This is a genomic window from Allobosea sp. NPDC055594, from assembly GCF_053618995.1.
Genome location: NZ_JBSHIO010000020.1, coordinates 1 through 54,926, shown reverse-complemented (window position 1 = coordinate 54,926; position 54,926 = coordinate 1). Strand labels below are relative to the sequence as shown.

Sequence of the window (54,926 nt, the reverse complement as noted above, 5' to 3'; positions counted from 1 at the left end):
CCCCGCTGACGCCGGAGCGAGTCCTGTTCGCGAGCGATGAGGAGATGCGGCTGTCGGGCCTGTCACGGCCGAAGCAGAAGACCTTGCGCGCCGTCGCCGCCGCGATCGCCGAAGGCCGCCTCGACCTCGCCGGACTAGAAACGGCGACGCCCGAATTCGTGCATGAGCACATGACAGCCGTCTCGGGCATCGGGCCGTGGACGGCGGATGTCTATCTGCTGTTCTGCCTCGGCCACCGTGACGGCTTCGCCGCCGGCGACCTCGCCGTGCAGGAAGCGGCGAAGCTCGCTTTCGGGCTGGCCGTCCGGCCGAAACCGACCGAGCTCCTCGCTCTGGCAGAGGCCTGGCGGCCCTGGCGCGGCGTCGCGGCCCGCTTGCTCTGGGCCTATTACGCCGCGCTCAAGGCGCGCGAAGGCGTCAACGCCTAGATCACCGCGCATCCGTCCGGACGCGGCCACGGTGATCTATCCCATTGTTATCGCATCGTAATTTTCCGAAAAGTGGAGTCCACTTTTCCGTCCGATGCCATAGGCGTGTTTTCGAGCGAAGTGGCCGCCGGCTCGCGTGACGAGAAAGCGATGAGCAGAAACCTGGACCGCTCCCGCGCTTGTTCGAGGCGCGGGAGTGGTCGGGCTTTCAGCCCTTGATCACCTTGAGAGCCGCCTGGCTGGCGGCACGCAGCAGGCCGGTATCGCTCATCACCGTCACCAGTCTTGCACCGAGCTCGACGCCCTGCTTGGCGCGCTCGGCGCTCGCCGCATAGAAGGCGACCGGCTTCTTCACCGCGTTCGCCCGCGCCACGATATGGCGCAGCGCGTCGTCGACCTCCTTGGCCGAGGCGTTGACCGAGGTACCGCCCGATAGCGCGATCGACAGATCCGACGGGCCGACGAAGAGCGCGTCGATGCCGTCGATGGCGAGAATGTCGTCGACGATCGCCATCGCCTCGCGCGTCTCGATCATCGCGAAGGTCAGCGAGAAATCATTGGCCTGCCTGAGATAGCCGTTCTGGTCGAGGCCGGAGGCGCCGAGGCCGCCATAGCTGCCCCAGCTGCGCTCGCCGAGCGGCGGATACTTGGCATAGGCCGCGAGACGGCGGGCATCCTCGATCGTGTTGATCATCGGCGCGATCACGCCGGACGCGCCGGAATCGAACAGCTTCGAGACGTTCTGGAACTCGCCGACCGCGATGCGGGCGAGAGCGGGCTTGCCGGCGGCATTGATCAGCGGGATCGCCCGGATGACCTCGCCGAGCGTGATCGGGCCGTGCTGCATGTCGAGCGTGACCGCATCGAAATCTTCCTGCGCCAGGATCGCGGCGATGCTCGGGTCCGGCAGGCCGCACCAGGCGGAAAGCAGCGTCTCACCCTTGGCGAGACGGTCTGCGAGCGAGGAGAGCACGGTCGGCTTGGTGGCGGTCATCGGGCAGCTTCATCCGGTTGCGGCCGCTCTTCGTCGGCGGCACGCTGAAACTGGACCCAATCGCAGGCCAAAGGCAAACCATCCGGCATGCGCCCGGCTCGGGGACGCCTTGCGAATCGCGCGCCTTTCCCCACCGGCAGCCGCGCCTGCCCGGCGCGGCGCCGTGGCGAGGCGCTTCAGCGCCCGGCCTGAATCTCTTCGGCCGCCCGGAGCAGCAGATCCTGCATGACCTGACGGATCTCGCTGTCGCCGGCCGCGACATTGCCGGCCGCAAAATCGGCCTTGACCTTACGCACCACGTCCTCGTCGCCGGCCTCCTCGAAATCGGCCAGAACGACCGACTTGGCATAGGCCTCGGCGTCGGCGCCGCTCTTGCCGAGCTTGTCGGCGGCCCAGAGGCCGAGCAGCTTGTTGCGGCGGGCCATCGCCTTGAAGCGCAGTTCCTCGTCATGCGCGAACTTGTTCTCGAAAGCATCCTTGCGCTGGTCGAATGTCGCCATGACGGTTCTGGTCCTCTCCGGAATCGCGGGGTTTGCGGCAGATCGGCCGATCTCGGCCTTCCTCGCCATATAGAATGCGCCAGCCGATGCGGCTAGGGGCGAGCGCGCCGCGGGCCGGCCGCACAGATTTCGAGACGCCCCGGCGCGCTTTGTTGCGTTTGCGGCGCGAAAGGCCCATATAGCGCGAAGCGCGGCAGACTCCTCAGGAAGCGAGCGCGCGAGAACCAGCCGGACCGGCGCGTTAGGATCGAACTCGAAAGAGCCACGGGATTGCGCGACAGCGTGCTGAACAGGGCCAAGATCCCGCCGCGGGAAACCGCGACCAGAGAGAGGCCGACCCATTGGATTTCCTCAAGCCACGGTATATCCCGATGAACCGCCGCCGTCGCATTTACGAAGGCAAGGCGAAGGTCCTGTACGAAGGACCTGAGCCCGGAACGCTCATCCAGCATTTCAAGGATGACGCGACCGCCTTCAACGCCAAAAAGCATGAAGTGATCGACGGCAAGGGCGTCCTGAACAACCGGATTTCCGAGTACATCTTCACGAACCTCAACGATATCGGCGTCCCCACGCATTTCATCCGCCGGCTGAACATGCGCGAGCAGCTGATTCGCGAGGTCGAGATCATTCCGCTCGAGGTCGTGGTCCGCAACGTCGCGGCCGGCTCGCTGTCGACCAAGCTCGGCCTCGAGGAAGGCACGCAGCTGCCGCGCTCGATCATCGAGTTCTATTACAAGAACGACGCGCTGAACGACCCGATGGTCTCGGAAGAGCACATCACCGCCTTCGGCTGGGCGACGCCGCAGGAGATCGACGACATCATGGCGCTCGCCATCCGCGTCAATGATTTCCTCTCCGGCCTGTTCCTCGGCGCCGGCATCCGCCTCGTCGACTTCAAGATGGAGTGCGGGCGCCTCTGGGAAGGCGACATGATGCGCATCGTCGTCGCCGACGAGATCAGCCCGGATTCCTGCCGGCTCTGGGACATCAAGTCGAAGGACAAGATGGACAAGGACCGCTTCCGCCGCGACATGGGCGGGCTGATCGAGGCCTATACCGAGGTGGCCCGCCGCCTCGGCATCATGGGCGAGAACGAGAAAACCGGCCCGGCCGGGCCGCGCCTGGTGCAGTGAGCGCCGGGATCGCTGTCGAACCGACATCGAAACGGGGGCGCTTGCGCTCCCGTTTGCGTTTCGGCGCCCTGGCACTGGCGGTCGTGCTGCTCGCCGGCTGTGCCGACCATTTCGGGCCCGGCCTGGTCCAGCTCGCTGCCGGCCGCGGCTGGGAGCCTCTGCCGATCCAGAGCTGGGTCGTCAATGACGGCATTACCCCGAAGGCGATCGTCTATTGCCCGCCGGAGGATTGCATCCGCCCCGGCGTCGCCGCCTTGCTGAGCTTCGAAGGGCGCCGCGCCGTCGAGATCGAGCGCGCGCTGGCATCGGACCCAGCAAGGCTGGCGCGGGCCTTCACCGCCTCGGCAACGCGCGGCAAGGACAAGAAACCGGCCAGGCCGGCGAGCACCACCACCGTCTCGCGCTTCAAGCTCGACGGCACCAGCGGCATCCAGGTCGAGATCCGCGCCAGGGAGGGCCACCGCCTCGCCTCGACCGCGATCCTCTATGCCCGCAAGGACAAGGTGCTGTCGCTCGCCATCGCCGTCACCAATGATTCGCAGGCCGCCCGCGACTATGCCCGCGCCACCTGGGAAAGCCGTTGAAGCGGCGTCCTGGACCAGCAAAGAGTTGAGCCGGCGCCGATTCACGGCTAAGCCACCGCCAAACTTCCGACCGGAGATCAAGATGAAAGCCCGCGTCACCGTCACCCTCAAGACCGGCGTGCTCGATCCGCAGGGCAAGGCCATCGAGGGTGCGCTCAAATCCCTCGGCATCGCCGGCGTCGGCTCGGTACGCCAGGGCAAGGTCTTCGACATCGAGCTCGCCGACACCGACAAGGCCGCGGCCGAGGAGACCCTCAAGGCCGCCTGCGAGAAGCTGCTCGCCAATACGGTGATCGAGAACTACCGCGTCGAGATCGGGGTCTGAGCCGATGAAAGCCGCCGTCATCACCTTTCCGGGCTCCAACCGCGATGGCGACGTCGCCAAGGCTCTGAAGCAGGCCGGCGCCAGCGTCGCGCATGTCTGGCATGGCGACCACGAGCTGCCGGCCGGGACCGACCTCGTCGTGCTGCCCGGCGGCTTTTCCTATGGCGACTATCTGCGCTGCGGCGCCATTGCCGGCCGCGCCCACATCATGGACGCGACGCGGGCCCATGCGGCGCGCGGCGGCCTCGTGCTCGGCATCTGCAACGGCTTCCAGATCGCCTGCGAATCCGGCCTGCTGCCGGGCGTGCTCGCTCGCAACGCCAATCTGAAATTCGTCTGCAAGCGCCAGCATCTGCGCGTCGAGCGCAACGACACCGCCTTCACCTCCGCCTATGCCAAGGGGCAGGTGATCGATGTCTGCATCGCCCATGGCGAAGGCAACTATATCTGCGATGCCGAGACGCTTGCCCGGCTCGAAGGCGAGGGCCTCGTCGCCTTCCGCTATTGCGATGCCGAGGGCCAGATCACGGCCGAGGCGGATCCGAACGGCTCGCTCAACCACATCGCCGGCATCTATTCGCCGAAGCGCAATGTGCTCGGCCTGATGCCGCATCCGGAGAACCTGATCGACGGGCTGGTCGGCGGCACCGACGGGCGCGGCATGTTCGAGAGCCTGGTCAACGGCCGGAAGGCGGCCTGACGCCTCGCATCATAATCCAGGGGGAGCGAGGACACGGAGCCGCGCCCCATGGAGACCGTTGTTTCGAGAAAGCTGCGCTCGTCGCAGCTTTTTTCGTTTCAAGGCAGGCTTCAGCAGCCCGGCGCGAACCACGGCGCTGACGCGCCTCACTTCGCCAGAGCAGTCGCCTTGGCCAGCAGCCGGGCGGCGCTCTCGCCGGTCAGCGCCCCGACATGCTTGTCGACGATGCGGCCGTCCGGGCCGATCAGGAAGGTCTCGGGCACGCCATAGACGCCCCATTCGATCGCGGCGCGGCCAGGACGATCGACCCCGACGGCCGAATAGGGATTGCCGAGCGCGCCGAGGAAGCGTCGGGCATTCTCGGCCTCGTCCTTGTAGTTCATGCCGACCAGCACGACCTTGCCCTGCTTGACCGCAGGCGACTCGCCCATCGCGACCAGGAAGGGATGCTCGACCCGGCAGGGCGCGCACCAGCTGGCGAAGACGTTGACGATCGTCGCCTTGCCCTTGGCGAGGTCGGCCATGCCGAAGGCCGGCACCGGCTTGCCGTCGCGCTGCAGCCCTTCCAGCTCGGTCAGCGTTACGGCCGGCGCCGGCTTGCCGATCAGCGCCGAGGGCACCTTGCTGGCATCGCCGGAGAACAGGCCCGCCAGGAAGACCAGCGCCAGCGCCCCGAACAGGATGAGCGGTATGGCGAAGAGCCAGGGCGAGCGCCTGGCCGGAGCTTCAGCGGAGGTCTCGCTCATGACGTCTTCCGTTCTAAGCGGCGGCCGATGCCCTGCTGCTCCAGCAGCGCCAGCGCGCGGCGCTGGGCCCGGCGGTCGAGCAGGATCAGGGCGGCGAGGCCGCACAGGATCAGGCCCGAGGCCAGATAAGCGGCGAGGATGAAACCGCCATGAGGGCCTAGTTCGAGCATCATTCCGCCGCCTGCAGGGACAACCGGTCAAGGCGCTCCGCCTCGAGGATCTTCAGGGTCCGCACCCGCCGGCGCAGCAGTTCCGCCTGCATCGCCACCGCGTGCAGCCACAGCGCCGCGAGCGTGAAGCCGACGGCCAGGATCAGCAGCGGCCAGAGCATCGAAGTATGGATGGTCGGCCCACTCAGCCGCAGCACTGAGGCCGGCTGGTGCAGGGTGCTCCACCAGTCGACCGAAAACTTGATGATCGGGATGTTGACGCTGCCGACCAGCGTCAGGATCGCGACCGCGCGTCCGGCACGCGAGGGCTCGTCAATGGCGCGCCTGAGGGCGATGACGCCGAGATAGAGCAGGAACAACACCAGCATGGAGGTCAGCCGTGCGTCCCAGACCCAGTAGGTCCCCCACATCGGCTTGCCCCAGAACGAGCCGGTGAGCAGGCAGATCAGCGCGAAGGCGGCCCCGATCGGCGCCGCCGCCTGCTGCGCGACATCGGCGAGCGGGTGGCGCCAGATCAGCACGCCGAGCGCCGAGCACGCCATCATCGAATAGAACATCATCGCCAGCCAGGCGGCCGGCACATGCAGATACATGATGCGGATGGTCTCGCCCTGCTGGTAATCGGCCGGAGCGACGAACCAGGCGAGATAGAAGCCGACGAGCAGCAACAGCACCGCGATGCCGGCGACCCAGGGCAGCAGCACATTCGAAAGGCGCATGAAGCGCGCCGGATTGGCCAGTTCGATCAGGCTTGCCATGGGCTCGCGCTAGAGGACGATGCTCTTCTTTCGACCAGAGAGCATGTAGCAATCGCCGGCCCGGCTCACAATCCGGCCTAGCAGCCTGCGACGTTAGGGCCGGCGGCTAGGCCTCGTCCTTGTCCAGTGAATCGTTGGCACCGCTTTTGTCGACCACGCCGAAACTGCCGGAACGCACGCCTTCGCCCGCGACGGTAAAGCCCTCGGCGAGCAGGCCGCGGCGCAGCAATTCGCGCACTGCGGCCGCTCGGCTCGGCATGCGCTTCTCGAAGCGCCAATTCTCGACGGCACGCAGTTCCTCGGCGCTGAGCATGATCTGCAGCCGCTCGCCGCGTTCGAGATCCGACATGGCGCCCCCCGCGACGCTACGAATGAGTAACTGACGATATAGGCGCAGAATGCACATTCACAACCAGAAGGGCAATCGGCAGCAGCGGTGGCTCATACTGGCAAGGCAGCGTCGGCACAACCTACTAACCATTTGAAATATTTCATTTTTATTGCACCTCTCGCCAAAGTGGCCTAGCCTTGCCGGCAGGAGGGTGTTCCCATGCTCATGAAGCTTTCCGCGCCTATGCAGCGCGATGTCGAGGCGACCGTTCGCCTGCGGGCTGGTGAATCCCGAGTGCTCGACGTCTTCGCCGTCGCCGAGGAAGTACAGCTGCGCTTCAATGGCGATAATGTCGCGCTGGAGGATATCGCCGCGGTCGTCATGCAGCTCGCCGCCCAGAGCGGTTGCGCGCTCGAGCTCGACGAAGCCTGACCGCCGAGCCCTTTGCAGGGCTACTCCGACTGCCGCAGCGCAGCCGCGGCGGCGATGCTGCCGACCACGATCGCAGAAAGCGTGATCGCTCCGAGGATCAGCAGCGGCGTGCCGGCCGGCAGCGGGCCGCCGCGCGCGGCATCCACCGCCGAGACGCCGAAGATCAGCACCGGCACCGTCAGCGGCGCGACGATCACCGGCAGGATCAGCCCGCCGCGGCGCAGGCTCGCGGTCAAAGCAGCGGCCGAGGCGCCGATGAAGCTCAGCGCCGGCGTTCCGACTATGAGGCTCGCGACCAGCGGCAGGATCGCCTCGGCCGGCAAGGCGACGAGCAGGCCGAGCAGCGGCGCGGCCAGCGCCAGCGGCAGCCCGGTGGTCAGCCAATGCGCCAGTCCCTTGGCGAACACGCTAAGCTCGAGCGGCAGCGGCGAGGCCCGCATCAGTTCGAGCGAGCCGTCCTCCTCATCGGCCTGAAACAGCCGGTCGAGCCCGATCAGGGTTGAGAGCAGTGCTCCCAGCCAGAGAATGGCCGGGCCGATGCGCGAGAGCAGGTTGAGATCCGGCCCGAGCGCGAAGGGCACCAGCACGACCATGGTCAGGAAGAAGACCAATGCGAGCTCGCCGCCGCCGCCAGCCCGGGCTGCCAGAGCAAGGTCGCGCCTGAGCACGGCGAAGAAAGCCCGCCTCACGGCCCGATCCTGAGTTCGCGCGCGGCATCGATGCCGAGCGGCCCATGCGTCGCCGCCAGGATCGCCCCGCCCGCCGCAAGATGCGCCTGCATCAGCCCGACCAGCATCGCCTGCGCATTGACGTCGAGCGCCGCCGCCGGCTCGTCGAGCAGCCAGAGCGGCCGCGCTGCGACGAGAAGCCGGGCCAGTGCCACACGCCGCCTCTGCCCGGCCGAGAGATAACCGACCGGCAGCGCGCCGACATGCGGCAGACCTACCGCTTCCAGCGCCTGTTCCGGCGTCGCGGCCGCGCCGCCGAGCAGATCCTGGGCGAAACGCAGATTCTCCTTCGCCGTCAGCGCGCTCTTAAGCCCGTCGCGATGGCCGACGAGATGGGCCGCCTCGGTCAGCGGTGTCTCGTCCAGCCCTTCGAGCCGGATCGTACCCGCCTCCGGGCGCAGGCGGCCGCAGAGCATGGCGATGAGGCTCGACTTGCCGGCGCCGTTGCGCCCGGTCAGCGCCAGCGCCTCGCCATTGCCGAGCCGGAAGCCGACTCCCTCGAAGATCAGCCGCCCGCCGCGCCGGCAGACGAGGCCCTCGGCGCTCAATGTCAGGGTCTGATGCGAAATCTGCGTCACGAAACCCGCGCTTTTCCTCGAACATGCCGGCCCTCGCGGAGCGCGCATCGACCCTGTAGCGGCCTTCTTGGAATTGATCTATAGAACCCGTGGCTACGCCGCACGCCGATCCGGCGCGGGGCTCGGGCACTCCCGGGGCGGCGCGCGCGTCATGCGCAATAGGCCTTCGACCGGCTGATTCCGCAAGGGTCTCCGGCTCGCGACCGCAACCCCTTGATCAGGATGTAAGCCGATATGGCCTCGCTCGATTCCTTTAAATGTCGTCGTACGCTCACTGCGGGCGGCAAGACCTACACCTATTATTCGCTGCCCGACGCCGAGGCGAACGGCCTGACCGGCATCTCCCGCCTGCCCTTCTCGATGAAGGTGCTGCTCGAGAACCTGCTGCGCTTCGAGGACGGTCGCTCCGTCACCAAGGCCGATATCGAGGCCTTCGTCGCCTGGGCCGATGACAAGGGCAAGGCCGGCAAGGAGATCGGCTTCCGCCCCGCCCGCGTGCTGATGCAGGACTTCACCGGCGTTCCCGCCGTCGTCGATCTCGCCGCGATGCGCGACGGCGTCGTGGCGCTCGGCGGCGACCCGGCCAAGATCAACCCGCTCGTCCCGGTCGACCTCGTCATCGACCATTCGGTGATCGTCGACGAGTTCGGCACCCCCAAGGCGCTCGCGCAGAACGTCGAGCTCGAATACGAGCGCAACGAGGAGCGCTACAAGTTCCTGAAATGGGGCCAGGGCGCCTTCGACAATTTCCGCGTCGTCCCGCCCGGCACCGGCATCTGCCACCAGGTGAACCTCGAATACCTCGCCCAGACCGTCTGGACCCGCACCGAGACGATCGACGGCGTCGAGGTCGAGGTCGCCTATCCCGACACCGTGGTCGGCACCGATTCGCACACCACCATGGTCAACGGCCTCGCCGTTCTCGGCTGGGGCGTCGGCGGCATCGAGGCGGAAGCCGCCATGCTCGGCCAGCCGCAGTCCATGCTCCTGCCCGAGGTCATCGGCTTCAAGCTGACCGGCTCGCTGCGCGAGGGCATCACCGCGACCGACCTCGTGCTCACCGTCACCCAGATGCTGCGCAAGAAGGGCGTCGTCGGCAAGTTCGTCGAGTTCTTCGGCCCCGGCCTCTACAATCTGACGCTGGCCGACCGCGCCACCATCGCCAATATGGGCCCGGAATACGGCGCGACCTGCGGCTTCTTCCCGGTCGATAGCGAAACCATCGACTATCTCACCACGACCGGCCGCAAGTCGGACCGGATCGCCCTGGTCGAGGCCTACAGCAAGGCGCAGGGCCTGTTCGCCACGCCCGAGACCGCCGATCCGATCTTCACCGACACGCTCGAACTCGATCTCTCGACGGTGCAGCCCTCGATGGCCGGCCCGAAGCGCCCCGAGGGCCGCGTCGACCTCTCCGCCGTCAAGGCCGGCTTCGCCGCCGCCATGGAGACCGAGTACAAGAAGGCCGCCGAGATCGCCCGCCGCGTCCCGGTCGAGGGCAAGCCCTTCGATCTCGGCCATGGCGACGTCGTGATCGCCGCCATCACCTCCTGCACCAATACCTCCAACCCGTCGGTGCTGATGGCCGCGGGCCTGCTCGCCCGCAAGGCGGTCGAGAAGGGGCTTTCGGTAAAGCCCTGGGTCAAGACCTCGCTGGCGCCCGGCTCGCAGGTCGTCGCCGAATATCTCGCGAAGTCCGGCCTGCAGACCGATCTCGACGCGCTCGGCTTCAACCTGGTCGGCTTCGGCTGCACCACCTGCATCGGCAATTCCGGCCCGCTGCCGGCGCCGATCTCCAAGGCGATCAACGAGCAGGGCCTGATCGCCGGCGCCGTGATCTCCGGCAACCGCAACTTCGAGGGCCGCGTCTCCCCCGACGTGCAGGCGAACTATCTCGCCTCGCCGCCGCTGGTCGTCGCCTATGCCCTCGCCGGCTCGGTGCAAATGGACCTGACCAAGGAGCCGCTCGGCACCGGCAAGGACGGCCAGCCGGTCTATCTCAAGGACATCTGGCCCTCCAACAAGGAGATCCAGAGCTTCATCCAGCAGAACGTCACCCGCGCGATGTTCGAGGCCAAATATGCCGACGTCTTCAAGGGCGACGCGCATTGGCAGGCGGTGGATGCGCCCAAGAGCCAGACCTATGCCTGGGACGACAAGTCGACCTATGTGCAGAACCCGCCCTATTTCCAGGGCATGAGCCGCAAGCCGGCGGCAGTCACCGACATCCAGGGTGCGCGCATCCTCGGCCTGTTCGGCGACAAGATCACCACCGACCACATCTCCCCGGCCGGCTCGATCAAGGCCGCCTCGCCGGCAGGCAAGTACCTGATCGACAACGGCGTCGCCGTCGCCGACTTCAACCAGTACGGCACCCGGCGTGGCAACCATGAGGTGATGATGCGCGGCACCTTCGCCAATATCCGCATCCGCAACCACATGATGGGGCCGAACGGGCGCGAAGGCGGCTACACCATCCACTATCCCAGCAAGGAAGAGCTGCCGATCTACGACGCGGCGATGCGCTATGCGGCCGAGAAGGTGCCGCTGGTGATCTTCGCCGGCGTCGAATACGGCAACGGCTCCTCGCGCGACTGGGCGGCCAAGGGCACCAACCTGCTCGGCGTCAAGGCCGTGATCGCCCAGAGCTTCGAGCGCATCCACCGCTCGAACCTGGTCGGCATGGGCGTGGTCCCGTTCACCCTGGCCGAGGGCACGAGCTGGGCCTCGCTCGACCTCAAGGGCGACGAGACCGTGACCATCAAGGGCCTCGCCACCGTCAAGCCGCGCCAGATGCTCGAGGCGGAGATCACCTCGGCCGACGGCAAGGTCAAGAAGGTGCCGATCCTCTGCCGCATCGATACGCTGGACGAGCTCGACTACTTCAAGAACGCCGGCATCCTGCACTACGTGCTGCGCGGCATCGCCGCCTGAGCCGAAACGCCGGGACCGCAAGGTCTCGGCGAAGACTTCTCGGCAAAGACTTGGCGGCGACTTGCCCGCCCCTCGGAACGCCCGGTTTGCAGACCGGGCGTTCTGTTCTTGCAGCGCCTCACGGTTGTCCAATTCTGCACCGAGGTGTAAGGGGGCGATCACAGCCATTCCTCGGCGGGGGGCTTGGGGCAGGCGCGGGAGCTTTCCGCGCTCGGATGCCATCCGCCTTCATCATTGAAAACGACGGGAGCACCCGCATGTCCGCCACGTTCGAGACGGTCGCCGGCATCATTTCGGAAACTTGCGACATTCCGCGCGAGAAGATCACGCCCCAGAGCCACGCCATCGACGATCTCGGCATCGACTCGCTCGCCTTCCTCGACATCGCCTTCGCGATCGACAAGGCTTTCGGCATCAAGCTGCCGCTCGAGCAGTGGACCCAGGAGGTCAACGAGGGCAAGGCGCCGGCCGAGCAGTATTTCGTGCTCGAGAATCTCTGCAAGCGCATCGACGACCTCGTCGCCGCCAAGGCCGCCTGACCGGCCGAACACCACATTGATCGGTCCGATAGATGTCCTGCCGGAGCGGCCGATCCGCCCGGCGGCCTTGAGCGCGGCCGGCGCAACCGATACAGCAGGACGCTGAAGCGCCGCGGCGCGGAGGATGAACTCTCCAACGCGGCGCCTGGTGCAGAATGCGAAAAGGCGCAGCCCGGCTTTTCGCATCCTGCTCCAGCTCCTTAATGAGAGACAGGCCTGCCCCCGGATGAGCGCCGCGCGCGCTTCTCCCGAGGCGCCCGCCTCCAACCGGTTGGAATTGCATGCGCCTCGAATATTTCGACATGATCGATCAGGTCGCGAGCTTCGTTCCGGCGGAAAAGCGCATCGTTACCCGTTCGACCGTCCCCTCGAAGAGCCCGGTCTTCGAGGGCCATTTTCCCGGCCACCCGCTGGTTCCCGGCGTGCTCCTGACCGAGACCATGGCCCAGGCCTCGGGCTATCTCCTGCTCGCCCTCAACGGGCTGTCGCAGATGCCCTTCCTGATGATGGTCGACAAGGCGCGCTTCCGTACCTTCGTCGAGCCCGATGCGGTGCTCGATGTCAGCGCCGAGCTCGTCCATGAGGGTTCTGGCTATGCCGCGACCAAGGCGAAGATCACGATCGACGGCAAGCCGATCTGCGATGCCGAATTGCGCTTCCGCCTGATGCCCTTCCCCGCCGACATGCGCGCTTTGATGGAGGCGCGCATCGCCGCCATCGGCCTCAACCCGGAAGCGGCCTGACCATGGCACATGACGTCCTCATCACCGGCATCGGCCTTGCCTCCAGCCTCGGCGAAGGCATCGAGACACATGCCCGGGCCCTCGCCGCGGGCACGGCCCCGATCGTCGACGAGACCAGCTTCGCGCCCTATCCGATCCATCCGCTGAAGCCGCTCGAGCTCGACCGCCAGATCCCGAAGAAGTCCGACCAGCGCCAGATGGAGCCCTGGCAGCGCCTCGGCGTCTACACCGCCGGCCTCGCCCTCGACTCCGCCGGTCTGAAGGAGGATGCCGAAACCAAGAGCAGGCTGCAGGTCATCGTCGCCGCTGGCGGCGGCGAGCGCGACCACGCCGTCGACAGCGCGATCCTCACCGGATTGCGCGGCGCCAACCAGCCCGGCCCCTTCCTGAACGAGCGCCTGATGGGCGATCTCCGGCCGACACTGTTCCTCGCCCAGCTCTCCAATCTGCTCGCCGGCAATATCGCGATCGTCCACGGCGTCACCGGCGCTTCGCGCACCTTCATGGGCGAGGAGCAGGCCGGCGTCGATGCGATCCGCACTGCTCATGCCCGGATCGCGGCCGGCCAGTCCGAGGTGATGTTGGTCGGTGGTGCCTATAATGCCGAACGGCGCGACATGCTGCTGCTCTTCGAGCTCGGTGGCTTCCTGCGCACGGGCAGCTTCGCGCCGGTCTTCGCCCGCGAGGACGCGCCGGGCCTGATCACCGGCAGCGCCGCCGCCTTCCTGGTGCTGGAATCGGCCGAGCACGCCAAGGCGCGCGGCGCCCATGCCCACGCAAGGCTGAGCCATGTCGGCGCGCATCGCAGCCGGCGCCAGCCCGGCTCGGTCGCCAAGGGGCTCGACCAGTTGCTCGGCGGGTTCGGGCCGGCCACGACCGGCGCGCTCGCCATCTCTGCCGCGACAGGCTGCGCCGGGATCACCGCCGAGGAGGCCGCCGCCATCGCTGCGGCCGCGCCGAAGGCGAAGCGCATCGCCACTGGAGACCTCGTCGGCCACGCCGTCGAGGCCGCCTTCCCGGTTTCGGTGGCGCTCGCCGCCGCCGCGCTCTCGACCGACGCGGCACAAGAAGCGATCGTCACCGGAGCCGCCCATTGGCGTGGCGAAGGCGCCGCCCGACTGGTCAAGGCGTGAGGAGCCAGGACATGAGCGCTAGCCATCGCGACAGCCAGGGCCGCCCGATCGTCGCCGTCACCGGGATCGGCATCATCACCTCGCTCGGTCAGGGCAAGGACGCCAACTGGCAGGCGCTGACCGCCGGCCGCTCGGGCATCCATCGCATCGAGCGCTTCCCGACCGAGGGACTGCGTACCACCATCGCCGCGACCGTCGATTTCCTGTTCGACCGGCCCTTTGCCGCGCCGGAGCTCTCCGAGAAGCTGGCGACGCTCGCCGCCGAGGAGGCCGTGACCCAGAGCGGCCTCGGCACGCCCGGCGATTTCCCGGGCGAGCTCTTCATGGCGGTGCCGCCGGTCGAGATGGAATGGCCGCAGAAGCAGGAAATGGCGCAGGCGATCGAGGGCGAGGCCGATTACGACGCCCTGCTGCGCGCCGCCGCGACCCATAAATACAAGGCGATGCACGAGCTCTTCCTGTTCGGTGGCGTCGCCGAGCACATCGCCGAGAAATTCGGCACCAGAGGTTCGCCGATCTCGCTGTCGACCGCCTGCTCGTCGGGCGCCACCGCGATCCAGATGGGCGTCGAGGCGATCCGCCGCGGCGAGACGCAGGCGGCCCTGTGCATCGGCACCGACGGCTCGGTCCATGCCGAGGCACTGATCCGCTTCTCGTTGCTCTCGGCGCTCTCGACCCAGAACGACCCGCCGGAAGCGGCCTCCAAGCCGTTCTCGAAGAACCGCGACGGCTTCGTCATGGGCGAGGGCTCGGGCGCGCTGGTGCTCGAGGATTACGACCACGCTCTGGCCCGCGGCGCGACCATTCTGGGCATCGTCGCCGGCTGCGGCGAGCGCGGCGACGGCTTCCACCGCACCCGTTCGAGCCCGGACGGCAAGCCCGCGATCCTCGCCATGCAGGACGCGCTCGCCGATGCCGGCCTGACGCCTGAGGACGTCGACTGCATCAACGCCCACGGCACCTCGACGCCGGAAAACGACAAGATGGAGGCGATGAGCTGCTCGGCCGTGTTCGGCGAGCGCATGGCCAGCCTGCCGATCTCCTCGAACAAGTCGATGCTCGGCCATACGCTGACCGCCGCCGGCGCCGTCGAGGCGGTGATCTCGCTTCTGACCATAGCCAATGGCCGGATCCCGCCGACCATCAACTACCAGCAGCCCGATGCTGCGATCGCGCTCGACGTCGTGCCCAACCAGGCCCGCGACGCCAAGGTCCGCACCGTGCTGTCGAACTCCTTCGGCTTCGGCGGCCAGAACACCTGCCTCGTCCTGACCGCGGAGCCGAAAGCATCATGACGCGGATCCTGGTCACCGGCGGCGCCAAGGGTGTCGGCGCCGCGATCGTGCGCGCGCTGGCAGGCGCCGGCCACGACGTCGATTTCACCTATCGCTCCTCGGGCGAACAGGCGCAGGCGCTCGCCGCCGAAATCGCGCAGGCACAGCCCGGCCGCACCATCCGCGCTTTGCCACTCGATCTTTCTGACAAGCCGGCGCTGGATGCCTTCTGCGAGAGGGCCGAGGACGAAGCCTATTTCGGCTTCGTCCACAATGCCGGCCAGCCCTATGATTCGCTCGCCGCGATGATGGTGCAGGATAAGGCCGAGGCGGCGATGCAGGTCAATTTCTGGGCCTTCACCCGCCTCGCCAAGAGCCTGGTGCGCGGCATGATCCGCGCCAGGGCCGGACGTATCGTGGCGATCGGCTCGGTCGCGGCCCTGCGCGGCAACCCCGGCAATGCCGCCTATGCCGCCTCCAAGGGTGCGCTGATCTCCTATGCCAACACCCTGGCGGTCGAGACCGGCAAGCGCGGCGTCACCGTCAACGTGATCGCGCCCGGCTTCGTCGACACCGACATGATGGCGCCCTATGCTGCCTATCGCGAGAAGATGGAAGCCCAGATCCCGGCCGGCCGCTTCGCCAGGCCGGACGAGGTCGCCGGTCTCGCAGCCTTCCTGATGAGCCCGCCGGCCGCCTACATCACCGGCACCGTCCTGCCGATCGATGGCGGGCTGATGGCGCAGATGGGCGTCCATCGCTGAGTTCTGCACGAACGCTTCACGTGAAACATGGCAAACGCGCAGCGCTTGGCGCTGCGCTGGGGAGTGCCTATGTTCACCCTGAACCGGAGTGAACCATCATGACGGCTGCTTTCACCATCCGCCTGGACGACGAAACCCTCGCCAAGCTCGACGCGCTGGCGGCAGACACCGACCGCTCGCGCAACTGGCTCGCCGCCAAGGCGATCGAGAACTATGTCGAACTCAATGCCTGGCAGATTGCCCGCATCAAGGAAGGCGTCGCCGAGGCGGATCGCGGCAAGTTCGCCACCGACCAGGAAGTCGAGGCCGTCTTTGCCAAATACCGGACCAAGGCGTGAAGCTCTTCTGGATCGCGCGGGCTCTCTCAGAGATCGATGCGATCTTCGCCTATGTCGCCGCTGACAGCCCATCGGCGGCGGAGCGGCTAGCGGTTCTGATCGAGGCCAGGGCCCAATCGCTGATCGATCAACCGAGCATGGGCCGCCCCGGCCGCGTTGACGGCACCCGCGAATTCGTGGTGACGGGTACGCCTTATATTCTTCCCTACCGCGTTCGTGACGAACGCGTTGAAATCCTCGCTGCCTTGCATGCCTCCCGGCAATGGCCGGACCAGTTCTGAAAGACGAAGCCCCATGCTCTCCCTCCAGCTCCATGGCGACCGCGACCTCCGTCTCGAGCAGATCGATCCGCCGCCGCCGCCCGCTCCAGGCGAGGTCCAGATTCGGGTTCGCGCCGTCGGCCTGAACTATCTCGATCTCTGGGGTTTTCGCGGCATGGCCTTCGCCAAGCGCAAGATGCCGCAGGCGGCCGGCGTCGAGGCGGCCGGCGAGATCGTCTGCATCGGCGAGGGTGTGACGAAATTCGCCGTCGGCGACACCGTGACCATGTACGGCGCGGAGACCTGCGGCCATTGCAAGGCCTGCCGCGAGGGCCGTGACAATCTCTGCGAGAACGTCGCCGGAATCATGGGCTTCCATATCGACGGCTTCGCCCGCGAGTTGATCAACCGGCCCGAACGCCTGGTGATCAAGGCGCCGAAGGGCGTCAGCTTCGAGGAGGCGGCGTGCGCGCCGATCGGCTTCGGCACCGTCCAGCACATGCTGTTCGACAATGCCAAGCTCGAGCCCGGCGAGTCGATCCTCGTCCATGCCGGCGGCTCCGGCATCGGCACGGCCGCGATCATGATGGCCAAGGCGATCGGCTGCACCGTCTACACCACGGTCGGCGACGACGAGAAGGGCGAGAAGGCCAAGGCGCTCGGCGCCGATTTCGTCGTCAACTACAAGACCGAGCGCTTCGAGGGCGAGGTTCGCCAGCTCACCAAGCGCAAGGGCGTCGACGTCGTCTTCGAGCATGTCGGAGCCGACACCTGGAACGGCTCGCTGCTCTGCCTGAAGCGCGGCGGCCGGCTCGTCACCTGCGGCGCCACCTCCGGGCCCTCGACGACGATGAACCTGATGCAACTCTTCCAGCAGCAATACCGGATCTTCGGCTCCTTCGGCTGCCGGATCGAGAACATCAGCCAGTCGCTCGACAAGATGGCGGCCGGGTTGAAGCCGGTGATCGATTCGGTCTTCCCGCTCGCCGAGTTCGAGAAGGGCCTCGCCCGGATCGAGGGCCGCAAGGTCTTCGGCAAGGTCATCGTCACGCTCTGAAGCCCGGCCGATCTGCGGCGATGGCTTGACGCGCCGGCTGCGATCCCGCAAGTCGCGCCCCGGTGTCTTGCATGAACGGCGGCGAGCGATCGTCGCCTAAAGCAGGACGCCGGATATTGGAAATCGATCACGTACCCGCATTCGGGCGCTTCCTGCCGAACGCAGCGTGATCCGGCGGCGGGCCCGACCCGCGCCTGACCGGCCGGGATCCTAGCTTGAAGCGGTTGAAGCAGTTCGCGACGCGTATCGGCGCAGGCTTGATGATCGGGCTGGTGCGCGCGTTCTTCGCCTTCCTGCGCGCGCTCGGGCCGGAGCGCGCCTCCAATTTCGGCGGCTGGCTCCTGCGCAGCGCGAGCCCGCTGATCCCGGTCAACCGCGTCGCCTACGCCAATGTCCGCGCCGCCTTCCCGGGCATCGCCGATGCCGAGGCCAGGCGCCTCGTCCGCGGCGGCTGGGAGAATCTTGGCCGCACCGTCGCCGAATACGCCCATCTCAAGACATTGTTCGACTATGACTACGCCAACCCCGACCCGAATGGCCGGGTCGAGGTCGTCGGCATCGAGCACTTCATCGCGCTGAAGGACGACGACAAGCCGGGGCTGATCTTCTCCTCCCATCTGGGCAACTGGGAATTGCCGGCGATCTGCGCCGCCACCTACGATCTCGACACCACCGCCGTCTTCCGCGCCCCGAACGATCCGGCGATCGCCGCCGTCGTCCATGAGATCCGCTCCGGCGCCATGGGCGGGCTCGCCGCCGCCAAGCAAGGCGCCGCCTTCGCCATGCAGGGCGTGCTCGAGAAGGGCGGCCATCTCGGCATGCTGATCGATCAGCATTTCACCCGCGGCGTCGTGGTTCCCTTCCTGGGACGGCCGGCGCTGACCAACCCGATCCTCGGCAAGTTCGCCCGGCGCTTCGAATGTCCGGTGCATGGGGTGCGCGTCATCCGCCTGCCGAACCATCGCTTCCGCATCGAGCTGACGCCACCGCTCGACCTGCCGCGCGACGCCAATGGCGAGATCGACGTCACCGGCGCCATGGCGATGATGACCGCCGTGGTCGACGGCTGGGTCCGCGAGCATCCCGAGCAGTGGCTCTGGATGCACCGGCGCTGGCGCCCGAACATGATCGGCACCGAGGCCCTGCGACATTTTGGGGAAAGGACACCGATCACCCCGGTTTTCAAGGCAAAGTGATTTCCAAGTGAGCGGGCACTGGCGCTTTTGGTAGCGGCCTGCTTGTATCTGGCCTCGAGTTGATCCCGATGTCCGTTCGCTATCGTCTCCTCACCGCACTCGTCACCCTGCTCTCGGCCGGGATGCCGGCCCATGCGCAACAGGCGCCGGTGCAGCCGCGAGCGGTCGTCGAGCTCTTCACCAGCCAGGGCTGTTCGTCCTGCCCGGCCGCCGATGCGCTCTTCGTCGAGTTGGCCAAGGATCCGAGCCTGATCGCACTGACTTTCCCGGTGACCTATTGGGATTATCTCGGCTGGAAGGACACGCTCGGCCAGCCGGCCTTCACCAAGCGGCAGAAGCTCTATGCCAAGGCGCGCGGCGACGGCCAGGTCTACACGCCCCAGGCCGTGGTCAACGGCACCAGCCATATCGTCGGCTCCGACAAGTCCGGCATCGAGGCGATGGTCCGCGAGCAGGCCACGACCAGCCTGCCCGTCAAGATCGCGGTCAAGGAGGCGGATGGCGCCTTGACGATCGCGCTTTCGGCGAGCGAGATCGTAACGGGTGAGAAGCCTGCCGGCGTCTGGGTCGTCTCGTTCAGCCGCAAGACCCTGGTGCCGATCGAGCGCGGCGAGAATTCCGGCAAGACCGTGACCTATGCCAATGTCGTGCGCGCCGTCACCCGCGTCGGAGACTGGTCGGGTGCGGCGGTGTCGCTGACGGCGCCGCTTGCGGTCACACAGCAGCCCAATGCCGACGGCTATGTCGTTCTGGTGCAGACTGACCAGCACCAGCGCGGCGGCCCGGTTCTCGCCGGCACGATCCTGGGCGCGGCGCGCTGAGCGGACGGCTGACCGACGTCGCCTAGAGAATCACCACCTTGTTGGGCAATTCGTCGACATCGTCGGCGACGGGCGGCGCATGCGCGGCCAGCACCTCCCCGATCGCGCCGACTGCCAGCTCCAGCCCCTCGCGCAGCCTGTCTTCACGCGCCGCGCTGAGCAGCGGCTCGATGATGCCCTTCCAGCTGGCTTCATCGACCTTGCCGTCGATTCCCGCATCCGCGACGATCTCGGCATAGCGCTCCTGTACGGCGACATAGAGCAGCACGCCGGTCCGGCCGCGCGTCAGCGTCAGCCCGCGCGCCGTGAACTCGCGCAGCGCCGTCTCATGCGCATGCCGCCGCTTGACGAAACCGGGCACGAAGCGCCCGCCGCGGCCATACCAGAGCAGGACGGCGAGCAGCAGCGCCGCCGCGATCAGCTGCAGCAGGAAGATCCGCGGCGCGCTCGTCATCGTCAGCGCCAGCAAGGGCCAGGGCACGAACAGGGCGGCAGTCAACGCCAGCACCACCGGCACGGCGAGATAGCTGCCGGCGGCACGGTCGATCACCACCACGATCTCGCCGGAGGTGCGGCGCTCGGCCTCGCGCACCGCCTCGGCGATGGCATCGCGATCCCCGGAATTCAGCATCTCACCAATCTCCCGACGCCCCGCCACCACCGGACGAACCGCCACCGCCTGAAAATCCGCCCGAACTGCCCGAGCTCCAGCCGCCTGACGAAGACCCTCCACCCCAGCCCGAGCCGCTGGACGGCGGCAGCGTCACCCAGCGCCCGTCGCGCATGCGATGCCGGCGGGCTCCACCGCTCGCCCGGCCGAGCTCGCGCATGAAGCTGACGATCAGGGTGAACACCATGATCATGACGAAGATCACGGCGAGATCCTCGGCCCAGGAGGACTCGTCCTCCCTGACCTGGGCGCGCCGCTGCCATTCCTCGGCATCGCCGGTCAGGATCGACAGGATCGCGTCGACCCCGCCTTCGATCCCGCCGGAAAAATCGCCGTTCTTGAACTTCGGCGCTACCGCGGTGGTGATGATCACCTTGGAGAGCGCGTCGGTCAGCGCCCCCTCGAGCCCATAGCCGACCTCGATGCGGACCTTGCGCTCGTTCGGCGCAACCAGCAGCAGCGCGCCATTGTTCTTGGCCTTGTCGCCGAGCCCCCAGGCCCGGAACAGCCCGTTGGCGTAGTCCTCAATGGTGAGACCCTGCAGCGAGGGCACGGTCGCGACCACGACCTGGTCGGTGGTCTTCTCCTCATGCGCCTTCAGCTTCCCGGCGATGCGGGCGCTGGCCTCGGCATCGAGCAGCTTCGCGCCATCGACGATCCGCCCGCTCAGGGCGGGATAGCTCGGCTCGGCTGCGGCGGCGAGAAATGGGACGAGGAGGAAAAGCAGCAGGGAAAGCCATGCCGCAATGACAGGGCGGGCCGGCTTCTTTCCTTCTCCCCGATGGGAGAAGGTGGCGCGGAGCGCCGGATGAGGGCCTGCCGTTTCCGCAGAAGGCACAACCACGCCGCTGCTCCTCTTCCGGAAAGGGCAGGCCCTCACCCCTGCCCCTCTCCCACTCGGGAGAGGGGTTCCCCGCGCTTGCCCACGATCGGCAGAGTCCATTGAAGGCTTTAAAGTCAGAACTTCACCGCCGGCGGCCGCTCCGCCCCGGCCGTCGCCGAGAAGCTCTCCATCGGCTTGGCGCCCCAGAACAGCCGCGCCCAGATCACGCCGGGAAAGGTCCTGATCTCGGTGTTGAAGGCCTGCACCGCCTGGATGTAGTCGCGGCGCGCAACCGTCACCCGGTTCTCGGTGCCTTCCAGTTGCGATTGCAAAGCGAGGAAGTTCTGGTTCGACTTGAGATCGGGATAGCGCTCGACCGTGACCATCAGGCGCCCGAGCGCACCGGAAAGCTGATTCTGCGCGTCCTGATACTCCTTGAACTTGGCGGGGTCGGTGATGGTCGAGGCGTCAACCTTGACCTGCGTCGCCTTGGCGCGGGCCTCGATCACCTGCGTCAACACCTCACGCTCCTGCTGGGCATAGCCCTTCACCGTTTCGACCAGGTTGGGGATCAGGTCAGCCCGGCGCTGATACTGGTTCTGCACTTCGCCCCAGGCCGCCTTCGCCTTCTCCTCGAGCGTCGGCACGTTGTTGTAGCCGCAGCCGGCGAGCGCGAGACCGAGCATCCCGACCAGAAGCAGGGCGAAGGAGCGGCGCAGGGCCGGCGAAGGCGCGAGGAGATCCATGGGCGGAAACCTTGACTGGAACGGAAGAACCCGGTGGCCGAGCATAGCTGCGCCGCGAGTCAGATCAAAGACACGCCGAGCATGGCGCGACAGGGGCGATTGGGACTAGTCTTCGCCGGCAAGGCGAGAGGAATGCCCATGCTGCGTACCCTGTCCTTCATAGCTCGTTTCTCGCTGCCCGCGGCCGGGCTCTGGCTCGCACTGGGCGCCCCCGCCGCGGCGCAGCAGGGGCTCGCCCCGGCTCCGGAGGCCGCGACTGGCCGTACTGCCCGGACGATGGGCACGGCACAACGCTACATGGCGGCCGCCGCCAACCCGCTCGCCGCTGCGGCAGGACGCGAGATCCTGCGCGCCGGCGGCAGCGCCACCGACGCGGCGATCGCGATCCAGCTGGTGCTCAACCTGGTCGAGCCGCAGAGCTCCGGCATCGGCGGCGGCGCCTTCTTCGTGCATTGGGACGAGGCGGGAAAGCGCCTGACCACGCTGGACGGGCGCGAGACTGCGCCGAAGGCGGCGAGACCCGAGCGGTTCCTCGACCCCGACGGCAAGCCGATGAAGTTCGCCGATGCCGTGGTCGGTGGCCGCTCCGTCGGCGTGCCCGGAACGGTCAGACTGCTCGAGGAGGCGCATGAGCGCTGGGGCAAGCTGCCCTGGTCCGAGCTGTTCGCGCCGGCGATCAAGCTGGCCGAGCAGGGCTTTGCGATCTCGCCCCGCCTCGCCGGCCTGCTGGCGCTGGAAAAGAACCTGGTTAAGGATCCGCGCGCCGCCGCCTATTTCTACGAGGCCGATGGCCGGCCCAAGGCGGTTGGAACCATCCTCAAGAATCCGGCCTTCGCCGCGACGCTGCGCGCCATCGCCGGGCGCGGCGCCGATGCCTTCTATGAGGGCGAGATCGCCCAGGACATCGTCGCCGCCGTCACCGGCCACAAGAACAATCCCGGCGACATCACGCTCGAGGATCTCTCCGGCTACGCGGTCGAGGAACGCGCTCCTGTCTGCGGCCGCTATCGGGTCTACACGCTCTGCGGCATGGGCCCGCCGAGCTCCGGCGCCATCGCCGTGCAGCAGATCCTCGGCATCGTCGAGCGCGCGGACATGGCCCGGCTCGGTCCCGGGCCGGAAGCGGCGCACTGGATCGCCGAGGCCGGCCGCCTAGCCTTCGCCGACCGAGCGCTCTATCTCGCCGACCCCGCCTTCCTCAGCGTCCCCACTTCCGGGCTGATCGACGAGGGCTATCTGCGCGGCCGCGCCGGGCTGGTGAAGCCCGACAAATCGATGGGCAAGGCGACTGCCGGCGATCCTCCGCACAAGCGCGCGCAATTGCTCGCCCCGTCCGACGGGATCGAGAACGGCACCAGCCATATCTCGGTGATCGACGCCGCCGGCAACGCCGTCTCGATGACCACGACGATCGAGGACGGTTTCGGCGCCCGGCTGATGACCAAGGGCGGCTTCCTGCTCAACAATGAGCTGACCGATTTCAGCTTCGCGCCGATCGAGGACGGCAAGCCGGTCGCCAACCGCGTCGAGCCCGGCAAACGGCCGCGCTCCTCGATGGCGCCGACCATCGTCTTCGACGCTTTCGGCCGGCTCTATGCCATCACCGGCTCGCCCGGCGGCAGCCAGATCATCGGCTATGTCGCAAAAACCCTGATCGCCCTGCTCGACTGGAAAATGGACCCGCAACAGGCGGCGGATCTCGGCAATTTCGGCAGCCGCAACGGTCCAACCGAGCTTGAAAAAGGCACCGAGGCCGAAGCCTGGAAGGCGGCGCTGGAAGCCAGGGGCCACGAGGTCCGCCTGCTCGATATGACCTCGGGCATCCAGGCCATCGTCAAGACGCCGGCGGGCTATCTCGGCGGCGCCGACGGCAGGCGCGAGGGCGTGGCGATCGGGGACTGATATTATCGCTGAGATTCTGAGTCTGGAGAGTTTCAGATGCCGAGGCCATTTATATTTTTTATCTACGCCCTCGCGATTATAATGATAACAACAGGGATATTAGTTATCCATTTAAGCTCATCAGACCCGAGTCCGTTTATAAGAGCATATTTTAAACCAATTGTTTCTATACATGCAATCTGCTGGATGATACTCGGAATAATAAGCAATTATTTTTGGAGTATTTATAATCAGAATGGAAATTTTTTGGTGGTAGATTATAATGATGTAATAGCACCGTTACTGATATCTCCAATTATAATTTATAGCTTCTATCCAAATATAGATGATGAGAAAATTAGCTTCCTAACTAATCTTATTGCGTTTCAGAGCGGCTTCTTTTGGAAGGCGGTGTTTGACAAGGCAAAAGGCAAATAAGATCACAAGGATACCTTGGGCTGCTTCCCGTCAGATCCACGGCTCTCGATCAGGCCGGAAAGGAAGCCGGAAGCTCCCCGGAGCAGGAACAGCGCGGAAATGATCTGCCGTTCGGCGGTGGTCGACGCGCACGCTTATTCGAGCATGGTGACGCGACGCCTACTGGTAGCTTCTTGAACGGTTCGCAGCGTAGCAGTTCTAGAGCCTTTCCGCATTTCTCCGAAATCGCGAAAAGGCTCTAACGCTCTGTTTTATCGCATTTTCTTCACGCGAACCGATATCTATTTCGCTGGAAATACTCTAGCGCGCCGCGGTCACCGCCGCGACCAGGCCCGTCGCCATGCTCAGCAACAGGTAGTTATTGTCGACCTTGACCCAGGTCTGGCCGCGGCCCGGCGTGCGCAGGCCATGGCGGTGGTAGTCCCGCACCTGGCCGTGCCGGCGCCAGTCGTTCATGCGCTGACCCTTCGCCCAGCGATGGTGGCGGATTTCCTTCTGGCGGACATGACCGCGAGCCGGAGCATGAATCACTCTTTTCTCGACGTAATAGGAATTGGAGCTCGGCCCATGGTAGCGCGGCTGAGCAACGGCAACAGAAGAAGCAATAACGACAAAGCTAGAAGCGAGAATAATAGTACGCTTGAACATGACTAAACTCCGTTGTTCGATAGGTAGAATTTAGCCGTCAGGGATGAACCAAATCTGAACCGTTCCATTAATGTTCTGTAATGATCAGGACATCTGGAGATCAGCGAACAAGAGACGAAGCCGCACTGTCGAGTAGCTTGCGGTTTGCGTTCAGCGCCATTCCGGCTGGGGCCCTCAGGCCCGGCCTTTGGCCGGCACAGGGATAAAGGTCGCGGAACGCCGGAAGCCATCAGGCGGCGCCAGTGCGCAGCGATAGAGCGCCGGAGCGACGCGGCTAGGCCGCTTGCCCGGATGACGATGCGCAGAGCCGACGGGCGCAGCCCGAGCCCTTTTCAGAATCAGGCTGGATCCGCCCGCTCGCCGCCGGCGCCGCGCCCGGCGATCAGCCAGTAGACGAAGCCCGTCGCCGCCCCCACCAGGAACAGGGCGGAGATGATCTGCAGTTCAGCGGCACTCGGCGCGCGCGCGAGTCCGAGCATGGCGAGCGGCAAAAGCGCCGCGAGCACGCCGGTCAGCCCGCTCTGGATCAGCCCGCTGCGCAGGCGGAAGAGCTCGGAGCCGATGGCGACGAGCAGCACCGGCGCCACCAGGATCGCGAAGCCGAGCCGGCCGAGCAGCGAGAACGCCGCATCCGCCGCGGGGCCGGGATCGAAGCCTTGCGCCGCCATGTCGAAAAGGGCCGCGATCAGCCGTTCGAAGCCACCGCCGATTAAAAGGCCGAGATCCGGCGAGACGACACCCGCGATCAGCAAAGCGAACATCCCGGCCCCGACCGCGAAAAGCAGCGCGAACGGGATCAACAACAGCCAGCGCAGCATGATGTCAGCCCGCGAGCGCCGCCGGCTGCTCGGCCTCGCCTTGCTCCAGCATCAGCCTCGCCCTCGCCGAGAGCTTCTCGGTCTCGCTCTTGAGCTGGCCGCAGGCGGCGAGAATGTCGCGCCCGCGCGGGGTGCGCACCGGCGAGGCATAGCCGGCGCGGAAGACGATCTCGGAGAAGCGCTCGATCCGCTCCCAATCCGAACACTCATATTTCGTGCCGGGCCAGGGATTGAACGGGATCAGGTTGATCTTGGCCGGAATACCCTTGAGCAGCCGGACCAGCTCGCGCGCATCCGCGTCGCTGTCGTTCACGCCCTTCAGCATCACATATTCGAAGGTGATGCGCTTGGCGTTCGACAGGCCGGGATAGTTGCGGCAGGCCTCGAGCAGCTCCTTGATCGGGTACTTCTTGTTGAGCGGCACCAGCTCGTTGCGCAGCTCGTCGCGCACCGCATGCAGCGAGATCGCCAGCATCGTGCCCATATCGTCGCCGAGCGGGCCGATCTGCGGCACGACGCCGGAGGTCGAGACGGTGATGCGGCGGCGACCGAGCGAGAGCCCCTCATTGTCGGCGATCACGTCGATCGCGTCGCGCACGCCGTCGAAATTGTAGAGCGGCTCGCCCATGCCCATGAAGACGATGTTGGAGACGAAGCGCCCACCATCATTTGGCACGAAGGCGCCGTCCGGCGCGCTGCGGTTCGGGAAATCGCCGAGGCGCTCGCGCGCCACCATCAGCTGGGCGACGATCTCCTCGGTGGTGAGGTTGCGCACCAGGCGCTGCGTGCCGGTATGGCAGAAGGTGCAGGTCAGCGTGCAGCCGACCTGGCTCGAAACGCAGAGCGTGCCGCGGTCGACCTCGGGGATATAGACGCATTCGATCTCGGCGCCGCGGTCGCGCGGGCCGGTCGGCGCCATCCGCAGCAGCCATTTGCGGGTGCCGTCGCTCGAGACCTGCTCGGCGGTGACCTCGGGCAAATCGAGCGTGAAGCGCTCGGCGAGCGCGCTGCGCAGGCCCTTGCCGATCGTCGTCATCGCCGAAAAATCACGGACGCCGTAGTGATAGACCCAGTTCCAGAGCTGGCCGACGCGCATGCGCCGCTCCTTCTCGGGAACGCCGATCTCGGCCAGCGCCTCGGCCATGCCGGCGCGCGTGCGGCCGACCAGCGAAGGGCGCCGCAAAGCAGGTTCGACCGCCGGAGCGGTGGAAGAAGGGGCGGTAACGGTCATCGGAACTCGGTTCGAAATGGGCCACCGGGCCCTGAATTTCCGCGGCTCATAGCATGAAAACCCGGTATCGTGAAATCACGAGCGAGCAGCCGGGCATGCATATGGGTCCGGCCCTCGGGCACGGAGGCGATCGGCAGGAAGCGGAAAGGCCGCGACGAGGCGGCCATATCGGTGGAAGCGCCGGCCTCGCCGAGCAGAGCAGGCGCTACTTGCAGGCGTCCTCGGCCCGCTTGACGATCTGCGAGATGCCGGCGAGCGAATATTTGTCGCTGGTCGGGTTGCCGCGCTTCGAGGTGCCCTTGATCTCGAGCGCCGAGCCCTTGCGCAGCGCGTCGAGCATGCGGCCTTCCTCGGCCGGGTTCTTCAGCCAGATGTTCTGGCCCTTGGCGACGAGCACGAAGCGCTCATTGCCGATGATCGCCTGATGCTCGACATCTTCCTTGAGGTCGAAATTCATCACCAGGCTGATCTCGTTGCGCACGCCCTCGGTCGGACGGGTCGAGATGAACAGCAGCCCATCGACGTCCTTGAGATTGGCGGGCGAACGGCTCTCGGCCTTGGAGAGCGCATAGCAGATCTTCGAGCGGCCCTGCTGCGAGGAGAAGGCCTGCCATTTGCCGGCGGTCTCGAGCAGGAGCGCCTGGCCCTGGCCGCTGGAGGCGCGCTGCGCCTGGGCCGCACCGGGCGACAGCAGCGCCAGCGCAGTCAGGCTGAAAAGGGCAGCCGCCGTGAGCGGGCGGCGGGCGGAGAAGGGAGCCGGCTTGCGAATCATGGATCGCCACTAATCATCAGAAATCTTAACGCCAGATGGAGGCCATGCGAGATCGGCGATCCGGACAGCGCGCCACGACGCATAGAATGTCACGATCCTGGCGAAAATGCGAATAATTCGCCAGGCTTCCCGCGCGGTTTCCCCCGCGACCGCGCCGTGCCAGCTTGACGCTGAGCGAGGCTGCCGGCCGAACGAAGCCCCAGAAGGAACCGACACACGATGAAGGCGCTGCTCTGCGAGGCTCATGGCCCGGCCGAAACCCTCGTCATCCGCGATCTGCCCGAACCGGAACCTGGGCCGGGCGAGATCGCGATCAGGGTCAGCGCCGCGGCGCTGAATTTCTTCGACACGCTGGTCATCCAGGGGCGCTATCAGGTCAAGCCGGCACTTCCCTTCTCGCCCTCGGCCGAATGCGCCGGCATCGTCAGCGCGCTCGGCGAGGGGGTGACCCAATGGCGCCTCGGCGAGCGGGTCGCCGCCTGGCTCGGCCATGGCGCGGCCCGCGAGATCGTCGTAGTTCCGACCGAAGCGGCAATCCGGATTCCCGAGAAGCTGAGCGATCGGCAGGCCGCCGGGCTGTTCGTCACCTATGGCACCGCCATGCACGGGCTGATCCAGCGCGGCGAACTGAAAGCCGGCGAGACGCTGGCGGTGCTCGGCGCCGCCGGCGGGGCGGGGCTCGCGGCTGTCGAGATCGGCGCCCTTCTCGGCGCGCGCGTCATCGCCTGCGCCTCCTCGCCGGAAAAGCTCGCCTTGGCGCGCGAGCATGGCGCGCAGGAGGGGCTCGACTATGCGGCGGACGATCTGCGGGCCGGACTGCGCCGTCTCGCCCCGGACGGGGTCGACGTGCTCTACGACACGATCGGCGGCGATCTCGCCGAGCCGGCCTTGCGCGCGATGGGCTGGGGCGGGCGCTATCTCGTCGTCGGCTTCGCCGGCGGCGCCATTCCGAGGCCGCCGCTCAACCTCCTGCTGCTCAAGGGCTGCGATCTGCGTGGCGTGTTCTGGGGCGATTTCGTCCGGCGCGAGCCCGCCGCACACCGCGCCAATATGGAGCGCCTGCTCGGCTGGGCGGCGGAGGGCAGGATCCGCGCCCATGTCCACGCCGCCTTCCCGCTCGAGCGCGCCGCCGAGGCCCTCGCGCTGATCGCGGAGCGCAAGGCCCAAGGCAAGGTGGTGCTGACGCCCTGAGGCACTGGAGCCCGTTTTACCGATCAGATTCATCCAATCCGATCGGATCCGGCTCTAGAGCTCGGCGAGGACCTTCTTCGCCCTGGCGCGGTGCTCGACCGTGATCGAGCCCGCCACGGCCGCGATCGCCGCCGCCAACACGGCCGCATCGTCGGTGAAGCCGAGGAAGGGCATGATGTCGGGCAGCGCGTCGACCGGCAGCACGAAATAGCCGAGCGCGCCGAGCAGCGTGTAGCGCACGCGCCGCGGCGTTGCCGGATCGCGGGCGCAGAACCAGGCGGCGAGCCCGTCCTCGGCGAAGGGGATGCGCTTGGCCACGCGCCGGAGCAGAGCCATGAGCTCCGAGCCGAAGCGTTCCTCGTCGCGCAGGCTCCGGCGGATCGCCGCCATCTCCTCGGCGGTGAAGCGCTGGCTGAAGCTGAAGCTGTCGCTCATTCCTCTCTCCCTTGGCGCGCCAACACTAGCCCGCCGTCGACGCGAAAATGTGGCCCCGCATGAAGGGCTGCACAAGGGATCGACTCAGAATCGCACGTCGAACCCTCTTGGAGCCGGAGCATCGCGCCTCTAAACCCCTTGCAGCAATGTCAAAAGCTTGAGGAACGCGCCATGCAGCTCGATTCGTCCCTTGCCGCCATCGTCACCGGCGGCGCCTCCGGTCTCGGCGAAGGCACCGCGCGCATGCTCGCCAGCCATGGCGTCAAGGTCGCGCTGTTCGATCTCAATGCCGAGCGCGGCGAAGCGATCGCCAAGGAGATCGGCGGGCTGTTCGTCGCCTGCGACGTCACCGACGAGGCGTCCGTCGACGCCGCCTTGCAAAAATCCCGCGCCGCCCATGGCGTCGCCCGCATCGTCGTCAACTGCGCCGGCATCGCGCCCGGCCGCCGCGTCGTCTCGAAGAAGCGCGAGACCGGCGAATTGATCGCCCATGACCTCGCCACGTTCGAGAAGGCGGTCGCGATCAATCTGACCGGCACCTTCCGCCTGATCGCCAAATCGGCGGTGGCGCTGGCGGCGCTCGAACCGGTCACCCCGGATGGCGGCCGCGGCGTCTTCGTCTGCACCGCCTCGGTCGCCGCCGAGGACGGCCAGATCGGCCAGGCCGCCTATGCCGCCTCGAAGGCCGGCGTCGTCGGCCTGACCCTGCCGGTCGCCCGCGACCTCGCCGGGGTCGGCATCCGCATCGTCACGATCATGCCCGGCCTGTTCGAGACGCCGATGTTCGCCGGCCTGCCCGACGATGCCCGCGCCTCGCTCGCTGTCTCGGTGCCGCACCCCTCGCGCCTCGGCCGGCCGGCCGAATACGCCGCGCTGGTCAAGAGCATCGTCGAGAACGACATGCTGAACGGCACCGCGATCCGCCTCGACGGCGCGATCCGCCTCGCGCCGAAGTAGGGCCGCTCCCCGCTTGTCATTCCGGGGCTCCTCGCTTTGCGAGGCCCCGGAATGACAGTGCAGAAGCTTTACTCCGCCGCGCCCTCGCGCTTGATCTCGTGCTTCAGGATCAGCGGCGTCTGTGCCAGCGCGAAGATCATGGTCAGCGGCATCACGCCCCAGACCTTGAAGGCAACCCAGAAATCCTGGCTCTGGGTCCGCCAGACCAGTTCGTTCAGCGCCGCCAGCACGAAGAAGAACAGGCCCCAGCGCAGCGTCAGCTTGCGCCAGCCGGCATCGTCGAGCTGCAGCACGCTGTCGAGCACCAGCGCCAGCAGCGAGCGGCCGAACCAGAGCCCGCCGAGCAGCACGCAGCCGAACAGCGTGTTCACGATCGTCGGCTTGACCTTGATGAAGAAGGCATCGTCGAGCGCGATGGTCAGGCCGCCGAACACCGTGACCACCACCGCATTGACGATCGCCATGCGCGGCAGATGGTTCATCAGGATCTTCGACAGCGCCAGCGCCAGGAGCGAGGCAGCGATGAAGATGCCGGTGGCGACGAAGATGCGCCGGTCCGACTCGATCCCGAACAGCCGGTCGCCATAGGAATTGGCGAAGAAGAACACGGCGAGCGGGCCGAATTCGAGCGCCAGCTTGAGCAGCGGGTTGATCGGCTTCGCCTTGCCCGCCTCCGTCGCGCTCGCCGCCGTTTCGCTCATGCCAGTTCTCCCAATCCCGCCACGGCCCGCGCGAAATCGCGCGCCTGGAACGGCTCCAGATCGTCGACGCTCTCGCCGACCCCGATGAAATGCACGGGCAGCCCGAACTGCGCCGCCAGGGCAACCAGGATGCCGCCGCGCGCCGTGCCGTCGAGCTTGGTCATCACCAGCCCGGTGACCCCGGCCGTCTCGCGGAAGGCCTCGACCTGGCTGACCGCGTTCTGGCCGACCGTGGCGTCGAGCACGAGCAGCGCCGCATGCGGCGCCTGCGCATCGAGCTTCTGGATCACCCGCACCACCTTGGCGAGCTCGGCCATCAGCCCGGTCTTGTTCTGCAGCCGGCCAGCGGTGTCGATCAAGAGCACGTCGGTTCCCGCAGCTTTCGCCTTCTGCAGCGCCTCGAAGGCGAGCCCCGCGGCATCGGCGCCCTGGTTGCCGGCGACCACCTCGGTTCCCGTCCGGGCACCCCAGACCTTGAGCTGCTCGATCGCGGCTGCTCGGAAGGTGTCGCCCGCCGCCAGCATCACCGACTTGCCTTCGGCTCGGAATTTTGCCGCGAGCTTGCCGATCGTCGTCGTCTTGCCCGAGCCGTTGACCCCGACCATCAGGATCACGAACGGCTTTTTCGTGGCGTCGAGCACCAGCGGCCTAGCGACAGGGGTCAAGATGGCCTCGACCTCGCGCGCCAGGATCGCCTTCACCTCGTCCGGCTCGATCTGCTTGTCATAGCGCCCCTCGCCGACCGCCTTGGCGACACGCGCGGCGGTGGCGAGGCCGAGATCGGCCTGGATCAGGATGTCTTCGAGGTCCTCGAGCGTCGCGGCGTCGAGCTTGCGCTTGGTGAAGAGGTCGGCGATGCCGGTGGTCAGCGCCGAGGAGGTCCGCGACAGGCCATCGGCCAGCCGCCGCCACCAGCTCCGCTTCGGCTGCACCGGCTCGGCTGCGACGATCGGCAGCGGCGCCTCCTCGCCGAAAAGCACCTCCGGGGCGAGCAGCGCCTCGGCTTCGGGCTGGGGCTCCGGCTCGGCTGGAAGCTCCGGGACGACATCGACCGGGCGTTCCGATTCCGGCTCCGCCACGTGTTCGACGACCGGCTCCGGGGCCGGCGCGGTCTCGACCACCGGAGCCGCCGGCTCCTGCGGCCTTTGCTTCTCGTCCAGCCCGAACAGCTTCGAGAAGAAGCCGCGCTTTTTCGGTTCGGTCTCGCTCATCGCTCGTCCTGACGCCCCATGCGGCGACACTTCCGGTTGCATGGCCCTGCGGCCTTCGTTAGCGCAATGCCATGAGCCAGCCGGACCGACCAGTCTTTTCGCCAGAAGCCGCGCCAGGGGAGCAGCCCTCCGAGCCGCCCGTTCCCCTGCTCTATCGCGACGCGATGATGCTCGTCATCGACAAGCCGGCCGGTCTGCCGGTGCATCGCGGCCCGCAGGCGAAGGGCCGTGTCATCCCGGTGCTGACCGACCATCTCGACGCGCTGCGCTTCGGCCTGCCGCGTCGCCCGGAAGCCGCGCACCGGCTCGACAAGGACACCTCCGGCTGCCTCGTCCTCGGCCGCCATCCGCGCGCCATGGCGCAGCTCAACCAGATGTTCCGCGATGGCCGCATCGGCAAGACCTATTGGGCCGTGGTCGAATGCGAGCCGACCGAGGAAGAAGGCTTGATCGACCTTGCCCTGGCAAAGCTCTCGCCAGATCGCGGCTGGTGGATGAAGCCCGATCCGGCCGGCCTGCCCTCACAGACGCGCTATCGCGTGCTCGGCCGTGGCCGGCTCGACGAGGCGCCGCTCGCCTGGCTGGCGCTGGAGCCGCTGACCGGCCGTACCCACCAGCTGCGGGTGCATTGCGCCGCCAGCGGCTGGCCGATCCGCGGCGACGAGATCTACGGCACCGCACCGCGCAGCGGCGGCCCCGGTCTGCATCTGCATGCCCACGACCTGACCTTGCCGCTTTATCCGAAGCGCGCTCCGATCCGGGTCGAGGCGCCGCCGCCGCCGCATCTGCATGCCGCGCTCTCCGCGTGCGGCTGGGCGCCGGGCGAAACCTTTCCTAAACCCTAACGGCGAACCGGCCTTGCCCGATGGTCCGGTCAACCATTCCCTAAGCCGCGCCTGCTATCGCTGGTTGTAGAGGCGCGGAGCGCGGGATCATGCTGGAGCAGGTGGCGAGGACGGCCGAGACGCGCAGCGCGCTTCTGAGCTTCGCGCAGGCACGCGCCGAGATCTCGGCCCGGCCGGAAGCCAATGCCGCGCTGGCGACGCTCGCCGACTGGGTCGAGAGCTACCTGATGCGCGAGCATCCGCAACTCGGCCGCACCGGCGCCGTTTGCCCCTTCACCCGCCAGGCGGCCCGCATCGACACGGCGCGGCTCGCGATCTGCGAGGCGCAGCCGGAGGAGGAGGAGCGCGCCTTCGCATTGACCCGCAGCAGCTTCGCCGCGCTCGACGCCATCTCCTGCAAGCCCAGCATGGAGCATTTCCGGACGATCATCATCGGCTTTCCGCGCTGCGGCGGCGCGGCCGGCCTCGCCATGCTCCAGCGGGTGCAGAAGCGGAACAAGTTCCATTCGCTCAGCCGCCGGAGGATGATCGGCCTGATGCATGCGGAATCCGATGCGCCCGGCCTGTGGAACCCCGATTTCAGACCCCTGCGCTCGCCCTTGCCGGTGCTCGCCATCCGCCATCTCGTCGAGCACGACGCGCCCTTCGCGGTGCGCCACCCGCTGCTGCTGCTGCCCTATCTTGCCCATTTCAGACTGACCGGAGCCAGGCGCCTGATCCAGCATCTGCGCGGCCAGGCCTGAGCCATGCCCGCGCGGGCTGCGATGGCGGAGGCGGGAAGCCGGCCTCCCAGCGACGACGCCGCGATGGCGCCGCTCGCGCTCGACCTCCTGACCGACCGTGCCGCCTTCGAGGCGCTGAAGCCGGAATGGGACGGCCTCTTTGCCCGCGCCGGCATGCCGCAGCAGCTCTTCCTGCGCCATGCCTTCCTGCGGCACTGGTGCGACCATTACCTTGATGCTGGGAGCCGCATCTGCATCCTCGGCGGACGCAGCTCCGGCAGGCTTGTGATGCTCTGGCCATTGCTGCGCCGGCGCAGCCTCGGCCTCGACATCCTGCAGTTCATGGGAGCACCGGTCGCCCAGTTCGGCGACGTCCTGATCGAGCCCGGCCCGCACCGGCAGGCCTGGCTCGATGCAGGCTGGAAGGCGCTCGACCGGCTCGGCGCCGATCTCTTCGAGATCCGGCAGTTGCGGGCCGACGCGGCCCTTTCTCGCCCGAAGGCGGCGCTGCTGGTGCAGCGGCAGGACGCGCCCTTCACCGAGCTGGAGCGTCGTGTTTCGGCTGAAGGCCCGAGCCTGGCCTATCCGGCTCGCGAGCGCTCGAACTATCGCCGCCGCCTGCGTCGCCTGGCCGAGCGCGGCGAGCTCGGCTTCGGCGCGCTGAGGCCGGGCGCCGAGGCGCGCAAACTTGCAACGACAGCCGTGACGATGAAGCGCCGCGCCCTCGCCCGGCACGGCATCCTCGCGCCGACGGTCGCCGATCCGCGCTTTCAGGAGCTCTTCGCCGCACTCGCCGGCGACGAGGCCGACGAGGCCGGCCTGCGCCTGTCGATCGTCACCTGTGCCGGCCGGCCGATCGGCATCGACATCTCGTTCGACTGCCTTGGCCGCAGCTTCGGCCATGTCATCGCCAGCGACCCCGATTTCGAGCGCGAGGGCATCGGCCGCATCCTAATCCATCGCGCCTTCGCCGAAGCCAGGGCGCGCGGCAGCGCCGTCTTCGACCTGCTCGCGCCGGCCGATCCCTACAAGCTCGAGCACGCCGACGGCTCGGTCGCGGTCTACGATCTCGCCATGCCGCTGAGCCGGCGCGGCCGCCTCGTCTGCGCCTTGGCGCTGCCGCGCTTGCGCCCGCACCTGAAGACTATGGCGAAGCGCCTGCCCGTAGCCTGGGTCCGCCGCTGGCTCAAAGTCACCCGGCGATCCGGTTGACCAGCCGGCCACGATCAGGCCGCGGCGGCCTCAGCTCGCCATCGCATCCATGGCGCGCGCCATCCTGATGTCGAGCTCGGTCAGCCCGCCCGCGTCGTGGGTGGCCAGCGTCACCTCGACGCTCTTGTAGACATTCGACCATTCCGGATGGTGGTCCATCTTCTCGGCCAGCAGCGCCACCCGGCTCATCCAGCCGAAGGCCTCGCTGAAGTCGCGGAAGACGAAACGCCTGGTGATCGCCTCGCGGCCTTCGACCAGTTTCCAGCCGGCCAGGACCGCCAGCGCTTCCTGCCTCGCCTCGGGGCTGAGGCGCTTGGGCCGATCGTTCATCCTCTCATCTCCGCTCGGAAGCCATGCGGCTCGGCCGGTTCGGATAGGCCGGGCCGAGCGGATAGGCCGCCTCCAGCACATAGGGACCGCCGCCGATCGATTCGCGCGAGGAGAACAGCGCGACGCGACGCGCCGTGAAGCTGATCGGTCGTACGATCGGATGGGTCGCAAGATAATGCGCCACCTCGAGCGGCGAGGCGTCGCGCAGGCGCGCCAAAGTGACATGCGGCATGAACTTGCGCCCCTCCGCCGGCAGCCCGAGACGGCGCATGAGTCGCTCGATATCGGCCTGGAGCTCGCTGAGCTGCGGTGTCGGCTGGACCCGCGCGAACACTGCCCGCGGCCGGTCGCCGCCGAAGCTGCCGAGCTGGTCGAGCGTGATCGTCAGCGGCGGCGCCCGGACATCGTGCAGGAAGCTGTCGACGTCATGGGCCATGCGCCGGTCGATATCGCCAAGGAAGCGCAGAGTGATGTGGTAATCGGCTGGCTCGATCCAGCGCGCACCGATCAGCCCACCGCGATGCAGCGTCAGGGCCGAGGCGACCTCGGCGGGAATCTCCAGGGCAGTGAACAGCCGCGGCATAGCTCTATCAGTGCCAAGCATTTGTGACTCTGGCGAGACGAAGCCTCGCATTGCCAGCCCGACACAGCAAGCCGGCTCCGAACAGGCCCCTCTTGCCCTCCCTCACGACATCGTCATCCCGGCCGTGGCGCCGGGATGACGATGGGCTTTAACACCCTTACGGGCAGGGATTGCCGAAGCGCTGGTGGATCGCGTCGATCTTGGCTTCGAGCTCGGCCGGAATCGTCACAGCGGCCGAGCCGATCGCGATCTTCAGCTGCGCCATGCTGGTCGCGCCGATGATGTTCGAAGTGACGAAGCAGCGCGAGGTGACGAAGGCGAGCGCCATCTGCGCCGGATCGAGCCCGGCTTCACGCGCCAGACCGACATAGGCCCGGATCGCCTCCTCGGCGCCAGCAGTCTCATAGCGCTGGCCGCGGGCGAACAGGGTGGTGCGCGCCCCGGCAGGGCGGGCGCCGTCGAGGTATTTCCCGGTGAGATAGCCCTGTGCCAGCGGCGAATAGGCGAGCAGGCCGACCTGCTCGCGCAGCGCGATCTCGGCCAGCGCCGTCTCGAAGGTGCGGTTCAGGAGATTGTAGGCGTTCTGGATCGACTGCACCCGCGGGCGCCCGCCCGTCTGCGCCTCGGCGAGGAAGCGCATCGTGCCCCAGCCGCTCTCATTGGAGAGGCCGATATGGCGGATCTTCCCGGCCTTGACGAGATCGGCGAAGGCGTCGAGCTGCTCGGCGATCGGCGTCTCGTCCGCCGCCGGCTCGAAGGCGGCCTTGCCGAAGCGGGTCGGGTTCGAACCCCAGGCCATCGGCCGATCGGGGAAATGGATCTGGTAGAGGTCGATATAGTCGGTCTGCAGCCGCTTCAGGCTCTTGTCGACGGCTTCCCCGATCTGCTGGCGGTTGACCCGCGTCGGCCCCTTGTCGTCGCGGAACCAGTCATTGGCCGAGCGGCCGATCACCTTCGAGGCAAGGATCACCTTGTCGCGATTGCCGCGCGCCTTGAACCAGCTGCCGATGAACCGCTCGGTCGAACCCTGCGTCTCCGCCTTGGGCGGAATCGAGTAGAGTTCGGCCGTGTCGAAGAAGTTCACGCCCTGGTCGAGCGCATAGTCCATCTGCTCATGGCCTTCGGCCTCGGTGTTCTGCTGGCCCCAGGTCATGGTGCCCAGGCAGATCGCCGAGACCTCGAGATCGGTGCGGCCGAGTTGACGGTATTCCATGACGCAAGGCTCCGGAGGCGGGCGCACCGGGCGCGCCGCGGACAGATTGAAAGGAAGTGGGAAAGGCCAGCGCTCAGGAGCGCGGGCGCAGGGTGGCGAGAAAGCGCTCCACCGTCGGCAGGATGCGCGTCGCGATGACGCGCACCCCTTCCGCCGTCGGATGCAGCAGATCGGGCTGGTTCAATACCCGGTCACCGGCGATGCCGTCCAGGAAGAACGGATAGAGGATGAGCCCATGCTTTTCGGCGAGGCGGGGATAGAGGCCGTCGAAGCGCGCCGCATAATCGGCGCCGAGATTGCGCGGCGCATACATGCCGGCGAGCAGCACGGGGATGCCGCGCGCCTTGAGCCTGGTCACGATCGCGTCAAGCGCCTTCTCGGTCAGCCCGGGATCGATCCCGCGCAAGGCGTCATTGGCGCCGAGCTCGAGGATGACCCCGTCCGTCCCGTCCGGCACCGACCAGTCGAGCCGCTCGAGCCCGCCCTGCGAGGTGTCGCCGGAGACGCCGGCATTGGCGATCTCGGCGGGAATTCCCTTCTCGCGCAGCAGCTTCTCCAGCACGGCCGGGAAGGCGGCGCTGCCGGGCAGATTGTAGCCGGCGGTCAGGCTGTCGCCGAGCGCGACGAGCTTGAGCGGCGGCGTCTGGGCCTGGAGCGGCATGGTCATGGCATGGAAACCCAAAACGAAGGCAATCAGCAGGGTCGCGGCCCAAAATCCGCGCAATGGCTGGATTCGGGCGCCGGAGCGCCCATATCGGTTGGCGGCGCCGGCCTTGCAGGCAGCGGTCATGGCGGGTCTTTCTCCTTCGGCTCCGGAAGCGGCGCGTAGGAGCGGCATCGGACGGGATGAGAGCGGAAACATGGCGGTGAGCGAGCAGGGCCCCTCGGCGATCGAATTGCGCGACGTCGAACTCAGTCTGGGGCGAGGCGCCGCCCGCGTCCATATCCTGAAGGGCGTCTCGCTGGCCATCGCCCAGGGTCAGGCCACCGGCCTCACCGGCCCGTCCGGCTCCGGCAAGTCGACCCTTCTGATGACCATGGCCGGGCTGGAACGGCCCGATTCCGGCCTCGTCAGGGTGGCCGGCCAGGATCTCGGCGCCCTCGGCGAGGACGAGCTCGCCCTGTTCCGCGGCCGCCGCATCGGCATCGTCTTCCAGTCCTTCCATCTGGTGCCGACCATGACGGCGCGCGAGAACGTCGCCCTCCCGCTGGAGCTCGCCGGTGCGGCCGACGCCTTCGAGCGCGCCGCCGCCGAGCTGCGCAATGTCGGCCTCGGCCACCGCATGGACCATTACCCGGCCCAGCTCTCGGGCGGCGAGCAGCAGCGTGTCGCCATCGCCCGCGCCGTCGCGACCGATCCGGCGATCCTCGTCGCCGACGAGCCGACCGGCAATCTCGACGAGGCGACCGGCCGCTCGATCGTCGATCTGATCTTCGGGCTGCGGCGCGAGCGCGGCGGCACATTGGTGCTCGTCACCCACGACCTTTCGCTCGCAGCCGCCTGCGACCGCACCGTCAGGCTGCGCGCCGGCCGGATCGAGACCCCGGCCGAGGCCCCGCAGACGGCGCCGGCGGCTTGACCATGCATGCTCCCGTCAAGCCGGTCGCAACCGACCCCGTCCCGGCGCCGCGCGGCACCGGACTGAAGCTCGCTTTGCGCCTCGCCTGGCGCGATCTGCGCGGCGGCCTGCGCGGCTTCGGCGTCTTCATCGCCTGTCTCGCGCTCGGCGTCATGGCGATCGCCGCCGTCTCCTCGGCCTCGCGCGGCCTCAGCGAGGGGCTCGGCCGCGAGGGCAGGCGGATCCTCGGCGGCGACGCCGCCTTCAGCCTGATACATCGCGAGCCGACACCGGAGGAGCGTGCCTTCCTCGAACGCCATGGCACGGTCTCGACCATCGCGACCCTGCGCGGCATGGCCAATGCCGGCGAGAAGGGCGCGGCCCTGGTCGAGATCAAGGCGGTCGACGGCAGCTATCCGACCATCGGCGAGTTACGCAGCGACCCGGCCGGCTCGGCCACGGAATTGCTCGCGGCCCGCGACGGCGTCTTCGGCGGCATCGCCGATCCCGTCCTCTTCGGCCGGCTCGACCTCAAGCCCGGCGACATCGTCCAAATCGGCTCGGCCCGCGTGCAGTTGCGCGCCAGCCTCGTCTCTGAGCCGGACAAGATCGCCGCCGGCGTCGGCTTCGGCCCGCGGCTTTTGCTCTCGCAGGACGCCCTACGCGCCTCCGGCCTGCTGCAGCCCGGCAGCCTGGTGCGCTGGACCGCCCGGGTGACGCTCCCCGAGAACGCTTCCTCCGATGCCGCTCTCGACCGGCTGCTGGCCGACGCTGCCCGCGAGCAGCCCCAGGCCGGCTGGGAGATCCGCTCGCGCTCCAACGCTGCCCCGAACTTCCAGCGCAATATCGAGCGTTTCACCCAGTTCCTGACGCTGGTCGGCCTGACCGCCCTGCTCGTCGGCGGCGTCGGCGTCGCCAATGCGGTGCGCCGCTTCGTCGAGGCCAAGAAGCTCGACTTCGCCACGCTGAAGGCGCTCGGCGCCACCGGCGGCCGGGTCGTCACCATCCATCTTGCCGAGGTCATGCTGGTCGCCGCCTTCGGCATCGCCATCGGCCTCGCGCTCGGCGCCGCCGCGCCCTTCGCCCTGGCCTATGCGCTCGCCGACAGCCTGCCGCTGCCCTTCGAGGCGACGCTGGCACCGGGCGAGCTCGCCATCGCCGCGCTCTACGGGCTTCTGACCGCGCTCGTCTTCGCCATCATCCCGCTCGGCCGCGCCCATGACGTCCCGGTCTCGGCGCTGTTCCGCGACCAGATCGAGCCCGACCGCCGCCGCCCGCGCTGGATCTACCTCGCCATTTTCGGCGCCGCGCTCGCCGGCCTTGTCGGCGTCGCGCTCGCCTTCGCCTATGAGCGGCGCATCGCCCTGATCTATATCGGCGTCGCCGGCGCGGTCTTCCTGCTGCTGCGCCTGATCGCCTGGGGGCTGATGGCGCTGGCACGGCGCACGCCGCGGCCGCGCCGCCCGTCTTTGCGAATGGCGCTCGCCAATATCTATCGGCCGGGCGCGCTGACGCCCTCGCTGGTGCTCTCGCTCGGCCTCGGCGTCGCCCTGCTCTCGGCGCTCGCCTTCATCGATGTCAGCCTTTCGCGCCAGCTCACCCAGTCGCTGCCGAAGACGGCGCCGAGCTTCTTCTTCCTCGACATCCCCAACGCCCAGGCCGGTGCCTTCGACGAATTCCTCGCCAAGCAGCGCCCCGGCGCCACGGTCGAGCGCGTGCCGATGATGCGCGGCCGCATCACCAGCCTGAACGGCGTGCCGGCCGAGCAGGTCAAGGCGAGCGAGCAGATGGCCTGGGTACTGGAGGGCGATCGCGGCATCACCTACGCGGCCACCATGCCGGAAGGCTCGCGCCTCGCCTCCGGCGAATGGTGGCCGGCCGACTACAAGGGTGAGCCGCTGGTCTCCTTCGACGCCCGCGCGATCGACGGTCTCGGCCTCAAGCTCGGCGACACGCTCACCGTCAATGTGCTCGGCCGCAACATCACGGCCCGGGTCAGCAATTTCCGCAATATCGAGTGGCGCTCGCTCGGCATCAATTTCGTCATGGTGTTCTCGCCCAACACCTTCGCCGGCGCCCCGCACACCAACCTCGCCACCGTCACCGTGACCGACGCAGCTTCGCCGTCCGGCGACGCCGCGCTGATGCGCCAGCTCGCCATCGCCTTCCCGGCGGTGACGGCGGTGCGGGTCAAGGACGCGCTGGAAGCGGTAAACGTCATCGTCGCCCAGCTCGCCAACGCGATTCGCGGTGCCTCCAGCCTCGCCATCGTGGCGAGCCTGCTGGTTCTGGCCGGGGCGCTGGCGGCCGGGCAGCGGGCGCGGCTCTACGACGCAATGATCCTGAAAACATTGGGCGCCACCCGCCGCTTCATACTTTCGTCGTACGCCCTCGAATACGCAGGGATCGGCGTCGTTTCCGCCCTTTTCGGGCTCGTCGCCGGCGCGGCGGCCGGCTGGGGGGTCGTCACGCAAGTGATGAAGATCGAGTTTGTTCCAGACCCGACCGGCGCTGTTCTTGCTGCGACTGCCGCGGTCGCCGTCACCGTCATGTTCGGATTGATCGGGACGTTGCAGATACTTTCGAAAGCGCCCGCTTCTCATCTACGCAATTTATGAGTTCGTTACGTCCGCGGCGCGTCGTAAACATGAACAAAGGGTAATGTTGCATCGAAACGCCGGCGCAGTTCTATCGCGCCGGCCCGATTAACCATGGCCGCCCCTTGTAAGGCGGCGCATTCCCCCTCATATTCCGCACTGTCGCCACGAAGGTGGACGATGGTGGGCCTTCGCAAGGGCGATGTCCGCCTTTGCCAACGGTTTCAGGGGAACTTTCTGCATGAGCAACTTCGACCGCAATGCTCCGGTCTGGGGTGCGGGCCGCGCACAGCAGACCAGCGCCGTCGAGATGGATCAGGGCCTGCGCTCGTTCATGCTCGGCGTCTACAACAACATGACGATCGGCCTGGCCATCACCGGCCTGTTCGCGATCGGCATCTCGATGCTCGCCATCGCCGGCTATACGCCGACGGGCAAGGTCGCGGCGCTGACGCCGCTCGGCCAGGCGCTCTATCTCAGCCCGCTGAAATGGGTCGTGATGCTGGCCCCGCTGGCCTTCATCCTGTTCTTCTCGTTCAAGGCCGAGAGCATGAGCTCCTCGACCGCGCGCGCCATGTTCTTCGCCTTCGCGGCGGTGATGGGCGTGTCGATGTCGTCGATCTTCGTGGTCTTCACGGGTGAATCGATCGCCAAGGTGTTCTTCATCACCGCGGCGGCCTTCGCCGGCCTCAGCCTGTTCGGCTACACGACGCAGAAGTCGCTGTCGGGCATGGGCTCCTTCCTGATCATGGGCCTGATCGGCCTGGTGATCGCCTCGGTCGTGAACCTGTTCCTGGCTTCGAGCGCCCTGTCCTTCGGCATCTCGGTGATCGGCGTGCTGGTCTTCGCCGGCCTGACCGCCTGGGATACCCAGCGCCTGAAGGAGATGTATCTCTACTCGAACCTGGACTCGGAATCGGCTGCGAAGCTCTCGGTGAACGGCGCTCTGTCGCTCTACCTGAACTTCATCAACATGTTCCAGATGCTGCTCTCGCTGCTCGGCAACCGCGAGTAAGCATCAAGCGCCCAGGCGCGGATATCGAGCCCCGGCTGCAAGGCCGGGGCTTTTCTTTTGCCGGTGCGCGCACCACTGGTGACGCCATGTTTCTCGCCGCTCTCGTCATCCGCGGCGCCTAGAGCGTCGGACCGAAAAGTGGAATCCACTTTTCGGTCCGATGCGATAACAAAAAGATAGATCACGGCAACCGCGTCCGAACGAACGCGCGGCGCCTAGCCATAGCCGCGGGGATCGGCCAGGAAACCGGCTGCCCTCCGGATGTCGATGCAGAAGAGCCGCTGGAACAGCCGGTCAGCTCACCACGCTCAGGCGCTTGTCGAGCACCCGCAGCACGCGGCCGAGTTCGGCGCCGCGCTTCAGGATCAGCCCCGTCGCGCTGACCACGGAATAGGCGCCCTGACGCCGCGCCAGCGAGGGATCCTTGACGATGCGGTAGAGCGGCACCTCGCTCGAACGCCGGAACACCGAGAACTGGGCCTTGTCGCGCAGGAAATCGATGGCGTAGTCGCGCCATTCCCCGGCCGCGACCATGCGGCCGTAGAGATTGAGCAGCTCGTTGAGCTCGCGCCGGTCGAAGGTGACGGAGGGCGGGGCGGCCGCCCCTGGGAAGGCGACCACCGCGCCCGCTCGCTGCGCTGGCGGAGTTTCGCTCTCGCTCATCGCGACTCCTGCCTGACGATGGCTGAACCATCGACTTCGATCTGTGGCGATGATGGCCCGCCCTTCAGGCTCTGACAAGCGCGATCGCACGCTCGCTCGGGACCGTGATCATCTTCATCGCCACCGCCATGATTTTGCCGCGCTTGCGCCAAGCGGCTGCCCTGTTGCCCGTCTCAACTCTCCTCGTTGCCTCGGCGGCCCGGCCTGTGCGGTACCGGACACGTCAGCCCCCCAGCCCCTCCGGCGCTGCGGCAGGCTGGGCCAACGAGTCGAGGCCAACTCACGGCTGGCGGTCACGCCGGCCGTTTTTCTTGGCTGCCTGCGCTGCGAGAGACCGTCCTGCTACCGCACCGACCCGTGATACTCGGCATTGGGGCGCATATCGACGGCCGAGGCCATCCGGTTCGACATGTTGAAGAAGGCCGCGACGGCGCCGATGTCCCAGATGTCGCGCTCGGTAAAGCCAGCATCCCGCAGCGACTGCCGGTCCTCCTCCTCGACCAGATGCGGGACTTCGGTCAGCTTCTCGGCAAAATCCAGCATGGCGCGATGGCGCGGCGAGAGCGCGGCGGCGCGATAGTTCATCACCAGCATCTCGCCCAGCACCGGATCGCCCGAAAGCTGGCGCACGGCCGCGCCATGGGCCGTCAGGCAGTAATAGCAGCGATTCACGCTCGAAACGGCGACCGCGATCATCTCGCGCTCCAGCTTCGACAGGCCGGACGGCGCCAGCATCAGATCGTTGTAGAGCGTCGCGAAGGCCGCGAGCTTGGCGTCGTCATGGGCGTAGGCGAGCAGCACGTTCGGGACATAGCCGAGCTTCTCCTCGCATTTGGCGAAAAAGGCCTGCATCTCCTGCGACAGCTCGGCCTGTGGCAGTGCCAGCGCCATCACGGCGGGCGGCGCATCCTGCTTCGCCGGAACCTCGCCCACCATCCGCTTGTCATGCTTCTTCGTCATCTCTGCACTCCTTGCGCTGATTTCCGCGCGGATCAGGCACGATTTGCCGCTCCTGCGCCACATTGGTGCAATCTGGCTGCTGCCATGCGACGAAAGTTGCAGCGGCAGGTCAGCTATGTCATCGCTGCGGCAAAATAGCAGGGGGAAGGCGATTATGGCCAAGCGCGAAGCGAATGCCACGGCTGCGGCCGTCAGCGCAATCGAGGCCGCTGCCCGCGAGCTCGGCTCGGCGATGCCGCCGGAATTTCCCAAGCTGCTCTACGGCCGCACCGTGGCCGAGGATCTCACCGCCCTTTCGCCTGCGCTGCTCGCCCGCGCCGCCGAAGCCGCCTACGCCCATCTGAACGGCCGGCGCAGCCCCGGCGAGCCGAATCTGCGCTTCCGTGACGAAACCGTCGACGAGGCCGGGCGCGAGCGCCAGATCACGATCCTGGAAGTCGTCAACGACAACAAGCCGTTCCTGCTCGATTCGACCCTGGCCGAGCTCGCCGAGCAGGGCTACGAGCCGCGCCTCGTAGCCCATCCGATCCTCGCCGTCGCGCGTTCGTCCGATGGCAGCTTCCAGTCGCTCGCCGGCGAAGCGGTGGCGCGGACCCAGGAGGGCACGCGCCGCGAAAGCCTGATCCATCTGCATCTCGACCGGATCGACAGCCCGGAGGCCCGCGAAAGGCTCAGCGCCGGGCTCGCCCGCGTCTATGTCGATGTCGGCCTCGCCGTCGATGACTGGGCTGCGATGCGCGGCCGGATCACCGAGGTGATCCAGTCCTACCGCGCTAACCCGCCGCCCTTGCCGGAGGATGAGGTCGCCGAGGCGCTGAACTTCCTCGAATGGATCGCCAGCGACAACTTCACTCTGCTCGGCGTGCGAGCCTACCGCTTCGCCGGCGGCGACACCGCCGCCGACCCGATCGATTCCTCCGGCCTCGGCATCCTGCGCGATCCCGACGTCCGGGTGCTGCGCAAGAACCGCGAGCTCGTGGTGATGACGCCGGAGATCCGCGCCTTCCTGTCCAAGCCGCAGGCGCTGATCATCACCAAGGCCAACGTCAAGAGCCGCGTCCATCGCCGCGTCCATCTCGATTATGTCGGGGTGAAGCTCTTCACGGCCGATGGCCGTCTCGACGGCGAATTGCGGATCGTCGGGCTGCTCACCTCCAACGCCTATACCGGCAGCGCCCGGACCATTCCCTATCTGCGTCTCAAGGTCGCGCGCGTGCTCAAGAGCACCGGTTTCGATCCGTCGAGCTATTCCGGCCGCGCGCTCTACAATGTGCTCGACGCCTTCCCGCGCGACGAGCTCTTCCAGATCGACGTCGAGACGCTGGAGCGCTTCGCCCTCGACATCATGCAGCTGACCGAGCGGCCGCGTATCCGTGCGCTCGCCCGCGCCGACGAATTCGACCGCTTCGTCTCGGTGCTCGTCTTCATTCCGAAGGACCGCTACGACACCACGGTGCGCCGCCGTGTCGGCGAGTTCCTCGCCCGGATCTACCAGGGCCGCATCTCGGCCGCCTATCCGGCCTATCCGGAGGGCCCGCTCGCCCGCACCCACTACATCATCGGCCGCGACGAGGGCAAAACCCCGAAGATCGACCGCGCCACGCTCGAGGCCGGGATCAGCGCGATCGTGCGCACCTGGGCCGACGGGCTGCGCGACGCGCTCGACGCCCGGAAGGCCGGCCCGAAAGCCCGTGCTCTGGTCGAGCGTTATGCCGAGGCCTTCGGCGCCGCCTATCGCGAGCGCTACGAACCCACCGATGCGCTGATCGACATCGACATGCTGCAGAAGCTCTCGGCCGCGCGGCCGCGGGCGGTCAATCTCTACCGCCGCGAGGGCGACGGCGCGACCCGCGCCAATCTCAAGATCTTCTCCCGCGACGCCGCGATCACCCTCTCCGAGCGCGTGCCGATGCTCGAGAACATGGGCTTCCGCGTCGTCAACGAGCGCACCTTCAACATCAAGCCGCAGGCCGGCGAGAACAGCGCCGAGGCCCGCGTCTGGTTGCACGACATGACGCTGGAGCGCGCCGATGGCAGCGCCATCGACATAGAGCGTCTCGATCCGACGATCGAGGCGGCGCTGATGGCCCAGTTCCGCGGCTTCAGCGAATCCGACCGCTTCGACCAGCTCGTGCTCGCCGCCGGCCTCGCCTGGCGCGAGGCGGCGTTGCTGCGCGCACTCGGGCGCTATCTGCGCCAGGTCGGCGCGCCCTATGCGCAGGACTACATTGCCGACGCGCTCGCCCGCCATGCCGGCATCGCGGCGATGCTGGTCAAGCTCTTCGCCGCCAAGTTCGATCCTCGGCTCGGCGAAGCGGCCCGTCAGAGTGGCATGACCGCCGAGCGCCAGCGTATCGAGGCGGCCCTTTCCGACGTCACCAGCCTCGACGAGGACCGCATCCTGCGCCGTCTCGTCAACCTGATCGACGCAATCCTGCGCACCAATTTCTTCCAGGTCGGCGCCGATGGCCATCCGCGCGGTACGATCTCCTTCAAATTCGCCTCGGCTGAGGTCGAGGGCATGCCGCTGCCGCGCCCGCTCTACGAGATCTTCGTCTATTCGCCGCGCGTCGAAGGCGTGCATATGCGCTTCGGCAAGGTCGCGCGCGGCGGCCTGCGCTGGTCCGACCGGCCGCAGGATTTCCGCACCGAGGTGCTCGGTCTGGTCAAGGCGCAGCAGGTCAAGAACGCCGTCATCGTCCCGGTCGGCGCCAAGGGCGGCTTCGTGCCGAAGCTGCTGCCGCCGGCCTCCGACCGCCAGGCTTGGCTGGCCGAAGGCACCGAGAGCTACCGGATCTTCGTGCGCACCCTGCTCGAGCTGACCGATAATCTCGACGGCGAGACGGTCGTGCCTCCGGCCGACACCGTCAGGCATGATGGCGACGATCCCTATCTCGTCGTCGCCGCCGACAAGGGCACCGCGACCTTCTCCGACACCGCCAACGCGCTCTCGGCCGAGAAACATCACTGGCTCGGCGACGCCTTCGCCTCGGGCGGCTCGCAGGGCTACGACCACAAGGGCATGGGCATCACGGCGCGCGGCGCCTGGGAAGCGGTCAAGCGCCATTTCCGCGAGATCGACATCGACATCCAGACGACTTCGTTCACGGTGGCCGGCGTCGGCGACATGTCGGGCGACGTCTTCGGCAACGGCATGATGCTCTCGCCGGCGACCAGGCTCGTCGCCGCCTTCGACCATCGCGACATCTTCCTCGATCCCGATCCGGACCCCACCAGCAGCCTGACCGAGCGCCGGCGGCTGTTCGCCCTGCCGCGTTCCTCCTGGCAGGACTATGACAAGACCCTGATCTCCAAGGGCGGCGGCGTATTCTCGCGCCAGGCCAAGAGCATCGCGCTCTCGCCCGAGATCCGCGCCGTGCTCGGCTTCGAGAAGGCGCAGGCGACCCCGGCCGAGCTGATGACCGCGATCCTGAAGGCGCCGGTCGACCTGCTCTGGTTCGGCGGCATCGGCACCTATGTCCGTGCCGGCGAGGAAAGCGACGCCCAGGTCGGAGACCGCGCCAATGACGCGATCCGCATCGCCGGCGCCGAAGTCCGCGCCAGGGTGATCGGCGAGGGCGCCAATCTCGGCATGACCCAGCGCGGCCGCATCGAGGCGGCGCGCCAGGGCGTGCGCCTGAATACCGATGCGATCGACAATTCTGCCGGGGTGAACACCTCCGACCTCGAGGTCAACATCAAGATCGCGCTCGCCGGCGCGGTGGCGAGCGGCCGCCTCTCCGACGCGGAGCGCAACAAGCTCCTCGCCGAGATGACCGACGAGGTCGGCCTGCTCGTCCTGCGCAACAACTATCTGCAGTCGCTGGCACTGTCGCTGACGCAGATCCAGGGCATCGGCGCGACGCCGCATCTGCGCCGGCTGATGGTGCAGCTCGAGCGCGAGGGCCGGCTCGACCGCAATGTCGAGAACCTGCCGCCGGATGCCGTCCTGATCGAGCGCGAGAAGCGCGGCGAGGGCCTGACACGGCCCGAGCTCGCCGTGCTGCTCGCCTATGCCAAGCTCGCCCTGCACGACGACCTGCTCGAATCGCCGGTGCCGGATGATCCCTATCTCGCCGGCGAACTCGTCCGCTACTTCCCGCAGCCGCTGCGCGATCATTACGGGACCGAAATCGCCAACCACAAGCTGCGCCGCGAGATCGTCGCGACCCAGCTCGCCAACGCCATCGTCAACCGCGGCGGTCCGGCCATCGTCACCATGCTGGCCGACCAGACTCGCGCCGAAGCGCCGGAGATCGCGGCGGCCTACGCCATCGCCCGCGACGCCTTCGACGTGATGGGCCTCAATGCCGGTATCGACGCCCTTGATGCGAAAATCCCCGGCAAGACCCAGCTCGGCCTCTATGCAGCGACCCAGGACCTGGTCGTCGACCGCATGCGTTGGTTCCTGCGCCGCGGCGTCGCCAGGCCGGGCGCCATCGAGCAGATCGTTGCGCATTACGCTAAAGGCGTCGCGGCGCTCGGCTCCGCCCTGCCGAGCCTGCTGCCGGAAGCGGCGGCACAGGCCCGCAACGCCGCAATCGCGGCCCTGGTCGCCGAGCAGGTGCCCGAGGCGCTCGCCGCCAGCGTCGCCAGCCTGCCCTGGCTCGCCCAGGCGACCGACATCGTCGACATCGCCAGCCGCAGCGGCGGCGACGTCACCGAGGTTGCGCGGATTCATTTCGCAGCCGATTCGGTCTTCGGCCTGTCGAGCCTCGCGACAGCGGCCACGAGTGTACCCGCCACCGATGATTACGAGCGCATGGCCCGCCAGCGCGCCGTCGAGACTCTGGCCGATGCTCATGCCGGGCTGACCCAGGAGATCGCCGCCAGCGCCAGCGGGGCGGACGCGCTTCAGGCCTGGCTCGAACTGCGCGGCACCGAGGCCGAGCGCACCCGCGCCACCGTTTCGGCCATTGCCATGTCGGGCCTGTCTTTGCCAAAGCTGATGGTAGCCGCCGGCATGCTGGCCGATCTGCCGCGCCGGCCGGCCTGATGGAGATCCTGATGAGCACCGAAAACAAGTCAGGGGTCGCCGCGACGGCGCCCCGCATCGACCCCAAGCTGCTGGAGATCCTGGTCTGCCCGGTCAGCAAGACGACGCTCGAATACGATGCGGCCCGGCAGGAGCTGATCAGCCGCGCCGCGAAGCTCGCCTATCCGATCCGCAACGGCATCCCAATCATGCTGCCGGAAGAGGCGCGCCAGCTCGAAGGCTAGTGCCGGTAGTGCCCTGCGTCATTCTCGGGCGAAGCGAAGCGCCGACCCGAGAACCTCCTCGAAGAGATGCCCGGGTCAGCCCGGGCATGACGTTTCCCGGACTTACAGCATCTCGCCGCGCAGCAGGCGCGGCGCCTCGGCGGAGAGCCCCGCTGCCTCGCGGATGAACATCCGCTTCAGCCCGGGCAGGCGCTCGACCACACCGAGACCGAGATCGCGCACCAGGCGCAGCGGCGTCGAATCGTTCGAGAATAGCCGGTTCAGCCCGTCGGTGACGACGCCCATCGCCACCGTGTCGAAGCGCCTCGCCTTCTCATAGGCCTCGAGCACGTCCTCGGCGCCGGGATCGAGCCCGAGCCGGGCCGCGTCGACGATCGTCTCGGCCAGGGCGGCGACATCCTTGAGGCCGAGATTGAGCCCCTGCCCGGCGATCGGGTGGATGACATGGGCGGCGTCACCGAGCAGCGCCAGCCGTTCGCCGACGAAGCGGCGCGCCATGCCGAAGGACAAAGGATGCGCGCTGACCCGGCTCTCCAGCGCGATCTCGCCGAGCTGCAGGCCGAAGCGCCGCTCGATCTCGGCGAGCAGATCGGCCTCGTCGAGCGAGAGCAGCGCCTCGACATTCTCGCTGCGCTCCGTCCAGACGATCGAGGAACGGTGACCGAGCCGGCCGCCATCCGGCAAGGGCAGCATGGCGAAGGGGCCGGACGGCAGGAAATGCTCGACCGCGAGCCCGTCATGCGGCCGCTCATGGCCGATCGTCGCGACGATGCCGGACTGGGCATAGGACCAGCCGACCCAGCCGATCCCCGCCTTCTCGCGCAGCTTCGAGCGCGCCCCGTCGGCCGCGACCAGGAGCGCGGCCTGCACCGTCTCGCCCCCGGTGAGCACGACCTGCATCGGCCCACCATCGCCGCAATCACCCGAGCGCACCCCTTCGGCGCGCAGCGTGACCCCGGCCGCCTTCGCCGCCTGCAGCAGCGCCGCGACCAGCGCGCCGTTCTCGACCATATGGGCGAAGGGCTGGCCGGGCTCGGCCTCGCCCTCGAAGGTCAGGAAAACCGGCCGCACCACATCTGGCGTGCGGCTGTCGGTGATCTGCATTTCCGTCATCGCGGCAGCGGCGCTCTCGACCTGCTGCCAGACGCCGAGCGCGTCGAGCATGTTGCGCGCCGCGGCGGCGAGGGCATAGGCGCGGTTGTCGATGCGCGGCCTCGCCGCCACGGCGGGATCGACCAGCATGACGTCGAACGCCTCGCCCAGCGCCTGCTTCACCGCCAGCGCCAGCGTCATCCCGGCGATGCCGCCGCCGGCGATCACGATGCGCGAGCCTGCGCCTTCCGGGTTCCGGTCCATCCCGCTCTCCGCCTGCTGGAGCCGCGGTGCTTGACGCTGGCCGACAGCTCGTTGCTGATGCAGCTTGTGTCTTGCCCGCAGCCCGGCCGGGCTGCAAGCCTCAGCCTCGTCCGCGCAAGCCTGCCCGGCCAAGAACCGCAACCGATGACCAGCGTCCCCGACAGCCTGACCTCGATCCTCGACCTCGAGGATCTCGGAAGCAACCGGTTCCAGGGTCGCAGTCCCCGCGTCGGCTGGCAGCGTGTCTTCGGCGGCCAGGTCATCGGCCAGGCCCTCTATGCCGCCTGCAAGACCGTCGAGGGCCGTCAGCCGCATTCCCTGCACGCCTATTTCCTACTACCGGGCGATCCGGAGACGCCGATCGTCTACGAGGTCGACCGGCTGCGCGACGGTCGCTCCTTCACCACCCGCCGTGTACTCGCCCTGCAGAACGGCGCGGCGATCTTCGCCATGTCGGCCTCCTTCCAGGTCGAGGAGGAAGGCTACGAGCACCAGATGCCGATGCCGGACGTTCCGATGCCCGAGGAATTACCGGACCGGGACGGCATGGCGCGGGACATCCTGCCGCACATGCCCGAATCGGTGCGCGCCTATTATCTGCGCGAGCGGCCGATCGAGGTCCGCCCGGTCGAGCTCGACCGCTACGGTTCCGACGGCAAGCGCGATCCCAGGTTCAATATCTGGATCCGCGCAATGAGGCCGTTGCCGGACAAGCCGGCGATCCACCAGAGCGTGCTCGCCTATGCTTCCGATCTGATGCTGCTCGATTCCAGCCTGGTCGCCCACGGCACCAGCGTCTTCGACAACCGCATCCAGGGTGCCAGTCTCGACCACGCGCTCTGGTTCCATCGCCCCTTCCGCGCCGATGACTGGCTGCTCTATGCGCAGGACAGTCCTTCGACCTCCGGGGCCCGCGGCTTTTCGCGCGGGCTGATCTTCGATCGGCAGCGCCGGCTCGTCGCCTCGGTGGCCCAGGAAGGCCTGATCCGGCCTCGGCCGGATCGCGGCTAGACCCTCGGCCCGTCTTCTTCGCGCATCTCGGACCGGACTCGGCGAGCCGGGAGCCCCGCGGGCTTTCCCGGTCGGCGAGCGATCGGCCATGCATGGCCGCGACGCGCCCGCTTTTCTCGCACCTGCCCATTCAATGGGCAAACCCTCCTGATCCGACCCGGAAAATCATGGCGGAACCGCGGCATTGCCTCTCTTCAGGGCAGTCCGGCAGTTGGCACGCGGCTTGATTGGCGAAAAGCGACGTGCGCGGAGCTCTTCCGCCCCGCGCGGCGCTAACGAGCTCGCCGGAGCTTTGCTTCCGGCAGCGCAACCGGGGGTAACCCAGCCATGAAGATCGTGATGGCCGTCATCAAGCCGTTCAAGCTGGAGGAGGTGCGCGACGGACTCACCGCCATCGGCGTGCACGGCCTGACCGTGACCGAGGTGAAGGGCTATGGCCGCCAGAAGGGCCATACCGAGATCTATCGCGGTGCCGAATATGCCGTGAGCTTCCTGCCCAAGATCAAGATCGAGGTCGCGGTCACCGACGAGCTCGCCCCCCAGGTGATCGAGGCGATCACCGCCGCAGCCCGCACCGGCCAGATCGGCGACGGCAAGATCTTCGTCTCGTCGATCGAGAAGGCCGTGCGCATCCGCACCGGCGAGACCGACGGCGACGCCCTTTGATCCTAGACCTTTCGCCCAGGAGTTTGACGATGAATTTCAAGACCCTCACCCGGGCCGGGATGGTCGGGACGGCGCTCGCGGCCGGCACCGTCGCGGCGCTGGCGCAGACACCCGCCGCGGCCCCGGCCGCCGCGGTCGCCAACAAGGGCGACACGGCATGGATGCTGGTATCCTCCCTGCTCGTGCTGATGATGACCCTGCCGGGCCTGGCGCTGTTCTATGGCGGCCTCGCGCGCAGCAAGAACATGCTTTCGGTGATGAGCCACATCACCGCCACCGCCGCGATCATGATCATCATCTGGGTGGTCTATGGCTACAGCCTCGCCTTCACCGGCGGCGGCTCGCTGACCAGCTTCATCGGCGGCTTCTCGAAGGCCTTCCTCGCCGGGGTCAGCACCGAGACGACGACCGATACCTTCACCAAGGGCGTGGTCATCCCCGAATACGTCTTCATCTGCTTCCAGATGACCTTCGCCATCATCACCCCCGCCCTGATCGTCGGCGGCCTGGTCGAGCGCATGAAGTTCTCGGCGCTGCTGCTGTTCGTCGTGCTCTGGAGCGGCTTCGTCTACTTCCCCATGGCTCATATGGTCTGGTTCAGCGAGGGCTATCTGTTCGCCCTCGGCGCGCTCGATTTCGCCGGCGGCACGGTCGTCCACATCAATGCTGGCATCGCCGCGCTGGTCGGCGCACTCGTCCTCGGCAAGCGCATCGGCTACGGCAAGGAGCTGATGTCGCCGCACTCGCTGACCATGACCTTCATCGGCACCTCGCTGCTCTGGGTCGGCTGGTTCGGCTTCAACGCCGGCTCGAACCTCGAGGCGACGGCCGGTGCGGCCCTCGCGATGATCAACACCCTGACCGCCACCGCCGGCGCGGCGCTCGGCTGGCTCTTCATCGAGTGGCTGATCAAGGGCAAGCCCTCGCTGCTCGGCATGCTCTCGGGCATCATCGCCGGCCTCGTCGCCGTCACCCCGGCCGCCGGCCTGGTTGGCCCAATGGGCGCCATCGTGCTCGGCGCGATCTGCGGCGTGGTCTGCTTCTTCTTCTGCACCACGATCAAGAACGCGCTCGGCTATGACGACTCGCTCGACGTCTTCGGCATCCATGGCGTCGCGGGCATCATCGGCTCGATCGGCACCGGCATCTTCGTCTCGCCGGCCCTCGGCGGCGTCGGCGTCGCCGACTACGCGATGGGCGCGCAGGTCTGGAAGCAGACGGTCGCCGTCCTCGTCGCCGTCATCTGGTGCGGCATCGGCTCCTTCGTCCTGTTCAAGATCGTCGACACCGTCATCGGCCTGCGCGTCACCTCCGACCAGGAGCGCGAGGGCCTGGACATCGCCGAGCATGGCGAACGCGCCTACAACATGTGAGCCGCCGCTCCGGCGTTCCACATGAAACAATCGCCCCGGCGGACCACCGCCGGGGCTTTTTTCCGGCCTCGGCCCCGGCTGCGCAGCTTCCTCCCCATTCCGGCGCGCAAGGTTAAGCGGGTCTTAACCTCGCCTTCCTAACCTGCTGTTTCGAGGGCGGGCCCCGGCGGCCATCGCCTTTCCAGACATCCGGAATCACGGCCCACCCGCATGCGCACGATCCGACGCTCCTCCTCGCTGATCGACCGCTTGCCCGATCCCGTACGCGACTTCCTCTCGCGCCGGGCGGCCGAGATCGTCGGCCTCGTGCTCCTCGCCCTGACCGCCGCCGTCGCGATCTCGCTGGCGACCTGGTCGGTCGACGATCCCAGCCTCAACAACGCCACCCGCGGCGCGGTCCAGAACCTGCTCGGCCGGCCGGGCGCGATGGTTGCCGACCTCGCCATGCAGCTGATCGGCCTCGGCGTCATCGCCATGCTGCTGCCGCCGCTGCTCTGGTCCCTGCGCCTGATCCGCGTCCATCTCTTCGACCGCAGCGCCCTCAAGCTCGCCCTCTGGGTCGCCGGCATCGTCGCCACCGCCGCTGTCGCCAGCGCCCTGCCGGCGACGCCGCGCTGGCCGCTGCCGACCGGCATGGGCGGCGTGATCGGCGATGCCCTGCTGCACGGCACCCGCAACCTCGTCGGGATTTCCGGCACCGCGCTCGGCGGACTCGTCGCCTTCGTCTATGCCGGCATCGCCATTCTCGCCGTCACCGCCGCGGCCGGCTTCGGCTTCGTCGTAGACGAAGACCCCGAGAGCGATGCCGAAGACGATGCCGCCTGGTCCGATGCCGACGACCGCCGCGATGACGAGCCCGGCTTCGGCGTCATCCTGGTCGGCTGGCTCGCCCATGGCGCCATGGCGCTGCGCGGCGCGATCCTGCGCCGCCTGCCGCAACCGCCCTCGCTCGCCCGCGCCTCGGCGACGCCGAGCGCTCCGTCCTCCGCCGCCCCGCCCCCGGCTCCTGCCGGTCGCGTGCGCCGCGAACCACAATTCGCCGAGGGCGCAGCCCCCTATGCTCCGCCGGTGGTGGCACGTGATTCCTTTGCCGGCCCCGGCCGTTCGCGTGCCGCCGGCCCGGCCGCCGACATGGATGACGACCATGGCGAGGCGCAGGATCTGCGCGACCTCAACGCACCGCGCGTCGCCCCGCCCTTGACCGCGCCCAAGCCCGGCAAGCGCCTGTCGCGCGAAGCGCAGCCCTCACTGCTCGACCGCGACAGCTTCGAGCTGCCGCCCCTGACCTATCTGGCCGAGCCGAAGAAGATCCCGGCCAACGCCATCTCCACCGACGCGCTGGAGCAGAACGCCACCTTGCTCGAGGGCGTGCTCGAGGATTTCGGCGTGCGCGGCGAGATCTCGCAGGTTCGCCCCGGCCCTGTTGTGACGCTTTACGAATTGGAGCCTGCGCCGGGGACCAAGTCGTCGCGGGTGATTTCGCTGGCGGACGACATCGCCCGCTCGATGAGCGCAATCTCGGCGCGCGTCGCGGTGGTGCAGGGCAAGAACGCGATCGGCATCGAATTGCCCAACACCAAGCGCGAGACCGTCTTCCTGCGCGAATTGCT

At 67.6% G+C, this 54,926-nt stretch carries 57 protein-coding genes (1 of these 57 running past the window's edge); 32 read left to right on the top strand and 25 right to left on the bottom strand.

Annotated features, from left to right (window positions below; translation table 11 throughout):
* Positions 1-428, top strand: the 3' portion of a protein-coding gene (locus ACWGRX_RS24645) for a DNA-3-methyladenine glycosylase family protein (RefSeq protein WP_452119701.1). It extends 214 nt beyond the left edge of the window; only the last 428 of its 642 coding nucleotides appear in the window; its start codon lies beyond the left edge, outside the window; its stop codon occupies positions 426-428.
* A gap of 208 nt (positions 429-636) precedes the next feature.
* Here ACWGRX_RS24645 and ACWGRX_RS24640 read toward each other — a convergent pair whose 3' ends face one another.
* Together ACWGRX_RS24640 and ACWGRX_RS24635 are read right to left on the bottom strand one after the other, a co-directional pair.
* Positions 637-1,422 (bottom strand): HpcH/HpaI aldolase family protein, encoded by a 786-nt coding sequence (locus ACWGRX_RS24640; RefSeq protein ID WP_452119700.1) that lies wholly within the window; start codon positions 1,420-1,422, stop codon positions 637-639.
* Between the two features lie 176 nt (positions 1,423-1,598).
* On the bottom strand, positions 1,599-1,922 hold the full coding sequence (locus tag ACWGRX_RS24635; RefSeq protein ID WP_452119699.1) for a DUF1476 domain-containing protein: 324 nt from the start codon (positions 1,920-1,922) through the stop codon (positions 1,599-1,601).
* A gap of 341 nt (positions 1,923-2,263) precedes the next feature.
* Here ACWGRX_RS24635 and purC point away from each other — a divergent pair, with 341 nt between their 5' ends.
* The 4 genes from purC (at position 2,264) to purQ (ending at position 4,667) form a co-directional block, all read left to right on the top strand.
* Positions 2,264-3,058, top strand: a complete 795-nt coding sequence (gene purC, locus ACWGRX_RS24630; RefSeq protein ID WP_291639058.1) for a phosphoribosylaminoimidazolesuccinocarboxamide synthase — start codon at positions 2,264-2,266, stop codon at positions 3,056-3,058.
* Positions 3,059-3,099: 41 nt separating this feature from the next.
* On the top strand, positions 3,100-3,642 hold the full coding sequence (locus ACWGRX_RS24625; RefSeq protein ID WP_452119698.1) for a hypothetical protein: 543 nt from the start codon (positions 3,100-3,102) through the stop codon (positions 3,640-3,642).
* Between the two features lie 82 nt (positions 3,643-3,724).
* Positions 3,725-3,967, top strand: a complete 243-nt coding sequence (gene purS, locus ACWGRX_RS24620; protein WP_452119697.1) for a phosphoribosylformylglycinamidine synthase subunit PurS — start codon at positions 3,725-3,727, stop codon at positions 3,965-3,967.
* 4 nt (positions 3,968-3,971) lie between these two features.
* Positions 3,972-4,667, top strand: a complete 696-nt coding sequence (gene purQ, locus ACWGRX_RS24615; RefSeq protein WP_291639055.1) for a phosphoribosylformylglycinamidine synthase subunit PurQ — start codon at positions 3,972-3,974, stop codon at positions 4,665-4,667.
* A gap of 146 nt (positions 4,668-4,813) precedes the next feature.
* Here the strand turns inward: purQ and ACWGRX_RS24610 are convergent, their stop codons facing one another.
* The 4 genes from ACWGRX_RS24610 to ACWGRX_RS24595 form a co-directional block, all read right to left on the bottom strand.
* On the bottom strand, positions 4,814-5,413 hold the full coding sequence (locus tag ACWGRX_RS24610) for a DsbE family thiol:disulfide interchange protein (RefSeq protein WP_452119696.1): 600 nt from the start codon (positions 5,411-5,413) through the stop codon (positions 4,814-4,816).
* Positions 5,410-5,583, bottom strand: coding sequence for a heme exporter protein CcmD (gene ccmD, locus ACWGRX_RS24605; RefSeq protein WP_452119695.1), 174 nt, complete (start codon positions 5,581-5,583; stop codon positions 5,410-5,412). The genes ACWGRX_RS24610 and ccmD overlap by 4 nt, the downstream gene beginning before the upstream one ends.
* Positions 5,583-6,341 (bottom strand): heme ABC transporter permease, encoded by a 759-nt coding sequence (locus tag ACWGRX_RS24600; protein ID WP_291639052.1) that lies wholly within the window; start codon positions 6,339-6,341, stop codon positions 5,583-5,585. The genes ccmD and ACWGRX_RS24600 overlap by 1 nt, the downstream gene beginning before the upstream one ends.
* 106 nt (positions 6,342-6,447) lie before the next feature.
* Positions 6,448-6,690, bottom strand: coding sequence for a hypothetical protein (locus tag ACWGRX_RS24595; protein ID WP_291639051.1), 243 nt, complete (start codon positions 6,688-6,690; stop codon positions 6,448-6,450).
* Between the two features lie 201 nt (positions 6,691-6,891).
* Between ACWGRX_RS24595 and ACWGRX_RS24590 the strand changes: the two genes are divergently transcribed.
* The gene (locus ACWGRX_RS24590; RefSeq protein ID WP_291649741.1) at positions 6,892-7,104 is read left to right on the top strand and encodes a hypothetical protein; all 213 of its coding nucleotides are present in this window, start codon (positions 6,892-6,894) and stop codon (positions 7,102-7,104) included.
* 20 nt (positions 7,105-7,124) lie between these two features.
* Here ACWGRX_RS24590 and ccmB read toward each other — a convergent pair whose 3' ends face one another.
* Both ccmB and ccmA read right to left on the bottom strand, forming a co-directional pair.
* Complete coding sequence (gene ccmB / locus ACWGRX_RS24585) at positions 7,125-7,793, bottom strand: heme exporter protein CcmB (protein WP_291639049.1); 669 nt, start codon at positions 7,791-7,793, stop codon at positions 7,125-7,127.
* Positions 7,790-8,386, bottom strand: coding sequence for a heme ABC exporter ATP-binding protein CcmA (gene ccmA, locus ACWGRX_RS24580; protein WP_452119706.1), 597 nt, complete (start codon positions 8,384-8,386; stop codon positions 7,790-7,792). Before ccmA ends, ccmB begins: the two co-directional genes overlap by 4 nt.
* A 258-nt stretch (positions 8,387-8,644) precedes the next feature.
* On the opposite strand from ccmA, the gene acnA reads away from it, so the two are divergent.
* The 11 genes from acnA to ACWGRX_RS24525 all read left to right on the top strand — a co-directional run bounded on the left by acnA (position 8,645) and on the right by ACWGRX_RS24525 (position 19,469).
* Positions 8,645-11,344, top strand: a complete 2,700-nt coding sequence (gene acnA / locus ACWGRX_RS24575) for an aconitate hydratase AcnA (protein WP_452119694.1) — start codon at positions 8,645-8,647, stop codon at positions 11,342-11,344.
* Between the two features lie 257 nt (positions 11,345-11,601).
* Positions 11,602-11,883, top strand: a complete 282-nt coding sequence (locus ACWGRX_RS24570; protein ID WP_066473700.1) for an acyl carrier protein — start codon at positions 11,602-11,604, stop codon at positions 11,881-11,883.
* A gap of 281 nt (positions 11,884-12,164) precedes the next feature.
* Positions 12,165-12,626, top strand: a complete 462-nt coding sequence (locus ACWGRX_RS24565; RefSeq protein WP_291649736.1) for a 3-hydroxyacyl-ACP dehydratase FabZ family protein — start codon at positions 12,165-12,167, stop codon at positions 12,624-12,626.
* A 2-nt stretch (positions 12,627-12,628) separates the two neighbouring features.
* The gene (locus tag ACWGRX_RS24560; RefSeq protein WP_452119693.1) at positions 12,629-13,759 is read left to right on the top strand and encodes a beta-ketoacyl-ACP synthase; all 1,131 of its coding nucleotides are present in this window, start codon (positions 12,629-12,631) and stop codon (positions 13,757-13,759) included.
* A gap of 11 nt (positions 13,760-13,770) precedes the next feature.
* Positions 13,771-15,054 carry a beta-ketoacyl-ACP synthase gene (locus tag ACWGRX_RS24555; RefSeq protein WP_452119692.1) on the top strand — a complete coding sequence of 428 codons (1,284 nt, stop codon included), beginning with the start codon at positions 13,771-13,773 and terminating at the stop codon, positions 15,052-15,054.
* The gene (locus tag ACWGRX_RS24550) at positions 15,051-15,797 is read left to right on the top strand and encodes an SDR family oxidoreductase (RefSeq protein WP_452119691.1); all 747 of its coding nucleotides are present in this window, start codon (positions 15,051-15,053) and stop codon (positions 15,795-15,797) included. Before ACWGRX_RS24555 ends, ACWGRX_RS24550 begins: the two co-directional genes overlap by 4 nt.
* Positions 15,798-15,895: 98 nt before the next feature.
* Positions 15,896-16,135, top strand: a complete 240-nt coding sequence (locus ACWGRX_RS24545; RefSeq protein ID WP_452119690.1) for a CopG family ribbon-helix-helix protein — start codon at positions 15,896-15,898, stop codon at positions 16,133-16,135.
* Complete coding sequence (locus tag ACWGRX_RS24540; protein ID WP_452119689.1) at positions 16,132-16,416, top strand: type II toxin-antitoxin system RelE/ParE family toxin; 285 nt, start codon at positions 16,132-16,134, stop codon at positions 16,414-16,416. Before ACWGRX_RS24545 ends, ACWGRX_RS24540 begins: the two co-directional genes overlap by 4 nt.
* Positions 16,417-16,429: 13 nt before the next feature.
* Positions 16,430-17,452, top strand: coding sequence for a zinc-binding dehydrogenase (locus ACWGRX_RS24535; protein ID WP_452119688.1), 1,023 nt, complete (start codon positions 16,430-16,432; stop codon positions 17,450-17,452).
* Positions 17,453-17,667: 215 nt separating this feature from the next.
* Positions 17,668-18,648, top strand: a complete 981-nt coding sequence (locus ACWGRX_RS24530) for a lipid A biosynthesis lauroyl acyltransferase (RefSeq protein ID WP_291639040.1) — start codon at positions 17,668-17,670, stop codon at positions 18,646-18,648.
* 68 nt (positions 18,649-18,716) lie between these two features.
* Positions 18,717-19,469, top strand: a complete 753-nt coding sequence (locus tag ACWGRX_RS24525) for a DUF1223 domain-containing protein (RefSeq protein ID WP_452119687.1) — start codon at positions 18,717-18,719, stop codon at positions 19,467-19,469.
* A 22-nt stretch (positions 19,470-19,491) separates the two neighbouring features.
* On the opposite strand, the gene ACWGRX_RS24520 is transcribed toward ACWGRX_RS24525, so the two are convergent.
* The 3 genes from ACWGRX_RS24520 to ACWGRX_RS24510 all read right to left on the bottom strand — a co-directional run bounded on the left by ACWGRX_RS24520 (position 19,492) and on the right by ACWGRX_RS24510 (position 21,708).
* Positions 19,492-20,100, bottom strand: a complete 609-nt coding sequence (locus tag ACWGRX_RS24520) for a TPM domain-containing protein (RefSeq protein ID WP_452119686.1) — start codon at positions 20,098-20,100, stop codon at positions 19,492-19,494.
* Position 20,101: 1 nt separating this feature from the next.
* Positions 20,102-20,887 carry a TPM domain-containing protein gene (locus ACWGRX_RS24515; protein WP_452119705.1) on the bottom strand — a complete coding sequence of 262 codons (786 nt, stop codon included), beginning with the start codon at positions 20,885-20,887 and terminating at the stop codon, positions 20,102-20,104.
* A gap of 209 nt (positions 20,888-21,096) precedes the next feature.
* Positions 21,097-21,708 carry a LemA family protein gene (locus tag ACWGRX_RS24510; RefSeq protein WP_452119685.1) on the bottom strand — a complete coding sequence of 204 codons (612 nt, stop codon included), beginning with the start codon at positions 21,706-21,708 and terminating at the stop codon, positions 21,097-21,099.
* A 138-nt stretch (positions 21,709-21,846) separates the two neighbouring features.
* On the opposite strand from ACWGRX_RS24510, the gene ggt reads away from it, so the two are divergent.
* On the top strand, positions 21,847-23,610 hold the full coding sequence (gene ggt / locus ACWGRX_RS24505; RefSeq protein WP_452119684.1) for a gamma-glutamyltransferase: 1,764 nt from the start codon (positions 21,847-21,849) through the stop codon (positions 23,608-23,610).
* Positions 23,611-24,327: 717 nt separating this feature from the next.
* Here the strand turns inward: ggt and ACWGRX_RS24500 are convergent.
* From ACWGRX_RS24500 to ACWGRX_RS24485, 4 genes are all read right to left on the bottom strand, one after another.
* Positions 24,328-24,675 (bottom strand): RcnB family protein, encoded by a 348-nt coding sequence (locus ACWGRX_RS24500; RefSeq protein ID WP_291639036.1) that lies wholly within the window; start codon positions 24,673-24,675, stop codon positions 24,328-24,330.
* A 338-nt stretch (positions 24,676-25,013) separates the two neighbouring features.
* The gene (locus tag ACWGRX_RS24495; protein WP_291639035.1) at positions 25,014-25,493 is read right to left on the bottom strand and encodes a hypothetical protein; all 480 of its coding nucleotides are present in this window, start codon (positions 25,491-25,493) and stop codon (positions 25,014-25,016) included.
* A 4-nt stretch (positions 25,494-25,497) separates the two neighbouring features.
* Positions 25,498-26,724: a dual-specificity RNA methyltransferase RlmN gene (rlmN, locus tag ACWGRX_RS24490; RefSeq protein WP_291639034.1), complete on the bottom strand. Its 1,227-nt coding sequence runs from the start codon at positions 26,722-26,724 to the stop codon at positions 25,498-25,500.
* 205 nt (positions 26,725-26,929) lie between these two features.
* A complete protein-coding gene (locus tag ACWGRX_RS24485; RefSeq protein ID WP_452119683.1) occupies positions 26,930-27,496 on the bottom strand; it encodes an invasion associated locus B family protein in 567 nt (188 codons plus the stop codon).
* A 219-nt stretch (positions 27,497-27,715) separates the two neighbouring features.
* Here ACWGRX_RS24485 and ACWGRX_RS24480 point away from each other — a divergent pair, with 219 nt between their 5' ends.
* Positions 27,716-28,687 carry an NADPH:quinone oxidoreductase family protein gene (locus ACWGRX_RS24480; protein WP_452119682.1) on the top strand — a complete coding sequence of 324 codons (972 nt, stop codon included), beginning with the start codon at positions 27,716-27,718 and terminating at the stop codon, positions 28,685-28,687.
* Between the two features lie 54 nt (positions 28,688-28,741).
* On the opposite strand, the gene ACWGRX_RS24475 is transcribed toward ACWGRX_RS24480, so the two are convergent.
* Entirely contained in the window at positions 28,742-29,122 is a 381-nt protein-coding gene (locus tag ACWGRX_RS24475; protein WP_291649700.1) for a YkvA family protein, read from the bottom strand.
* A 171-nt stretch (positions 29,123-29,293) separates the two neighbouring features.
* On the opposite strand from ACWGRX_RS24475, the gene ACWGRX_RS24470 reads away from it, so the two are divergent.
* On the top strand, positions 29,294-30,079 hold the full coding sequence (locus tag ACWGRX_RS24470; protein ID WP_291639030.1) for an SDR family NAD(P)-dependent oxidoreductase: 786 nt from the start codon (positions 29,294-29,296) through the stop codon (positions 30,077-30,079).
* Positions 30,080-30,147: 68 nt separating this feature from the next.
* On the opposite strand, the gene ACWGRX_RS24465 is transcribed toward ACWGRX_RS24470, so the two are convergent.
* Both ACWGRX_RS24465 and ftsY read right to left on the bottom strand, forming a co-directional pair.
* Positions 30,148-30,780 carry a septation protein A gene (locus tag ACWGRX_RS24465; RefSeq protein ID WP_291639029.1) on the bottom strand — a complete coding sequence of 211 codons (633 nt, stop codon included), beginning with the start codon at positions 30,778-30,780 and terminating at the stop codon, positions 30,148-30,150.
* Entirely contained in the window at positions 30,777-31,991 is a 1,215-nt protein-coding gene (gene ftsY, locus ACWGRX_RS24460; RefSeq protein WP_452119681.1) for a signal recognition particle-docking protein FtsY, read from the bottom strand. The genes ACWGRX_RS24465 and ftsY overlap by 4 nt, the downstream gene beginning before the upstream one ends.
* A gap of 164 nt (positions 31,992-32,155) precedes the next feature.
* On the opposite strand from ftsY, the gene ACWGRX_RS24455 reads away from it, so the two are divergent.
* The 3 genes from ACWGRX_RS24455 to ACWGRX_RS24445 all read left to right on the top strand — a co-directional run bounded on the left by ACWGRX_RS24455 (position 32,156) and on the right by ACWGRX_RS24445 (position 34,770).
* A complete protein-coding gene (locus ACWGRX_RS24455) occupies positions 32,156-32,836 on the top strand; it encodes an RluA family pseudouridine synthase (protein WP_452119704.1) in 681 nt (226 codons plus the stop codon).
* A gap of 89 nt (positions 32,837-32,925) precedes the next feature.
* On the top strand, positions 32,926-33,579 hold the full coding sequence (locus tag ACWGRX_RS24450) for a DUF6875 domain-containing protein (protein ID WP_452119680.1): 654 nt from the start codon (positions 32,926-32,928) through the stop codon (positions 33,577-33,579).
* Between the two features lie 3 nt (positions 33,580-33,582).
* Positions 33,583-34,770: a GNAT family N-acetyltransferase gene (locus ACWGRX_RS24445; RefSeq protein WP_452119679.1), complete on the top strand. Its 1,188-nt coding sequence runs from the start codon at positions 33,583-33,585 to the stop codon at positions 34,768-34,770.
* A gap of 30 nt (positions 34,771-34,800) precedes the next feature.
* Here ACWGRX_RS24445 and ACWGRX_RS24440 read toward each other — a convergent pair whose 3' ends face one another.
* The 4 genes from ACWGRX_RS24440 to ACWGRX_RS24425 all read right to left on the bottom strand — a co-directional run bounded on the left by ACWGRX_RS24440 (position 34,801) and on the right by ACWGRX_RS24425 (position 37,563).
* The gene (locus ACWGRX_RS24440; RefSeq protein ID WP_291639025.1) at positions 34,801-35,100 is read right to left on the bottom strand and encodes a 4a-hydroxytetrahydrobiopterin dehydratase; all 300 of its coding nucleotides are present in this window, start codon (positions 35,098-35,100) and stop codon (positions 34,801-34,803) included.
* A 4-nt stretch (positions 35,101-35,104) separates the two neighbouring features.
* Positions 35,105-35,683 (bottom strand): RNA 2',3'-cyclic phosphodiesterase, encoded by a 579-nt coding sequence (thpR, locus tag ACWGRX_RS24435; RefSeq protein ID WP_291639024.1) that lies wholly within the window; start codon positions 35,681-35,683, stop codon positions 35,105-35,107.
* Between the two features lie 157 nt (positions 35,684-35,840).
* Complete coding sequence (locus ACWGRX_RS24430; protein ID WP_452119678.1) at positions 35,841-36,896, bottom strand: aldo/keto reductase; 1,056 nt, start codon at positions 36,894-36,896, stop codon at positions 35,841-35,843.
* Positions 36,897-36,969: 73 nt separating this feature from the next.
* Positions 36,970-37,563, bottom strand: a complete 594-nt coding sequence (locus tag ACWGRX_RS24425) for an arylesterase (protein ID WP_452119703.1) — start codon at positions 37,561-37,563, stop codon at positions 36,970-36,972.
* 193 nt (positions 37,564-37,756) lie between these two features.
* Here ACWGRX_RS24425 and ACWGRX_RS24420 point away from each other — a divergent pair, with 193 nt between their 5' ends.
* The 3 genes from ACWGRX_RS24420 to ACWGRX_RS24410 all read left to right on the top strand — a co-directional run bounded on the left by ACWGRX_RS24420 (position 37,757) and on the right by ACWGRX_RS24410 (position 42,067).
* A complete protein-coding gene (locus tag ACWGRX_RS24420) occupies positions 37,757-38,476 on the top strand; it encodes an ABC transporter ATP-binding protein (protein WP_452119677.1) in 720 nt (239 codons plus the stop codon).
* A 2-nt stretch (positions 38,477-38,478) separates the two neighbouring features.
* A complete protein-coding gene (locus tag ACWGRX_RS24415) occupies positions 38,479-41,073 on the top strand; it encodes an ABC transporter permease (protein ID WP_452119676.1) in 2,595 nt (864 codons plus the stop codon).
* A gap of 220 nt (positions 41,074-41,293) precedes the next feature.
* Complete coding sequence (locus tag ACWGRX_RS24410) at positions 41,294-42,067, top strand: Bax inhibitor-1/YccA family protein (RefSeq protein WP_291639020.1); 774 nt, start codon at positions 41,294-41,296, stop codon at positions 42,065-42,067.
* A gap of 294 nt (positions 42,068-42,361) precedes the next feature.
* Here ACWGRX_RS24410 and ACWGRX_RS24405 read toward each other — a convergent pair whose 3' ends face one another.
* Together ACWGRX_RS24405 and ACWGRX_RS24400 are read right to left on the bottom strand one after the other, a co-directional pair.
* Positions 42,362-42,730: a DUF2794 domain-containing protein gene (locus ACWGRX_RS24405; RefSeq protein WP_291642568.1), complete on the bottom strand. Its 369-nt coding sequence runs from the start codon at positions 42,728-42,730 to the stop codon at positions 42,362-42,364.
* 342 nt (positions 42,731-43,072) lie between these two features.
* A complete protein-coding gene (locus ACWGRX_RS24400; RefSeq protein ID WP_452119675.1) occupies positions 43,073-43,690 on the bottom strand; it encodes a peroxidase-related enzyme in 618 nt (205 codons plus the stop codon).
* Positions 43,691-43,844: 154 nt separating this feature from the next.
* On the opposite strand from ACWGRX_RS24400, the gene ACWGRX_RS24395 reads away from it, so the two are divergent.
* Positions 43,845-48,686, top strand: coding sequence for an NAD-glutamate dehydrogenase (locus ACWGRX_RS24395; protein WP_452119674.1), 4,842 nt, complete (start codon positions 43,845-43,847; stop codon positions 48,684-48,686).
* 11 nt (positions 48,687-48,697) lie between these two features.
* Positions 48,698-48,910 (top strand): Trm112 family protein, encoded by a 213-nt coding sequence (locus ACWGRX_RS24390; protein ID WP_452119673.1) that lies wholly within the window; start codon positions 48,698-48,700, stop codon positions 48,908-48,910.
* Between the two features lie 102 nt (positions 48,911-49,012).
* Here the strand turns inward: ACWGRX_RS24390 and ACWGRX_RS24385 are convergent, their stop codons facing one another.
* Positions 49,013-50,266, bottom strand: a complete 1,254-nt coding sequence (locus tag ACWGRX_RS24385) for a ubiquinone biosynthesis hydroxylase (RefSeq protein WP_452119672.1) — start codon at positions 50,264-50,266, stop codon at positions 49,013-49,015.
* Positions 50,267-50,410: 144 nt separating this feature from the next.
* Between ACWGRX_RS24385 and ACWGRX_RS24380 the strand changes: the two genes are divergently transcribed.
* The 4 genes from ACWGRX_RS24380 to ACWGRX_RS24365 form a co-directional block, all read left to right on the top strand.
* Positions 50,411-51,277 (top strand): acyl-CoA thioesterase, encoded by an 867-nt coding sequence (locus ACWGRX_RS24380; RefSeq protein ID WP_452119671.1) that lies wholly within the window; start codon positions 50,411-50,413, stop codon positions 51,275-51,277.
* A gap of 327 nt (positions 51,278-51,604) precedes the next feature.
* A complete protein-coding gene (locus ACWGRX_RS24375; protein WP_452119670.1) occupies positions 51,605-51,943 on the top strand; it encodes a P-II family nitrogen regulator in 339 nt (112 codons plus the stop codon).
* 29 nt (positions 51,944-51,972) lie between these two features.
* Positions 51,973-53,316 (top strand): ammonium transporter, encoded by a 1,344-nt coding sequence (locus ACWGRX_RS24370; protein WP_452119669.1) that lies wholly within the window; start codon positions 51,973-51,975, stop codon positions 53,314-53,316.
* A 210-nt stretch (positions 53,317-53,526) separates the two neighbouring features.
* Positions 53,527-54,926 (top strand): DNA translocase FtsK (locus ACWGRX_RS24365; RefSeq protein ID WP_452119668.1); only part of this gene is annotated, 1,400 nt, incomplete at its 3' end.

Coding starts and splice junctions, on each gene's coding strand:
- ACWGRX_RS24640 (WP_452119700.1), bottom strand. CDS start 1,422: ATGACCGCCACCAAGCCGACCGTGCTCTCCTCGCTCGCAGACCGTCTC.
- ACWGRX_RS24635 (WP_452119699.1), bottom strand. CDS start 1,922: ATGGCGACATTCGACCAGCGCAAGGATGCTTTCGAGAACAAGTTCGCG.
- purS (WP_452119697.1), top strand. CDS start 3,725: ATGAAAGCCCGCGTCACCGTCACCCTCAAGACCGGCGTGCTCGATCCG.
- purQ (WP_291639055.1), top strand. CDS start 3,972: ATGAAAGCCGCCGTCATCACCTTTCCGGGCTCCAACCGCGATGGCGAC.
- ACWGRX_RS24610 (WP_452119696.1), bottom strand. CDS start 5,413: ATGAGCGAGACCTCCGCTGAAGCTCCGGCCAGGCGCTCGCCCTGGCTC.
- ccmD (WP_452119695.1), bottom strand. CDS start 5,583: ATGCTCGAACTAGGCCCTCATGGCGGTTTCATCCTCGCCGCTTATCTG.
- ACWGRX_RS24600 (WP_291639052.1), bottom strand. CDS start 6,341: ATGGCAAGCCTGATCGAACTGGCCAATCCGGCGCGCTTCATGCGCCTT.
- ACWGRX_RS24595 (WP_291639051.1), bottom strand. CDS start 6,690: ATGTCGGATCTCGAACGCGGCGAGCGGCTGCAGATCATGCTCAGCGCC.
- ACWGRX_RS24590 (WP_291649741.1), top strand. CDS start 6,892: ATGCTCATGAAGCTTTCCGCGCCTATGCAGCGCGATGTCGAGGCGACC.
- acnA (WP_452119694.1), top strand. CDS start 8,645: ATGGCCTCGCTCGATTCCTTTAAATGTCGTCGTACGCTCACTGCGGGC.
- ACWGRX_RS24570 (WP_066473700.1), top strand. CDS start 11,602: ATGTCCGCCACGTTCGAGACGGTCGCCGGCATCATTTCGGAAACTTGC.
- ACWGRX_RS24565 (WP_291649736.1), top strand. CDS start 12,165: ATGCGCCTCGAATATTTCGACATGATCGATCAGGTCGCGAGCTTCGTT.
- ACWGRX_RS24560 (WP_452119693.1), top strand. CDS start 12,629: ATGGCACATGACGTCCTCATCACCGGCATCGGCCTTGCCTCCAGCCTC.
- ACWGRX_RS24555 (WP_452119692.1), top strand. CDS start 13,771: ATGAGCGCTAGCCATCGCGACAGCCAGGGCCGCCCGATCGTCGCCGTC.
- ACWGRX_RS24550 (WP_452119691.1), top strand. CDS start 15,051: ATGACGCGGATCCTGGTCACCGGCGGCGCCAAGGGTGTCGGCGCCGCG.
- ACWGRX_RS24545 (WP_452119690.1), top strand. CDS start 15,896: ATGACGGCTGCTTTCACCATCCGCCTGGACGACGAAACCCTCGCCAAG.
- ACWGRX_RS24535 (WP_452119688.1), top strand. CDS start 16,430: ATGCTCTCCCTCCAGCTCCATGGCGACCGCGACCTCCGTCTCGAGCAG.
- ACWGRX_RS24525 (WP_452119687.1), top strand. CDS start 18,717: ATGTCCGTTCGCTATCGTCTCCTCACCGCACTCGTCACCCTGCTCTCG.
- ACWGRX_RS24520 (WP_452119686.1), bottom strand. CDS start 20,100: ATGCTGAATTCCGGGGATCGCGATGCCATCGCCGAGGCGGTGCGCGAG.
- ACWGRX_RS24510 (WP_452119685.1), bottom strand. CDS start 21,708: ATGGATCTCCTCGCGCCTTCGCCGGCCCTGCGCCGCTCCTTCGCCCTG.
- ggt (WP_452119684.1), top strand. CDS start 21,847: ATGCTGCGTACCCTGTCCTTCATAGCTCGTTTCTCGCTGCCCGCGGCC.
- ACWGRX_RS24500 (WP_291639036.1), bottom strand. CDS start 24,675: ATGTTCAAGCGTACTATTATTCTCGCTTCTAGCTTTGTCGTTATTGCT.
- ACWGRX_RS24495 (WP_291639035.1), bottom strand. CDS start 25,493: ATGCTGCGCTGGCTGTTGTTGATCCCGTTCGCGCTGCTTTTCGCGGTC.
- rlmN (WP_291639034.1), bottom strand. CDS start 26,724: ATGACCGTTACCGCCCCTTCTTCCACCGCTCCGGCGGTCGAACCTGCT.
- ACWGRX_RS24485 (WP_452119683.1), bottom strand. CDS start 27,496: ATGATTCGCAAGCCGGCTCCCTTCTCCGCCCGCCGCCCGCTCACGGCG.
- ACWGRX_RS24480 (WP_452119682.1), top strand. CDS start 27,716: ATGAAGGCGCTGCTCTGCGAGGCTCATGGCCCGGCCGAAACCCTCGTC.
- ACWGRX_RS24475 (WP_291649700.1), bottom strand. CDS start 29,122: ATGAGCGACAGCTTCAGCTTCAGCCAGCGCTTCACCGCCGAGGAGATG.
- ACWGRX_RS24470 (WP_291639030.1), top strand. CDS start 29,294: ATGCAGCTCGATTCGTCCCTTGCCGCCATCGTCACCGGCGGCGCCTCC.
- ACWGRX_RS24465 (WP_291639029.1), bottom strand. CDS start 30,780: ATGAGCGAAACGGCGGCGAGCGCGACGGAGGCGGGCAAGGCGAAGCCG.
- ftsY (WP_452119681.1), bottom strand. CDS start 31,991: ATGAGCGAGACCGAACCGAAAAAGCGCGGCTTCTTCTCGAAGCTGTTC.
- ACWGRX_RS24455 (WP_452119704.1), top strand. CDS start 32,156: ATGATGCTCGTCATCGACAAGCCGGCCGGTCTGCCGGTGCATCGCGGC.
- ACWGRX_RS24450 (WP_452119680.1), top strand. CDS start 32,926: ATGCTGGAGCAGGTGGCGAGGACGGCCGAGACGCGCAGCGCGCTTCTG.
- ACWGRX_RS24445 (WP_452119679.1), top strand. CDS start 33,583: ATGCCCGCGCGGGCTGCGATGGCGGAGGCGGGAAGCCGGCCTCCCAGC.
- ACWGRX_RS24440 (WP_291639025.1), bottom strand. CDS start 35,100: ATGAACGATCGGCCCAAGCGCCTCAGCCCCGAGGCGAGGCAGGAAGCG.
- thpR (WP_291639024.1), bottom strand. CDS start 35,683: ATGCCGCGGCTGTTCACTGCCCTGGAGATTCCCGCCGAGGTCGCCTCG.
- ACWGRX_RS24430 (WP_452119678.1), bottom strand. CDS start 36,896: ATGGAATACCGTCAACTCGGCCGCACCGATCTCGAGGTCTCGGCGATC.
- ACWGRX_RS24425 (WP_452119703.1), bottom strand. CDS start 37,563: ATGACCATGCCGCTCCAGGCCCAGACGCCGCCGCTCAAGCTCGTCGCG.
- ACWGRX_RS24420 (WP_452119677.1), top strand. CDS start 37,757: ATGGCGGTGAGCGAGCAGGGCCCCTCGGCGATCGAATTGCGCGACGTC.
- ACWGRX_RS24415 (WP_452119676.1), top strand. CDS start 38,479: ATGCATGCTCCCGTCAAGCCGGTCGCAACCGACCCCGTCCCGGCGCCG.
- ACWGRX_RS24410 (WP_291639020.1), top strand. CDS start 41,294: ATGAGCAACTTCGACCGCAATGCTCCGGTCTGGGGTGCGGGCCGCGCA.
- ACWGRX_RS24405 (WP_291642568.1), bottom strand. CDS start 42,730: ATGAGCGAGAGCGAAACTCCGCCAGCGCAGCGAGCGGGCGCGGTGGTC.
- ACWGRX_RS24400 (WP_452119675.1), bottom strand. CDS start 43,690: ATGACGAAGAAGCATGACAAGCGGATGGTGGGCGAGGTTCCGGCGAAG.
- ACWGRX_RS24395 (WP_452119674.1), top strand. CDS start 43,845: ATGGCCAAGCGCGAAGCGAATGCCACGGCTGCGGCCGTCAGCGCAATC.
- ACWGRX_RS24390 (WP_452119673.1), top strand. CDS start 48,698: ATGAGCACCGAAAACAAGTCAGGGGTCGCCGCGACGGCGCCCCGCATC.
- ACWGRX_RS24385 (WP_452119672.1), bottom strand. CDS start 50,266: ATGGACCGGAACCCGGAAGGCGCAGGCTCGCGCATCGTGATCGCCGGC.
- ACWGRX_RS24380 (WP_452119671.1), top strand. CDS start 50,411: ATGACCAGCGTCCCCGACAGCCTGACCTCGATCCTCGACCTCGAGGAT.
- ACWGRX_RS24375 (WP_452119670.1), top strand. CDS start 51,605: ATGAAGATCGTGATGGCCGTCATCAAGCCGTTCAAGCTGGAGGAGGTG.
- ACWGRX_RS24370 (WP_452119669.1), top strand. CDS start 51,973: ATGAATTTCAAGACCCTCACCCGGGCCGGGATGGTCGGGACGGCGCTC.